General features: G+C 67.8%; 48 protein-coding genes and 1 riboswitch. Of the genes, 22 read left to right on the forward strand and 26 right to left on the reverse strand.

Translation table 11 applies throughout. The features are described from left to right. Window positions 1–30 precede the first annotated feature (30 nt). Window positions 31–984 (reverse strand): helix-turn-helix domain-containing protein, encoded by a 954-nt coding sequence (locus TSH20_RS28675; RefSeq protein WP_109156197.1) that lies wholly within the window; start codon window positions 982–984, stop codon window positions 31–33. A 160-nt stretch (window positions 985–1144) separates the two neighbouring features. On the opposite strand from TSH20_RS28675, the gene pobA reads away from it, so the two are divergent. After that, on the forward strand, window positions 1145–2359 hold the full coding sequence (gene pobA, locus TSH20_RS28680) for a 4-hydroxybenzoate 3-monooxygenase (protein WP_109156198.1): 1215 nt from the start codon (window positions 1145–1147) through the stop codon (window positions 2357–2359). Between the two features lie 23 nt (window positions 2360–2382). Here the strand turns inward: pobA and TSH20_RS28685 are convergent, their stop codons facing one another. After that, complete coding sequence (locus tag TSH20_RS28685) at window positions 2383–3291, reverse strand: prephenate/arogenate dehydrogenase family protein (protein WP_109156199.1); 909 nt, start codon at window positions 3289–3291, stop codon at window positions 2383–2385. A 100-nt stretch (window positions 3292–3391) separates the two neighbouring features. Beyond that, a complete protein-coding gene (locus TSH20_RS28690) occupies window positions 3392–4303 on the reverse strand; it encodes a hydrogen peroxide-inducible genes activator (RefSeq protein WP_109156200.1) in 912 nt (303 codons plus the stop codon). A gap of 237 nt (window positions 4304–4540) precedes the next feature. Between TSH20_RS28690 and ahpC the strand changes: the two genes are divergently transcribed. Further along, the gene (gene ahpC / locus TSH20_RS28695; protein WP_085092243.1) at window positions 4541–5104 is read left to right on the forward strand and encodes an alkyl hydroperoxide reductase subunit C; all 564 of its coding nucleotides are present in this window, start codon (window positions 4541–4543) and stop codon (window positions 5102–5104) included. A gap of 398 nt (window positions 5105–5502) precedes the next feature. Beyond that, the gene (gene ahpF, locus TSH20_RS28700) at window positions 5503–7098 is read left to right on the forward strand and encodes an alkyl hydroperoxide reductase subunit F (protein WP_109156201.1); all 1596 of its coding nucleotides are present in this window, start codon (window positions 5503–5505) and stop codon (window positions 7096–7098) included. 72 nt (window positions 7099–7170) lie between these two features. Here the strand turns inward: ahpF and TSH20_RS28705 are convergent, their stop codons facing one another. From TSH20_RS28705 to TSH20_RS28720, 4 genes are all read right to left on the reverse strand, one after another. Then, the gene (locus tag TSH20_RS28705) at window positions 7171–7749 is read right to left on the reverse strand and encodes a manganese efflux pump MntP family protein (RefSeq protein ID WP_109156202.1); all 579 of its coding nucleotides are present in this window, start codon (window positions 7747–7749) and stop codon (window positions 7171–7173) included. Window positions 7750–7832: 83 nt separating this feature from the next. Further along, window positions 7833–7958: riboswitch (yybP-ykoY riboswitch) on the reverse strand. A gap of 26 nt (window positions 7959–7984) precedes the next feature. After that, window positions 7985–9331 (reverse strand): guanine deaminase, encoded by a 1347-nt coding sequence (guaD, locus tag TSH20_RS28710; protein ID WP_109156203.1) that lies wholly within the window; start codon window positions 9329–9331, stop codon window positions 7985–7987. Between the two features lie 67 nt (window positions 9332–9398). Beyond that, window positions 9399–10586, reverse strand: coding sequence for a urate hydroxylase PuuD (locus tag TSH20_RS28715; protein ID WP_109156204.1), 1188 nt, complete (start codon window positions 10584–10586; stop codon window positions 9399–9401). A 195-nt stretch (window positions 10587–10781) separates the two neighbouring features. Next, window positions 10782–11783 carry a hypothetical protein gene (locus TSH20_RS28720; RefSeq protein ID WP_146205369.1) on the reverse strand — a complete coding sequence of 334 codons (1002 nt, stop codon included), beginning with the start codon at window positions 11781–11783 and terminating at the stop codon, window positions 10782–10784. A gap of 696 nt (window positions 11784–12479) precedes the next feature. Between TSH20_RS28720 and TSH20_RS28725 the strand changes: the two genes are divergently transcribed. Genes TSH20_RS28725 through TSH20_RS28735 form a run of 3 tightly spaced genes read left to right on the forward strand, consistent with a single transcriptional unit; the run spans window position 12480 to window position 17514 of the window. Continuing rightward, a complete protein-coding gene (locus tag TSH20_RS28725; RefSeq protein WP_109156206.1) occupies window positions 12480–13169 on the forward strand; it encodes a TetR/AcrR family transcriptional regulator in 690 nt (229 codons plus the stop codon). Window positions 13170–13175: 6 nt separating this feature from the next. Beyond that, a complete protein-coding gene (locus tag TSH20_RS28730) occupies window positions 13176–14426 on the forward strand; it encodes an efflux RND transporter periplasmic adaptor subunit (protein ID WP_247871264.1) in 1251 nt (416 codons plus the stop codon). Between the two features lie 10 nt (window positions 14427–14436). Further along, on the forward strand, window positions 14437–17514 hold the full coding sequence (locus TSH20_RS28735; protein WP_109156207.1) for a multidrug efflux RND transporter permease subunit: 3078 nt from the start codon (window positions 14437–14439) through the stop codon (window positions 17512–17514). A 72-nt stretch (window positions 17515–17586) separates the two neighbouring features. On the opposite strand, the gene TSH20_RS28740 is transcribed toward TSH20_RS28735, so the two are convergent. Then, window positions 17587–17775 (reverse strand): hypothetical protein, encoded by a 189-nt coding sequence (locus tag TSH20_RS28740; protein WP_109156208.1) that lies wholly within the window; start codon window positions 17773–17775, stop codon window positions 17587–17589. A 358-nt stretch (window positions 17776–18133) separates the two neighbouring features. On the opposite strand from TSH20_RS28740, the gene TSH20_RS28745 reads away from it, so the two are divergent. The 4 genes from TSH20_RS28745 to TSH20_RS28760 all read left to right on the forward strand — a co-directional run bounded on the left by TSH20_RS28745 (window position 18134) and on the right by TSH20_RS28760 (window position 22799). Further along, complete coding sequence (locus TSH20_RS28745) at window positions 18134–18979, forward strand: phosphate/phosphite/phosphonate ABC transporter substrate-binding protein (RefSeq protein ID WP_109156209.1); 846 nt, start codon at window positions 18134–18136, stop codon at window positions 18977–18979. Next, a complete protein-coding gene (locus TSH20_RS28750) occupies window positions 18976–21723 on the forward strand; it encodes a response regulator (protein ID WP_109156210.1) in 2748 nt (915 codons plus the stop codon). Before TSH20_RS28745 ends, TSH20_RS28750 begins: the two co-directional genes overlap by 4 nt. 124 nt (window positions 21724–21847) lie before the next feature. After that, a complete protein-coding gene (locus TSH20_RS28755; RefSeq protein ID WP_109152753.1) occupies window positions 21848–22264 on the forward strand; it encodes a hypothetical protein in 417 nt (138 codons plus the stop codon). Window positions 22265–22424: 160 nt separating this feature from the next. Next, window positions 22425–22799 carry a response regulator gene (locus TSH20_RS28760; protein WP_109156211.1) on the forward strand — a complete coding sequence of 125 codons (375 nt, stop codon included), beginning with the start codon at window positions 22425–22427 and terminating at the stop codon, window positions 22797–22799. Window positions 22800–22834: 35 nt separating this feature from the next. Here TSH20_RS28760 and TSH20_RS28765 read toward each other — a convergent pair whose 3' ends face one another. Next, window positions 22835–24037 (reverse strand): NnrS family protein, encoded by a 1203-nt coding sequence (locus TSH20_RS28765; RefSeq protein WP_109156212.1) that lies wholly within the window; start codon window positions 24035–24037, stop codon window positions 22835–22837. A gap of 134 nt (window positions 24038–24171) precedes the next feature. On the opposite strand from TSH20_RS28765, the gene TSH20_RS28770 reads away from it, so the two are divergent. Then, entirely contained in the window at window positions 24172–25392 is a 1221-nt protein-coding gene (locus tag TSH20_RS28770; protein WP_109156213.1) for a winged helix-turn-helix domain-containing protein, read from the forward strand. Between the two features lie 117 nt (window positions 25393–25509). Further along, window positions 25510–25803, forward strand: a complete 294-nt coding sequence (locus TSH20_RS28775; RefSeq protein ID WP_109156214.1) for a DUF2442 domain-containing protein — start codon at window positions 25510–25512, stop codon at window positions 25801–25803. 40 nt (window positions 25804–25843) lie between these two features. On the opposite strand, the gene TSH20_RS28780 is transcribed toward TSH20_RS28775, so the two are convergent. After that, on the reverse strand, window positions 25844–26323 hold the full coding sequence (locus TSH20_RS28780) for an Lrp/AsnC family transcriptional regulator (protein WP_109156215.1): 480 nt from the start codon (window positions 26321–26323) through the stop codon (window positions 25844–25846). A gap of 151 nt (window positions 26324–26474) precedes the next feature. Between TSH20_RS28780 and TSH20_RS28785 the strand changes: the two genes are divergently transcribed. Then, the gene (locus TSH20_RS28785) at window positions 26475–27092 is read left to right on the forward strand and encodes a DedA family protein (RefSeq protein ID WP_199231933.1); all 618 of its coding nucleotides are present in this window, start codon (window positions 26475–26477) and stop codon (window positions 27090–27092) included. 108 nt (window positions 27093–27200) lie between these two features. Then, window positions 27201–27887, forward strand: coding sequence for an alpha/beta hydrolase (locus TSH20_RS28790; protein ID WP_109156217.1), 687 nt, complete (start codon window positions 27201–27203; stop codon window positions 27885–27887). Here the strand turns inward: TSH20_RS28790 and TSH20_RS28795 are convergent. After that, window positions 27880–28620 carry an AraC family transcriptional regulator gene (locus TSH20_RS28795; RefSeq protein WP_247871265.1) on the reverse strand — a complete coding sequence of 247 codons (741 nt, stop codon included), beginning with the start codon at window positions 28618–28620 and terminating at the stop codon, window positions 27880–27882. The genes TSH20_RS28790 and TSH20_RS28795 overlap by 8 nt on opposite strands. Window positions 28621–28969: 349 nt before the next feature. On the opposite strand from TSH20_RS28795, the gene TSH20_RS28800 reads away from it, so the two are divergent. Then, on the forward strand, window positions 28970–30478 hold the full coding sequence (locus TSH20_RS28800; protein WP_109156219.1) for an acetyl-CoA hydrolase/transferase family protein: 1509 nt from the start codon (window positions 28970–28972) through the stop codon (window positions 30476–30478). A 61-nt stretch (window positions 30479–30539) separates the two neighbouring features. Here TSH20_RS28800 and TSH20_RS28805 read toward each other — a convergent pair whose 3' ends face one another. The 13 genes from TSH20_RS28805 to TSH20_RS28865 form a co-directional block, all read right to left on the reverse strand. Next, window positions 30540–30725 (reverse strand): hypothetical protein, encoded by a 186-nt coding sequence (locus TSH20_RS28805; protein WP_109156220.1) that lies wholly within the window; start codon window positions 30723–30725, stop codon window positions 30540–30542. Window positions 30726–30880: 155 nt separating this feature from the next. Next, window positions 30881–31102 (reverse strand): DUF2281 domain-containing protein, encoded by a 222-nt coding sequence (locus TSH20_RS28810; RefSeq protein WP_146205370.1) that lies wholly within the window; start codon window positions 31100–31102, stop codon window positions 30881–30883. A 219-nt stretch (window positions 31103–31321) separates the two neighbouring features. Continuing rightward, window positions 31322–32041 carry a Fe-S cluster assembly protein HesB gene (locus TSH20_RS28815; RefSeq protein WP_109156239.1) on the reverse strand — a complete coding sequence of 240 codons (720 nt, stop codon included), beginning with the start codon at window positions 32039–32041 and terminating at the stop codon, window positions 31322–31324. A 57-nt stretch (window positions 32042–32098) separates the two neighbouring features. Beyond that, window positions 32099–33928: a NahK/ErcS family hybrid sensor histidine kinase/response regulator gene (locus TSH20_RS28820; protein ID WP_109156222.1), complete on the reverse strand. Its 1830-nt coding sequence runs from the start codon at window positions 33926–33928 to the stop codon at window positions 32099–32101. 3 nt (window positions 33929–33931) lie between these two features. Beyond that, window positions 33932–35125 carry a nitric oxide-sensing protein NosP gene (nosP, locus tag TSH20_RS28825; protein ID WP_109156223.1) on the reverse strand — a complete coding sequence of 398 codons (1194 nt, stop codon included), beginning with the start codon at window positions 35123–35125 and terminating at the stop codon, window positions 33932–33934. Window positions 35126–35260: 135 nt separating this feature from the next. After that, the gene (locus TSH20_RS28830; RefSeq protein ID WP_199231934.1) at window positions 35261–35656 is read right to left on the reverse strand and encodes a DUF779 domain-containing protein; all 396 of its coding nucleotides are present in this window, start codon (window positions 35654–35656) and stop codon (window positions 35261–35263) included. A gap of 94 nt (window positions 35657–35750) precedes the next feature. Then, the gene (gene adh / locus TSH20_RS28835; protein ID WP_109156224.1) at window positions 35751–37271 is read right to left on the reverse strand and encodes an aldehyde dehydrogenase; all 1521 of its coding nucleotides are present in this window, start codon (window positions 37269–37271) and stop codon (window positions 35751–35753) included. 180 nt (window positions 37272–37451) lie between these two features. Continuing rightward, complete coding sequence (locus TSH20_RS28840) at window positions 37452–38450, reverse strand: formate dehydrogenase subunit gamma (RefSeq protein ID WP_109156225.1); 999 nt, start codon at window positions 38448–38450, stop codon at window positions 37452–37454. Between the two features lie 166 nt (window positions 38451–38616). Further along, window positions 38617–39252: a formate dehydrogenase FDH3 subunit beta gene (gene fdh3B, locus TSH20_RS28845; protein ID WP_109156226.1), complete on the reverse strand. Its 636-nt coding sequence runs from the start codon at window positions 39250–39252 to the stop codon at window positions 38617–38619. Between the two features lie 20 nt (window positions 39253–39272). After that, on the reverse strand, window positions 39273–42185 hold the full coding sequence (locus tag TSH20_RS28850; RefSeq protein ID WP_109156227.1) for a formate dehydrogenase subunit alpha: 2913 nt from the start codon (window positions 42183–42185) through the stop codon (window positions 39273–39275). A gap of 19 nt (window positions 42186–42204) precedes the next feature. Next, window positions 42205–42429: a twin-arginine translocation signal domain-containing protein gene (locus tag TSH20_RS28855; RefSeq protein WP_109156228.1), complete on the reverse strand. Its 225-nt coding sequence runs from the start codon at window positions 42427–42429 to the stop codon at window positions 42205–42207. After that, window positions 42426–43034, reverse strand: a complete 609-nt coding sequence (locus TSH20_RS28860; protein ID WP_109156229.1) for a molecular chaperone TorD family protein — start codon at window positions 43032–43034, stop codon at window positions 42426–42428. The genes TSH20_RS28855 and TSH20_RS28860 overlap by 4 nt, the downstream gene beginning before the upstream one ends. 157 nt (window positions 43035–43191) lie before the next feature. Then, window positions 43192–43380 carry a hypothetical protein gene (locus TSH20_RS28865; RefSeq protein ID WP_109156230.1) on the reverse strand — a complete coding sequence of 63 codons (189 nt, stop codon included), beginning with the start codon at window positions 43378–43380 and terminating at the stop codon, window positions 43192–43194. Window positions 43381–43550: 170 nt separating this feature from the next. On the opposite strand from TSH20_RS28865, the gene nadA reads away from it, so the two are divergent. From nadA to nadC, 3 genes are all read left to right on the forward strand, one after another. Continuing rightward, window positions 43551–44561 carry a quinolinate synthase NadA gene (gene nadA / locus TSH20_RS28870; RefSeq protein ID WP_109156241.1) on the forward strand — a complete coding sequence of 337 codons (1011 nt, stop codon included), beginning with the start codon at window positions 43551–43553 and terminating at the stop codon, window positions 44559–44561. Between the two features lie 141 nt (window positions 44562–44702). Further along, a complete protein-coding gene (locus TSH20_RS28875) occupies window positions 44703–46352 on the forward strand; it encodes an L-aspartate oxidase (protein WP_109156231.1) in 1650 nt (549 codons plus the stop codon). Beyond that, a complete protein-coding gene (gene nadC / locus TSH20_RS28880; RefSeq protein WP_109156232.1) occupies window positions 46337–47170 on the forward strand; it encodes a carboxylating nicotinate-nucleotide diphosphorylase in 834 nt (277 codons plus the stop codon). The genes TSH20_RS28875 and nadC overlap by 16 nt, the downstream gene beginning before the upstream one ends. Window positions 47171–47339: 169 nt before the next feature. Here the strand turns inward: nadC and TSH20_RS28885 are convergent, their stop codons facing one another. Then, window positions 47340–47894 carry a carbonic anhydrase gene (locus tag TSH20_RS28885; protein ID WP_109156233.1) on the reverse strand — a complete coding sequence of 185 codons (555 nt, stop codon included), beginning with the start codon at window positions 47892–47894 and terminating at the stop codon, window positions 47340–47342. 218 nt (window positions 47895–48112) lie between these two features. On the opposite strand from TSH20_RS28885, the gene TSH20_RS28890 reads away from it, so the two are divergent. After that, window positions 48113–48322: a hypothetical protein gene (locus TSH20_RS28890; protein WP_247871266.1), complete on the forward strand. Its 210-nt coding sequence runs from the start codon at window positions 48113–48115 to the stop codon at window positions 48320–48322. 138 nt (window positions 48323–48460) lie between these two features. Here TSH20_RS28890 and TSH20_RS28895 read toward each other — a convergent pair whose 3' ends face one another. Next, the gene (locus tag TSH20_RS28895; RefSeq protein ID WP_109156235.1) at window positions 48461–49633 is read right to left on the reverse strand and encodes a mandelate racemase/muconate lactonizing enzyme family protein; all 1173 of its coding nucleotides are present in this window, start codon (window positions 49631–49633) and stop codon (window positions 48461–48463) included. Window positions 49634–49780: 147 nt separating this feature from the next. On the opposite strand from TSH20_RS28895, the gene TSH20_RS28900 reads away from it, so the two are divergent. The 3 genes from TSH20_RS28900 (at window position 49781) to TSH20_RS35110 (ending at window position 51844) form a co-directional block, all read left to right on the forward strand. Beyond that, a complete protein-coding gene (locus tag TSH20_RS28900) occupies window positions 49781–50773 on the forward strand; it encodes a LysR family transcriptional regulator (RefSeq protein WP_109156236.1) in 993 nt (330 codons plus the stop codon). Between the two features lie 146 nt (window positions 50774–50919). Next, a complete protein-coding gene (locus TSH20_RS28905) occupies window positions 50920–51150 on the forward strand; it encodes a hypothetical protein (RefSeq protein WP_109156237.1) in 231 nt (76 codons plus the stop codon). A gap of 115 nt (window positions 51151–51265) precedes the next feature. Next, window positions 51266–51844, forward strand: a complete 579-nt coding sequence (locus tag TSH20_RS35110; protein ID WP_158282078.1) for a hypothetical protein — start codon at window positions 51266–51268, stop codon at window positions 51842–51844. Window positions 51845–52019 lie beyond the last annotated feature (175 nt).

Below are 52019 nucleotides of genomic sequence, written 5' to 3' on the forward strand. Positions count from 1 at the left end.
GGGCGTACGCCCCGGAGCCCTGCCGTTGCGTTAGCCTGGGGAATTTTCAGCCGCCCTTTCCGGGGAGTATCCAGCCGGCACTGACAGCGCACGGCGGAAAGCCTGCGGCGACCGCCCTTCGCGCTTGGTGAAGAAGCGCGAGAAATAGGCCGGGTCCTCGAAGCCCAGGGCATAGCCGATCTCCGCCATGCCGTGGCTGGTGTAGATCAGCGAACGGCGGGCCTCCAGCATCAGCCGGGCATGGACCAGCTGCAGGGTCGACAGGCCGGTGACCCGGCGGCAGGCGGCGTTCAGCCGGCCGGGCGTGACCCCGAGCGCGGCGGCATAGCGCTCCACCGGCCAATGCCGGCTGAACCGCTCGTCGATCATCGGCCGCAGCCGGGCGAGCAGCCGCAAATCGGGCGACAGCCCCTGTCCGTCGCGCCCCGCCTCGTCACGCCGCCGGTCGGCCGCCAGCCGCGCGGTGGCGACCAGCAGAAGCATCACCTGCGCCGAAATCGCGCTGGCCCGGCCGATGTGGTGGGCGCGGAACTCCCGCCTGATTTCGCCGAAACAGCGGTCGAGCGAAGTCGCCTCGTCCGACCCGGCATTCAGGTCCCAAGCCTGCGGCAGGGCCGGTGCCTCGCGCAGTTCCGCCTCCGGCGCGGCGGCCAACACCCCGGCCAGGAACCCCTCCGACATGGTCAACACATGGCCGTCGGTGCCGGGATCGAAGCGGAAGCCATGCACCACCTGCGCCGGCACGGTGATCAGCGCCGGGGCGCGGAAGGCCACCTCCACCCCGTCGGCGGTCAGCCGCCCGCCGCCCTCCGTGACCAGCAGCGCATGGCTCAGCCCGTCGTGGCGGTGGGGGCGGACCTCCCAATTGTACAAGCGCATCCGCTCCGGGATCGTCTCGATATGGACGAAGCGCAGCTCCGGCATCGCCGGCGGTTCGCCATACAGCCAATAGCGGGGAATGGGTTCGGCGCTGTGGGCGGACATCGCACGGGCTCCGGCAGGCTTGCGATGAAAAGTACAAGTCTTTCGCCGGTTCGTCTATGTCCGGCCCTCCGCCTCCGGGAATAGCATGAGCACAAATAATTGGTGCAGGAAACAATCCGCAAAAGCGCACCTGCCCCAGGTCCCAAGGAGGGCGAGAGACATGCACCCCACCAAATCAGCCGATACCCAGTTCGGCCGCACCCAGGTCGCCATCATCGGCGCCGGTCCGGCCGGTCTGTTCCTGTCCCATCTGCTGCACCGCCAGGGCATCGAGTCGGTGATCCTGGAACACCGCAGCCGCGAGGAGATCGAGGGCACCATCCGCGCCGGCGTGCTGGAGCAATGGGTGGTCGACCTGATGAACGACATGGGGCTGGGCGACCGCATGATGCGCGAGGCCCATTTCCATTCCGGCATCACCCTGCGCTTCGACCGCCGCAGCCACCACATCGACATGGCGGAGCTGACCGGCGGCAAGCGCGTCACCGTCTATGCCCAGCACGAGGTGATCCGCGACCTCGTCTCCGCCCGGCTGGAGGATGGCGGCACCATCCTGTTCGGCGTGTCCGACGTGCGGTTCCTCGATCTGGAGGGCAAGACGCCGCGCGTGCGGTTCCGCCGCGACGCGGACGGCCCGCTGGAGGAGCTGCGCTGCGACTTCGTCGCCGGTTGCGACGGCTTCCACGGACCGAGCCGGCAGGCGATCCCGGCCGCGGCGCGCACCGAATACCAGATGGTCTATCCCTTCGGCTGGCTTGGCATCCTGACCGAGGCGCCGCCGTCGCATCCCGAACTGATCTACGCCAACCACGAACGCGGCTTCGCCCTGCTCAGCACCCGCTCGCCGGAGGTGCAGCGGCTCTACATCCAGGTCGATCCCAAGGACGACATCGCCAACTGGTCCGACGACCGCATCTGGTCCGAACTGCACCGCCGGCTTGAGGACGGGAATGGCTGGACGCTGACGGAGGGGCCGGTCTTCCAGAAGGGCATCATCGCCATGCGCAGCTTCGTCTGCGACCCGATGCAGCATGGCCGGCTGTTCATCGCCGGCGACGCCGCCCACATCGTGCCGCCGACCGGCGCCAAGGGCCTGAACCTGGCGGTCGCCGATGTGCTGGTGCTGTCGCGCGCCCTGACCGCCTACTACAAATCCGGCACGACCGCGGGGCTGGACGGCTACAGCGCCACCTGCCTACGGCGGATCTGGAAGGCGGAGCGCTTCTCCTGGTCCATGACCACCATGCTGCACCGGAACGAGGCGGAATCGCCCTTCGAGCAGCGCGTGCATCTGGCCGAGCTGGACTATCTGGTCCACTCCCGCGCCGCCATGACGGCGCTGGCGGAGAATTATGTGGGGTTGCCGATGGAATGAAAACCCGCCGGCACGCCCGCCCCTTACGCCTGCTTGGCGTCGATGATCCCCCGGCGCACGGCGCGGGTCTTGGTGAAGTGGTCCTGCAACTGCTGCCCCTCGCCCCAGCGGATGGCGCGCTGCAGCGCCGTCAGGTCCTCGGTGAAGCGCTGCAAGATTTCCAGCACCGCCTCGCGGTTGTTCAGGAACACGTCGCGCCACATCACCGGATCGCTGGCGGCGATGCGGGTGAAGTCGCGGAAGCCGCCGGCGGAAAACTTGATGACCTCGGACTTGGTGTCCTCCTCCAGGTCCGACGCGGTGCCGACGATGGTGTAGGCGATCAGGTGCGGCAGGTGCGAGGTGATGGCCAGCACGCGGTCATGGTGGCTGGCCTCCATGATCTCGACGGTGGAGCCGACGCGGCGCCACAGCTCCGTCACCCGCTCCAGCGCATGGCGGTCTGCCCCGGTCGGCGGGGTCAGGATGCACCAGCGGCCCTGGAACAGGGTGGCGAAGCCGGCCTCCGGACCCGAATGCTCGGTGCCCGCCACCGGGTGGCCGGGGATCAGGTGGACGCCGTCGGGCAGGTGCGGCCCGATGTCGCGCAGGGCCGCCTGCTTGACCGAGCCGACATCGGTGACGATGGTGCCGCGCTGCAAAAGCGGCCCGATGGCCTCGGCGACCGCGGCGTAGCTGCCCACCGGTGTCGACAGAATCACCAGATCGGCACCGGCCAGTGCGGTTGCCGGATCGGTGGAGGCCTCCGCCACGATGCCCAACTCCAGCGCCTTGGCGCAGGCCTCGGCGCTGCGGTCGGCGCAGACGACCTGCCGCGCGATCCCATACTCCGCCAGCGCCCGTGCCAGGGAGGAGCCGATCAGACCGATGCCGATGATGGCGACGCGGTCGAACAGGGGGCCAGGAGCGGGAACGGTGTCGGTGATGGACATGACGCGGGGTGTCCCGAAAGCGGAGTGAACGGGCGAAAAACCGTCCCGTTTAAACCACCTCGCGCCCGCCGGACCAAGCGATACTTTATCGCACAGTCCGTCACCCCTCCTTCCGTGTCATCTCCGCCCGGAGCGCTTCGGCCAGCCGCTGGAAGGTCTCCTTCCGGCCGGAGGTGCGGCGCCAGGCCAGCGCGATCCGCCGCCCCGGCCGGCCGCCGGCCAGCGGGCGCACCGCCAGATCCAACCCGCGCAGGATGCCCGAATCGACCGCCATCTGCGGCAGCAGCGTCACACCCAGCCCGTTCGCCACCATCTGCACCAGCGTGTGCAGGCTGGTGCCCTCGAACGCGGTGTTGTGCGGCGTGGCGTCCAGCGCGCAGGCGGCCATGGCATGGTCGCGCAGGCAGTGCCCGTCCTCCAGCAGCAGCAGATCCTCCGACGGGACCGTCACCGGCTCGGCCGGATCGCCGGCGCTCAGCCGGTGGCCGGTGGGGCAGACGAAGGAGAAGCGGTCCTCCGCGATGTCCTCCGTCTCCAGGTCGCCCATCGGATAGGGCAAGGCCAGCAGCGCCGCATCCAGCTTGCCGGCATTCAACTGATCCAGCAGCCGCGCCGTCTGATCCTCGCGCAGATAGAGGCGCAGGCGCGGGAAGGTCTCGCGCAGGGCCGGCATCACGCGGGGGATCAGGAAAGGGCCGATGGTCGGGATCACCCCGAGATGGAGCGCGCCCGACATCGGATCGGCGGCCGAGCGGGTGATGTCCACCAGTTCCTCCGCCCCCTTCAGCAATTGCCGGGCCCGTTCGGCAATCTCGCGGCCGAGCGGGGTCGGCAGCACGGAGCGGCGCGTGCGCTCCACCAGCGTGGCGCCCAGCAGATCCTCAAGCTCCTGCAAGCCGGCGCTCAGCGTCGACTGGCTGACGAGGCAGGCCTCCGCCGCCTGCCCGAAATGGCAGCGGTCGACGACGGCGACGAGATAGCGGAGCTGGCGCAGGGTGGGGAGCGGTTTCATGCCGGGTTATGTAATCGGTTTTATCGATCAATCCAATTGGTATTTTCTACTTCTCTTGATAACAGATTTCCCGTATTCCTCCACGGGTCAACGGGACACGGGAACATCGCCCCCTCCCCTGGCCACAAGGCAGGCCCTCTTGTTCGACCCGGTGCGCCGCACTAAGTCGGGCATGTCACGGCCCCCGGCCGGAGATCGAGGCGACAACCATTCATCGCACCTCATCGGAGAACACAAATGTCTTTGATCAACAGCGAGATTAAGCCCTTCAAGGCGACCGCGTTCAAGAACGGCAAGTTCATCGACGTGACCGACGCCGACCTGAAGGGCAAGTGGTCGGTCGTGTTCTTCTATCCGGCCGATTTCACCTTCGTCTGCCCGACGGAGCTGGAGGATCTGGCCGACAACTACGCCGAATTCCAGAAGCTGGGCGTCGAGATCTACAGCGTCTCGACCGACACCCACTTCTGCCACAAGGCTTGGCACGACACCTCGCCGGCCATCGGCAAGATCAACTACACCATGATCGGCGATCCGACGCTGGCCATCAGCCGCAACTTCGAGGTCCTGATCGAGGAAGTCGGTCTGGCCGACCGCGGCACCTTCGTCGTCGACCCGGACGGCAAGATCCAGATCGTCGAGATCACCGCCGGCGGCGTCGGCCGCGACGCCAAGGAACTGCTGCGCAAGATCAAGGCCGTCCAGTACGTCGCCGCCCACCCGGGCGAGGTCTGCCCGGCCAAGTGGCAGGAAGGCGAGAAGACCCTCGCCCCGTCGCTCGACCTCGTCGGCAAGATCTAAGGGTCTCCTGCAAGGGGAATCCCAAGGATCGGGGGCCGGCTTCGGCCGGCTCCCACCCCGCTCCGGCGGACATATGTTGCAGTACCCTTGGGGCCGACAGGTCACAGGGCGAGATCTTGCGGGCCGGCTTTCAAAGCCTCCCCGCCATCAAGGTCCGTCATCGGTTTCCCCATCCCCGCGAAGGCGGGCACCCAGGCGCGCTCTTTGTCGCAGTCCTTGCAAAGCCTGGATCCCCGCCTGCGCGGGGAGGACGATGACGTTTCAAACTCTTCACTGTTTCAAAACCAGACCGCCCGCCCGACCGGCTCTTTTGACTCGGGCCACCATTTCTCCGCCCGGACCGCCGCGATTCCGCGCAGGCGATCCGCCCCGGACACGAGACGTTGGGAACGAAAGCCATGCTGGACGCCAATCTGAAGACGCAGTTGAAGGCCTATCTGGAGCGCATCACCAACCCGATCACGCTGGTGGCGTCGCTGGACGGCGGCGCGAAGTCCCAGGAGATGCTCGGCCTGCTGGAAGACATCGCCTCGCTGTCCGACAAGATCACGCTGGACCGCAACGGCGCCGACGCCCGCCGGCCCTCCTTCGCCATCAAGCGCGACGGCACCGACATCGGCGTCACCTTCGCCGGCCTGCCGATGGGTCACGAGTTCAACTCCCTGGTCCTGGCCCTGCTGCAGGTCGGCGGCCACCCGTCGAAGGAGTCGGAGGAGCTGCTGGAGCAGATCCGCAACCTCGACGGCGATTTCCGCTTCGAGACCTATTTCTCGCTGTCATGCCAGAACTGCCCGGACGTGGTCCAGGCCCTGAACCTGATGAGCGCGCTGAACCCGCGGATCAAGCATGTCGCCATCGACGGCGCGCTGTTCCAGCAGGAGGTCGAGCAGCGTCAGGTGATGGCCGTCCCCACCGTCTTCCTGAACGGCGAGCCCTTCGCCCAGGGCCGCATGGACGTGGCGCAGATCGTCGCCAAGCTCGACACCGGCGCCGTCGCCCGCGCCGCCGAGAAGATCAAGGCCAAGGCCCCGTTCGAGGTGCTGGTGATCGGTGGCGGGCCCGCCGGTGCCGCGGCCGCCATCTACGCCGCCCGCAAGGGCATCCGCACCGGCGTCGCAGCCGAGCGGTTCGGCGGTCAGGTGCTCGACACCATGGCGATCGAGAACTTCATCTCCGTCTCCCACACCGAGGGGCCGAAGCTGGCCGCGGCGCTGGAACAGCACGTCAAGGACTATGAGGTCGACGTGATGAACCTGCAGACCGCCACCGCCCTGGTGCCGGCCGTTCGGGAAGGCGGCCTGATCGAGGTGAAGCTGGCCAGCGGCGCCTCGCTGAAGTCGCGCACGGTGGTGCTGTCGACCGGCGCCCGCTGGCGCTCGATGAATGTCCCGGGCGAGGCGGAATACCGCAACAAGGGTGTCGCCTACTGCCCGCACTGCGACGGCCCGCTGTTCAAGGGCAAGCGCGTGGCGGTGATCGGCGGCGGCAACTCCGGCGTCGAGGCGGCGATCGACCTCGCCGGCATCGTCTCGCACGTCACGCTGATCGAGTTCGACAGCCAGCTGCGCGCCGATGCGGTGCTCCAGCGCAAGCTGAACAGCTTGGCCAACGTCACCGTTCTCCTCTCGGCCCAGACCACCGAGGTGCATGGCGACGGCAACAAGGTGGTCGGCCTGTCCTACAAGGACCGCAACAGCGGTGAGCTGAAGCGGGTCGATCTGGAAGGCATCTTCGTGCAGATCGGTCTGGTGCCGAACACCGAATGGCTGAAGGGCACGCTGGCGCTGACCCCGCGCGGCGAGATCGAGGTGGACAACCGCGGCCAGACCTCGCTGCCCGGCGTCTTCGCCGCTGGCGACGCGACGACGGTGCCGTTCAAGCAGATCGTCATCGCCATGGGCGAAGGCGCCAAGGCCGCGCTGGCCGCCTTCGACCACCTGATCCGCACGGTGCCTGCCGAGGAACCCGCGCGCGAGACCGTCGCGGCGGAGTAAAGACGGTAGAAGTCCCCTCTCCCCAGGGGGGAGAGGGGGATTCTCCCGTAGGGGTCGGGATGGGTGACTGTGTCACCCCAGCGTATGCTCCAGCAGGATCTTGGCGCCCAGGCCGATCAGCACCACGCCGCCGGCCATTTCCGCCCAGCGGCCCAAATGATTGCCAGCGGCCTTGCCGATCAGCACGCCGCCAAAGGCCACCGCGAAGGTCACCGCGCCGATCAGCGCCGAGGTCGTCACCATGTCCACGTCGACCAGCGCCAGACCCGCGCCGACGGCGGCGGCGTCGATGCTGGTGGCGACGGCGGTGGTCAGCAGGGCCAGCCATTCGGCGCGCACGCTGCGCACCGGGCCGCAATCCTCCTCGCTCTCGTCATCGCCGTCCATGATGGCGTTGCGCAGCATCGCGCCGCCGACCGCCAGCAACAGGCCGAAGGCGATCCAGTGATCGACCGTTTCCACGAGGCTGGCGAAGGCGATGCCGATGCCCCAGCCGACCAGCGGCATGGCGAACTGGCAGACGCCGAAGGCCGCGCCCACGCGCACCGCCTCAGGCAGGCCGGACCGGCGCGAGCAGGCCCCGCGGCCGAGAGCGGCGGCGAAGCTATCCATTGAAAGGCTGAAGGCAAGCGCGAGGGACGTGGCGATCATGGCTATTCCCGGGCCAGACAACACAGTGGAATCGGACGGACTCCGGCTGGCCGCGGAGATGCCCGATCCACTGGTCTCGCCGGGTCGGCCCTCTGGCCGCCGTGCGCGCCATGGCGGTAGCGGCCGGAGGCCGGAACCGTCCAAGTCTGTTGACGCGAACCCCACCGAATCCAAACGCCGGCGGGTGGCTACTCCCCAATGACGGGGGAACTCCTACAAGGACTGGGGGATTGGGTCAAGCGCCCGATTGCCGCAGGTGCGAGATGCGGCCGCGCAGGTAGGTGGCGGCCACCGAACGGTCGTCGCCCAGCGTCACCTGGATGAACAACTCCTCCTCCAGATCGCCATTCACCGCGTTCATGCGATGTCGCATAGCCGGGGTGGCGGCGGGGTCGAGCACGACGAGGTCGGCCCAGCGGCCGGGCTCCAGGCTGCCGACCTCGTCGGCCATGCCCAGAGCCTCGGCATTGCCGCGGGTCATCCAATGCAATGCTGCGAGCGCCGGCAGGTTCTGGCGCCGCAGCTGCAGCACCTTGTAGGCCTCCGCCGCCGTGCGCAGCATCGAATAGCTGGTGCCGCCGCCGACATCGGTGGCGATGGCGGTGCGCACCGGCCGCTCCGGCTTCGACAAGGCGTCGAGGTCGAACAGGCCGCTGCCGATGAACAGGTTGCTGGTCGGGCAGAAGACGGCGACCGACCCGCTTTCCGACAGCCGGCCCATCTCCGCCTCCGACAAATGGATGCAGTGGCCGAACAGCGAGGTCGGCCCCAGCAGCCCGAAGCGGTCATAGACGTCGGTGTAGTCGCGGGCGCCGGGGAACAGGCGACGCACCTCGGCGATCTCGTCGGTGTTCTCCGACAGATGGGTCTGCATATGGACGCCGGGATGCTCGCGCAGCAGCGCGCCGGCCGCCTCCAGCTGCGCCTCGGTCGAGGTGATGGCGAAGCGCGGGGTCACCGCATAGCGCTGCCGCCCCCGCCCGTGCCAGCGGCCGATCAGATCCTTGCCGTCGCGATAGCTGCTGTCGGCCGTATCGGTCAGGGCGGCGGGCGCGTGGCGGTCCATCATCACCTTGCCGGCGATCATCCCGGCGCCGCGCGCCTCGGCCTCCGCGAACAGGGCGTCGACCGACTGCGGATGGACCGAGCCGTAGACCACCGCCGTCGTCGTGCCGTTGCGCAGCAGCTCATCCATGAAGAAGGCGGCATTGGCGGCGGCGTGGGCCGGATCGGCGAAGCGCTGTTCCTCGATGAAGGTGTATTTCTCCAGCCAGTCGAGCAGCTGGGCGCCGTAGGAGGCGATCACCTGGGTCTGGGGGAAATGGATGTGGGTGTCGATGAAGCCCGGCAGCACCAGCTTGCCGCTGTGGTCGTCGACCACCACCCCCTCCGGAACCCGGCCGCGCAGGTTCGCCCAGTCCCCGACCTCCAGAATCCGCCCGTCGGTCCCGACCAGCAGCAGCCCGTCCTCGTGATAGGTCAGGCAGTCGAAGTCCCCCGGCCCGGCGGGCGCGCGATGGAAGCTGAGCAGGCGCCCACGAATGGCGGAAGAGATGGGGGCGGCGATGGTCTGGTCGGACATAGGGTTCCGGTTCAGTAGGGACAACACATGCCCTCTCCCGCCCCGGGAGAGGGTTGGAGAGTGCGGATTACTTAATGTCCCCCGACCACGCCGCCAACACCGCGCGTTCCTGCGGGGTGATTCCGGTGATGTTGGCGGGGGGCATGGCGCTGCTGAAGCCGGCCTGCAGGCGGATCTGCTCGGCATGGCGGCGGATGCCGTCGCCATCCAGCACGACGCCGCGCGGCGGGGCGGCGATGCCCTCCCACACCGGCTGGGCGGCATGGCACATGCTGCAGCGGGTGGAGACGATCTCCTCGACCTGATTGAAGCCGACCTTGACCGGCGCCGCAGCCGCCGTATCGACATTCGCCGGCCCCATGGTGCTGAGCCACGCGCAGGCCAGCATGCCGGCGGCCGCCACCCCCCAGGTCCACCAGGGCGTCGGCTTGCCGGCATGGCGGCTGTTGAAGAAGTGGCGGATCGCCGTGCCGACCACCAGCACCAGCGCCACCATCACCCAGTTGTAGCGGGTGGAGCTGACCAGCGGGTAATGGTTGGACAGCATCAGGAAGACGACCGGCAGCGTCAGGTAGTTGTTGTGCAGAGACCGCTGCTTGGCTTGTTTGCCCAGCGACGGGTCCGGCGTCTCGCCGCGCAGCATGGCGGCCACCGTCTTGCGCTGGTTGGGGATGATCAGCATGAAGACGTTGCAGGCCATCATCGTCGCCATCAGCGCGCCGACCTGCAGCATGGCGCCGCGCCCGCTAAAGACCTCGGTCATCGCCCAGGCCGTCGCCACCAGCATCACGAAGCCGGCAATCGCGAGCGCCCCGTCATTGCGGCCCAGCGGCGACTTGCACATCAGGTCATAGGCGACCCAGCCCGCCACCAGCGCGCCGACGCTGATCGCCACCGCCTGCCAATGGCTGAGCGCCATCACGTCCTGGTCGATCAGGAACAGGTCGGCGCCGCGATAATACAGCACGCACATCAGGAAGAAGCCGCTGAGCCACGTCGCGTAGGATTCCCACTTGAACCAGGTGAGATCCTCCGGCAGCTGCGGCGGGGCGACCATGTATTTGGTCATGTGGTAGAAGCCGCCGCCGTGGATTTGCCACGCATCCCCCGCCGTCCCGGCCGGCGCCCCCGCTCGGCGGCGCAGCGAGGCGTCGAGATGGATGAAGTAGAAGGACGATCCGATCCAGGCGATGGCGGTGATGACGTGCAGCCACCGCGCCAGGGCGTTGATCCATTCCCACAGGATGGGCTCCATCGCGCGCACGCTCCTTCCGATCAGGTCGATGACTTGACTGTAAGGCGAGTGTGCGGGTGCGGAAAACCATTCGTCCGTCCCAACAGCTTCAAAAAATGACGAAAGATCGGGATGCGGGAACGTGACGCCGGGCATGCGGCCGTGTGGACCGAGGAGGCGTCACTCCATTCGGTCCACATGGTCGTCAGTTGCCCATCAGGCCGCGAACAGGGCGGCGTCCAGGTGGGTCATGTTGTTCATGGTGTCGAACGCCGACGACACGAGGCCGACATCGGTCCAGGCGAACTGGTTGAACGTCTGGCTGCCACCATACGACACAGGGGTGCTGAGATAGACGTCGCGCACGGCGCCGATCACCTCGTCTGTCGAAATGTGCAGGTCGTCGTTGACGTCGATCTTATCCAGCGTATTCCACACCGTGTCGAAGTTCGTGCCGACCAGTGTAGCGGCTTCATGGAGTTGATCGGCATTCATGTAATAGTTGAGGTCGTCGCTCATGGAATTGGCGAGCGCCGCCGTGGAGGACCGCAGCAGCGCCGCCTCCCCGCCGCCCTGCGCCGAGAGGGCTTCCGACAGGGTCGGGTTGGAGGAATAGTAAGGCACCTTGGTCGACCCCTTCACGTCCACGCCGAACACGGTTTCGTAGCGCGTGTTCGGATCGAGGTGGGTTTCCTGCTGGAAGAGGTCGAGGTGGTTCTTCCAGAAGCCAGGCGACTGCGCCAAGGCGTGCTCGGGCGGCGGCGGCTCATTGGTACATGGCAGCAGGTCGATCGGGTTGTTCGGATCGTCCTGAATCTTGGCACTGCCCCCGCTGTCCGGTCCGGTGGACTGGAGCCGCAGCCACCAGTCGCTGCTGTCGAACAACGCTTCGGCGTCGAGGGCGGTCGTGCCGCTGATCACGAAGCTGGCGCTCTGCACGACACCGTCAGATGCGCCCTGGTTGCCGAACTTGATGCCGATGTCGTACGGCTCCTCCGAGGTGCCGCCGGTGGTGTTAAAGCCGGGATCGGTCATGCCGGGATTGTCGGAGATCCGGTTGGCGTCGATCAGCGCGGCGTAAGGCCCGGCGGTGCCATTGGCGGTGATTTGGCTGACGGAGAGCCCGGACACTGCATCGTTGTTGACGCTGAACGCCACGCCGATAAGGTCCGCGTTCGGATCGTTCAAGACACTAAACGAGACCTTCACGTCGTCCAAACCGTCTCCGGTGAAATCCTGGCAATATTCGAATGTTGCCCGGATAGATTCTGGCGTCGAGTCGGATGTCGCTTTGTAGTCAAAAGTGTAGTTCGTTGTACGGGCAGTCATTTTTAAATCCTCCCATTGCAAAGATAAGTCTTCCTTTTCGGCAGCGAAAATTAATCGCTGCTTGTGGAACTCTTTGATCGTGATACCGGGATATGCGGCCCTTCAACGGAGATTGCGGCTATGGCCAAGCCCCCATTCCGTGCGCGATGATTGAGCAACTGCTCCGAAAAAAAGATAGCAGCAGCACCAGCCAAGGAGCCTTGATCAGATACTTCGTCCTGTAAAAAGTATTGAAACAATTAAAACTAGTATAATAATCCTACATCATTAAAATTTTGAATTTCTCTTCGCGACACCAAAATATTCTTCCTAACTTTATCCTGGATTTCTGAAATTCTTTAATACACTTCCAATGTCTATACAAATAGCGCGACTTGGTTCACAAAAAGCGATTTGTCCAGCAGAGTATTATGATTCCATATATTAGAGATATTTAATTTATCACAATCATCTACCGATTTCACCTATTTCGCGACTTCACGAGCCAGCATTCCGCTGTGGACAGAATGTCGCACCCAAGCTATACCTCCGCCAGCCAAGGTGAGTAAGCACTCACTTATCACAAGCTACTGATTTAACGCCCCAATGGCCCCTCGCCTCGACAGCGGCGCCCGCAAGCGGGCGATCCTCGACGCCGCCTTGCCGCTGTTCGCGCGCAAGGGTTTCGCCGCGACCACCACACGGGAGATCGCGCAGGCCGCCGGCGTGTCGGAGGCGCTGATCTTCAAGCATTTCCCGTCCAAGGCCTCGCTGTACGAGGCGATCTTCCTCAGCTGCATCGACGGCGACCCGGAGTATGAGCGGCTGGTCGCCTTGCCGCCGGGCACCGGCACGCTGGTGCAGATGATCCAGGGGCTGGTGAACTACTTCGTGATCGAGGTGCCGTCCGATCCCAACGAACGGGCGCGCCACCGTCTGTCGATCATCAGCCTGCTGGAAGACGGCGAGTTCATGCGGCAGGTCTATGAGGGCATCCGCAGCCGCTTCATGCCCTGTTTCGCCGCCTCCATCGCCGCCGCCGTCGCCTGCGGCGACCTTGCGCCGGGGCCGATCGACGCGGAGAACGGGCTCTGGCTCGCCGAACATCTGTGCGGAATGATGGCGACCGTCTGCCTGTCCGGCGGGACGGTGGTGCCCTATCCCTGCGGCCGTCCCGAGCTTGCCCGCCAGACGGTCTGGTTCATCCTGCGCGGCCTCGGCCTGCGCGACGACATCATCGCCGCCCGCGAGTGCGGCTCCGACAATGACAATTCCACACCCGAGAGACCGGAGTAGCCGAACGTGACCCTGGACCATTCGCCAAAGACCGAGACGTCATTCGGGCACCCGGCGTCCGAGCCGGGCCGCGGAACGCCTCCGCCGCCCGCCCCACCCTCCACGCCGCCGCGCAAGCCGGTGACGCGCGGGCGGCTGACGCTGCGCATCGTCATCACGCTGGTGATCCTCGGGTTGCTGGGGGCGGCGCTGTACGGCTTCAACAGCTTCCGCGCCAAGGCCATCGCCGACTTCTTCGCCAACAACAAGCCGCCGCCCACCCCGGTGGCTCTGGCGGACGCGACGGTGCAGACGATCCCGAAATATCTGCCGGCCATCGGCACGCTGCAGGCGGCCCGTCAGGTCACGGTGGCCCCCGAGGTCGCCGGCCGGGTGGAGCGCATCCCCTTCGAATCGGGCTCCCGCGTCAAGGTTGGCGACCCGCTGGTGCAGCTGAACGACGCCACCGAGCAGGCCGATTTGCTGGCCCAGCGCGCCCAGGCGCGTCTGGCCGAGCTGAACCTGGAGCGCTACCGCGACCTGCGCCGCAGCCAGGCCACGCCGCAGAGCAACGTCGACCAGTATCAGGCGCAGCTCGACGAGATCAACGCGAACATGAAGCGCACCAGCGCGCTGATCGGCCAGAAGCTGATCAAGGCGCCGTTCGACGGCGACCTCGGCATCCGGCAGGTCAATGTCGGCGACTACGTCAATCCCGGCGCCACCATCGTCACCCTGACCGACCTGTCGCAGCTCTACATCAACTTCACCCTGCCGGAGCAGGCGCTGCCGAAGCTGTCGGTCGGCCAGGGTGTGCTGATCAACGTCGATGCCCTGCCCGGCCGCGATTTCGAGGCGAAGATCACCACCATCGAACCGCAGGTCAGCGCCGACACCCGCGCGGTGAAGGTGCAGGCGACCATGGACAACCGCGAGCGCCAGCTGCGGCCGGGCATGTTCGCCAGCGTCCGCGTCGTCCTGCCGCCGCAGCCCGACACGCTGACGGTGCCGGAAACCGCGGTCGACTACACGGTCTACGGCGATTCCGTCTTCGTCGCCATGAAGAAGCAGGGCCAGGACGGCAAGGAGCAGATGGTGGTGGAGCGCAAGGCGGTGAAGACCGGCGACCGCCTCGCCAACCGGGTCGAGATCCGCAGCGGCCTGAACCCCGGCGACCGCGTCGTGGTGTCCGGGCAGCTGAAGCTGGACAACGGCGCCGCGGTCGTCGAGGCGCAGAGCAATCCGCTCACGCCGCCGCAGACCCTGCCGCAGAACTGAGGCCGATGCCATGGGCAGTTTCACCGACATCTTCATCCGCCGGCCCGTTCTGTCCGTCGTGGTCAGCCTGCTGATCCTGCTGGTCGGCATCCGCTCGATGCTGGAGCTGCCGATCCGGCAGTATCCGCAGCTGCAGAACACGGTCATCACCGTCACCACCAGCTATCCCGGCGCCTCGCCGGAGCTGATGCAGGGCTTCATCGCGACGCCGATCGAACAGGCGGTGGCGACGGCCGAGGGTCTCGACTACCTGACCTCCTCCTCCACCCAGGGGCAGAGCGTCGTCACCGCCTATGTCCGGCTGAACTTCGACCCCAACGTCGCGATGACCGACGTGATGGCGAAGGTGCAGCAGGTCAAATACCAGCTTCCGCGCGAGGCCAACGACCCGGTCATCCTGAAATCGACCGGCGAGACGACCTCCATCCTCTATATGGGCTTCTCCAGCCCCGACCTGTCGGGGGCGGCGATCTCCGACTATCTGACGCGCGTGGTGCAGCCGGTGCTGTCCACCGTCAACGGAGTGGCGCAGGCCAAGATCCTGGGCGGCCAGACTTTCGCCATGCGGCTTTGGCTGGACCCAGCCAAGATGGCGGCGCGCAACATCTCACCGGCCGACGTCTCGGCGGCGGTCGCCGCCAACAACTACCAGTCGGCTCCCGGCCAGACCAAGGGCGTCTTCGTCATCTCCAACGTCACCGCCAACACCGGCCTGACCGACGTGGAGCAGTTCCGCGACATGGTGGTGAAGGCCAAGGACGGGGCGCTGGTGCGGATGCGCGACATCGCCACCGTCGAACTCAGCTCCAAGAGCTTCGACGCCAGCGTGGCGATGAACGGGCAGCAGGCGATCTTCATCGGCGTCGATTCCACCCCCACCGGCAACCCGCTGAACATCGTCGAAGACATCCGCAAGATGGAGCCGGAGCTGCGGCGCAACCTGCCGCCCGGCATGAAGATGGAAATCGTCTATGACAGCACCCGCTTCATCCAGGCGTCCATCGACGAGGTGGTGAAGACGCTGCTCGAAGCGGTGGCCATCGTCATCGTCGTCATCTTCCTGTTCCTGGGTTCCCTCCGCTCGGTTCTGATCCCGGTGGTGACGATTCCGCTGTCGATCATCGGCGCCGCCACCTTCATGCTGGCTCTCGGTTTCTCGCTGAACCTGCTGACGCTGCTGGCGATGGTGCTCGCCATCGGCCTCGTGGTGGACGACGCCATCGTGGTGGTGGAGAACATCCACCGGCACATAGAGCACGGCAAATCGGCGGTCGCGGCATCGCTGATCGGCGCGCGCGAGATCATCGGGCCGGTCATCTCCATGACCATCACGCTGGCGGCGGTCTATGCCCCCATCGGCCTGCTGGGCGGACTGACCGGCGCGCTGTTCCGCGAATTCGCCTTCACGCTCGCCGCGTCGGTGATCGTGTCGGGCATCGTGGCGCTGACGTTGTCTCCGATGATGTGCTCCGTCATCCTCAAGGAGGGCGGGAGCCAGGGCCGCTTCGCCGCCTTCCTCGACCGGCAGTTCGAAAAGCTGGCCGGGTGGTACGAGCGGCGGCTGGACGGCATGCTGGACTATCGCGCCGCGACCCTGCTGTTCGCGCTGGGCATCCTGCTGTCGGTCGGCTACCTGTTCGCCAACACCATGTCGGAACTGGCGCCGGAAGAGGACCAGGGCATCCTGTTCGGCATCTCCAAGGCGCCGCAATATGCCAACCTCGACTATATCGACAGCTTCGGAAAGCAGATCGACGACACCTTCGCCAGCTTCCCGGAGACCGACACCCGCTTCGTCCTGACCGGCATGCCGACCCTGAACCAGGGCTTCGCCGGCATGATCCTGAAGCCGTGGGGCGAGCGCGCGCGGTCGGCCAAGGAACTGCAGCCGCTGGCCCAGGCCGAGCTGAGCAAGGTGACGGGCATCAACGTGTTCCTGGTGTCGCCGCCGGCCCTGCCCGGTTCCACCGGCGGCCTGCCGGTGCAGATGGTGATCTCCAGCCCCGGCGATTACCGCACCATCTTCGACGCCATCGAGCGGATCAACGACGCCGCCATGAAAAGCGGCATGTTCATCGTCACCGACACCGACCTGAAATATGACAGCCCGGTCGTCCGACTGAAGATCGACCGCGCCAAGGCGGCCGACCTCGGCCTGTCGATGAAGGCGGTCGGCGACACGCTGGCGGTGCTGGTCGGCGGCAACTACGTCAACCGCTTCAACCTGAACGGCCGTTCCTACGAGGTGATTCCGCAGGTGCCGCGGGCCGACCGCCTGACGCCAGAATCGCTGACCAACTATTACGTCACCTCCGGATCGGGCGCCCAGATCCCGCTGTCCACCGTGGTGTCGGTGGATACGGCGGTGGAGCCGAACGCGCTGAACAAGTACAACCAGCTGCCCTCGGCCACCTTCTCCGCCGTGCCGATGCCGGGCGTCTCCATGGGGCAGGTCGTCGATTTCCTGGAGGCGCAGGCGCGCACCCAGCTGCCGGCCGGCTTCAACCACGCCTACCTGTCGGAATCGCGTCAGTTCGTAACGGAGGGCAGCCAGCTGATGGTCACCTTCGCCTTCGCGCTGATCGTGATCTATCTGGTGCTGGCCGCGCAGTTCGAATCGTTGCGCGACCCGCTGGTGATCCTGGTGTCGGTGCCGATGTCGATCTGCGGCGCGCTGCTGCCGCTGTTCTTCGGCGCCGCCACCATGAACATCTACACCCAGGTCGGTCTGGTGACGCTGATCGGCCTGATCTCCAAGCACGGCATCTTGCTGGTGGAGTTCGCCCGCGAGATGCAGATCAACGAAGGCGTGGACCGCCGCACCGCGATCGAGCACGCGGCCCGAGTCCGCCTGCGCCCGATCCTGATGACCACCGCGGCGATGGTGGTCGGCCTGCTGCCGCTGCTGACCGCGGCGGGCGCCGGTGCGGCCAGCCGCTTCTCCATCGGTCTGGTGATCGTGTCCGGCATGCTGATCGGCACGCTGTTCACGCTGTTCGTCCTGCCGGCGGTCTACACCCTGCTGGCGACGGACCACTACGCCACCTCCCGCTCCAGCCGGACGGAGCAGCTGCGCAGCACGACCTGACGCGCCGCCGGATACCGCAAGACGAAACAGGCCCCTCCCGACCGGGAGGGGCCTGTTTTCGTTTGTGCCGCGTCACCCCGCCAGCTCCGCCGGCACCGGCAAATCCTCGCCCTCTTCGCAGCGGAGCATCCAGACCAGCCAGCGTTCGGTGTGGATCAGCAGGCGCCGGGTTTCGATGCTGGCGCAGCCGCGGCTGTGGTCGCGCAGCAGACGGATGGCGCTGCAGATCGGGGACTGCGGGTCGAGGGCTCGTTTCGGCACGGCGGAGGTCCTTTGCGGCGAGGAGGCACGCCCGACACATAGCGGACCGCCTCGCAACCAAAGCGTGATCTTTCTCGGACGCCCACGGAATCCTACCCTTCGTCCGTTTCAAAGTTGCGCAGGGCCGGCAGAATGATGCGAGCAGGAATGGCCAAAGTTCCACAAGCTCTTCGCATCGCGGGCAACTGGCCGCGACATGCGCGGAACCGGCCACCCTGCGCGCTCTTGTCCCTACCTGCGGCATTTATCGAATGTTATATCTTTTGTCTTAGGCCACTGGTCGGCCCGTCGCCGTCACGAATGCTGTCCGTTCATGCGCCGGCATTTCACGCCTGCACAACGTAGGGATCCGAGATCCATGACAATGCGTCTGTTGGCCGGCCTTGCCGCGCTCTGTTCCGCCCTGCTGTGCGGGCTGGCAACTTCCGCTCCGACCATGGCGGCGGAGCAGGCGTTCCGCATCGGCATCGCCCCGCACACCAGCGCCCGCGTCATCATCGAACAGTACCAGCCCGTCCGCCGCGCGGTGGAGGCGGCGCTGGGCCGGCCGGTGGAGATCGTGACCGCGCCCGACTTCACCGCCTTCGCCCGGCGGGCGGTCGACCAGGAATACGACATCGCCGTCACCACCGGCCATCAGGCGGAGATGCTGCGCAAGGACGCCGCCTATCTGCCGCTGCTGACCTACAAGGCCGATTTCCGCGCCGTGGCGGTGACGGCTGCCAGGGGACCGTACCAGACGGCGGCGTCGCTTGCCGGCACCACCGTCCTGGGCCTCAGCCCGTCCTCGCTGGTGACGCTGTGGGGCCAGCATTGGCTGGCCGAACAGAGGCTGCCCAACATCCAGCTTCGCTATGTCAGCGCTGCCGACAGCGTGGCCCAGCTGATCCTGGCCGGCGATGCGTCGGCCGGCTTCATGTCGCTGGCCAACCGAGCCAAGCTGGCGCCGGAGGTTCAGGCACAGCTTTCCACCATCGCCGAGAGCCGCCCGATGGCCGGCCGAGTCTATATGCTGAACGGCAGGCAGGCGGACTTGGCCGACCCTTTGCGCAAAGCCCTGTTCGCCTTCGGCGGGACGGCGGAGGGCAAGGCCTATTTCGACGCCAACCAGCTCGACGGCTACCGTCAGGTCACGGATGAGGAGCTGGAATCGATGGAGCCGCTGGCCGACGAGGTCCGGAGCGTTCTGAAGGCCGGGAAATGATCCTGACCCGTCTGGCGCCCTGGAAGACCCTGCGCGGGCGCATGCTGGTCGCCGCCATGGCGGTCGAGGCGATCATGCTGACCCTCCTGGTCGCCAACAGCGTGCGGCTGCTCTACGGCAGCCTCGCCGAACAGGCAAGGCTGCATGCGGGGCAGGTGGCGCCGGTGCTGAACGCCGCGCTGGTGGCGCCGCTGGCCCAGCGCGACTATGCGACGCTGCAGGCGGTGCTGGACGAAAGCCGCTCCACCGGCGGCGTCCTCTACCTCGCCGTCAGCGACAGCAACGGCAGGCTGGTGGCGATCAGCGGCTGGCCGGAAAACCGCGCGCTGCCCAATCCCGACCCGGCCCTGACGCTGGACACCAAGGACGGCATCGCCCGCTACGACGTGGCGGTGCCGGTGTCGCTGGCCGGGCAGAAGCTGGGCGCGGTGCAGTTCGGTCTCGACCTGCTGCACATCGTCGAGGCGCGGCGTGACCTGCTGACCCAGGGCATCGCCATCGCCCTGTCGGAGATCCTGCTGTCTGCCGGGCTGCTGACCCTGCTGGGCCTGTGGCTGACCCGTCATCTGGCGGCGCTGGCGCGGGCCAGCGAACGGGTGGCGGCCGGCGACTACAGCCCGCCCGAACTGGCGGAGGGGAGCGACGACATCGGCCGGCTGGGTGCGGCCTTCAACACCATGTCGCACGCCATTAAGGAGCGCGTCGACCAGTTGACCGTCGCGCTCGACGAGCAGGAGGCGCTGGCCCGCGACGTGGAGCAGGAACGCGCCCGCCTGTCCGCGCTGCTGTCGGCGATGGATTTCGGCGTGCTGTTCGTCGGCGGCGACGGGCGCATCGCCTACGCCAACCCGGCCTTCTCCGGCCTATTCGCGATCACCGTGGCGCCGGTCGGCCACCGGCTGGACGAGACGCTGGCCAATGCCGGCAACGCCCCGCGCGACACCGACTATACCCTGCTGTCGGCGGTGGACGGCGACGAGCGGCGCGAGATGACGCTGACCGACGGGCGCATCGTCAGCTGGCACAATGTGCCGGTTCGCAAAGGCGCCGGCACCGCCATCGGCAAGCTGTGGCTGTGCATCGACGTGACCGAGCCGCGTCAGGCGGCCGAGCAGCTGCTCCAGGCCAAGGAGAAGGCGGAGGCCGCCAGCCGGTCGAAGACCGAGTTCCTGGCGACCGTCAGCCACGAGCTGCGCACCCCGATGAACGGCGTGCTGGGCAACCTGACCCTGCTGGCCGACGCCTCGCTGCCGACGGAGGAGAAGCGGCTGGCCGACGTCGCCCGCCGCTCGGCCGAGACCCTGCTGCGGCTGCTGGACGACATCCTCGACCTGTCGAAGCTGGAGGCCCGCCGCATCGATCTGGAGGAGGCGGACTGCGCCCTGCCCCAGCTGATCGACGGGGTTCTGGAGGTGCTGCGCCCGAACGCCACCGACAAGGGGCTGGAGCTGTCGGCCCGGCTGATGCCGTCGGTGCCGGAGGTGATCGTCACCGATCCGGCCCGCCTGCGCCAGATCCTGTTCAATCTGGTCGGCAACGCGGTGAAATTCACCGAGGAGGGCCATGTCGCCGTGCGGGTCCGCCGGCTGGGCCGCGCCCCCGCCGACGTCATCGCCTTTGGTCATCCCGACTCCTTCCTTCTGGAGTTCGAGGTGGAGGACACCGGCATCGGCATCGCGCCGGGTTCGGTGCCGACCCTGTTCGACCGCTTCACCCAGGCCGACAGCTCGATCACCCGGCGCTATGGCGGCACCGGTCTGGGGCTGGCGATCTGCCGCGACCTCTGCCTGCTGATGGGCGGCAGCATCGCGGTGGACACCGCCCCCGGCCGCGGCAGCGTCTTCCGCTTCACCGTCGTCGCCCGTCCCGGCGACCCGTCGGCCCTGCGCCGCGTCGAGCCCGGCCACGGCACCAGCGTCGGCGAGGCGGCGCGCGTCGCGGCATTGCCGCCGTTGCGCGTGCTGGCGGTCGACGACATCGAGGTCAACCGCGACATCGTCCGCGGCATCCTGGAGCGCGCCGGCCACAGCGTGGCGCTGGCCGCCAGCGGCGGGGAGGCGGTGCGCATGGTGCGCGACCAGCCGTTCGACCTCGTGCTGATGGACATCCAGATGCCGGGCATGGACGGTCTGACCGCCACCCGCCGCGTACGCGAACTGCCTGACCCTCAGGGCAGCGTCCCCATCCTGGCGCTGACCGCCCATGCGTCGGGCAGTTCGCGGCCGGAATGCCTGTCGGCGGGGATGAACGGTTTCGTCACCAAGCCCTTGCGCCCGGCCCTGCTCTTTGCCGAAATGGCATCGGTGCTGGGCAACGGCGCGGCTGTGTCGGCCGCCCCCGCACCCGCCGCTCCGGAGCCCGCCATGATCGACCAGCCTGCGGATTTGCCTGCCGACCAGCCTGCCATTCCCGACGCCGACCTTCTGGACGAGGAACAGGTGTCCCTGCTGCTTGAGGTGCTGACGGCCGACGACTGGACCGCCTCCGTCGCCGGCTTCACCGACAATGGGCAGAAGACCATCGACAGCATGGTCGCCCAGGCCCGCGCCGGGGAGCCGCACAACCGCACCGCCCACACGCTGAAGGGCACCTCGCTGAATCTCGGCGCCGCCGCCCTCGGCCACTTGGCGAAGGAGCTGGAGCACGCCCCCGCCGCCACGGTCCTGGAGCAGGAACAGCGGTTGCGCGACCTGCTGGACCGCTCGCTCGCCGCGCTCCGCACCCGCCAGCCGCTAAACGTCTGAACGGATAGGTGGTGGCCGCAGCGCCACCAACAGGCAGCCGCTCCCTCCACATTCGGACAGGTCGGCGTGGCACAAAAGTCCTCCTGGCGCGTTGTCTCCTCAGGACCAAGACCTGAGAGGCGACATGAGCGACCTAGCGGACGATCTCGATCAATGGACCGGGCCACATACCGGGCCACATACCGGGTTGCTGGCCGGATTGCGGGCCGACCGGGTGCGCCCGGCGGTGCGGAAGGCCATGACCGAGGCAGGCTTCACGCCGATGGACCTCGGCGACGGCTGCCGGGCCTGGTACCGCCGGTCGGACGACGGCACCCATGCGCTGATTTCGCACAACAACGCGCTGGACGGCGACCCGACGGTCAAGGACTGGATCGTCGGCCAGTATGGCGAGCGCGGCGGCTTCGTCGAGGTCGGCGGCCTGCCGCTGTTCCGGGCGCTGGAAGGGGCCGACACCCTGCCGTCGCCGGTGCGGCCGGACGGATCGCTGGTGGAGGCGCTCTATCCGTCCCTCCAACAGGCGCTTGATGATCTGGGGTGATAGTCCAGCTGCAGCTCGCGGATGGCCCAATGGGCGATGACCAAGGTCGGGCTGGACAAGCGGAGGGCTGAACGGAAAAGCTCACGCCGGTTGCCATATGGGATTAAGACCCCCATCTGACGGCCGACAACAGCCCCGACCATCAGCGAGCCGCCTGTCCATGGAAGCCGACCGATCGAAGCCCTTGCGCATCCTGCTCGTCGAGGACGAGCCGCTGGTGGCCATGGCCATCGAGGATTCGCTGGAAGTCCAGAATGTCGGCGTCGTCGGGCCCGCCGGCACGGTGGCGGAGGCGCTGGAGTTGATCGCCAAGGGCGGCATCGACGCCGCCCTGCTGGACGTCACCCTGCGCGGGGAGCGCGTCGACAGCGTCGCCGACGCGCTGAGCGCCCGGGGCATCCCCTTCGTCTTCACCACAGGCCATGGCGCCGCCGGCCTGCCGCGGAGCCATCAGGACCGGCCGGTCCTGACCAAGCCCTTCCGCGAGGTCGAGATGACCGACGCCATCGACCGCTACTTCCGCGGCGCCGCCTGACCGCCCGTAGGCCAACACCAATCAGCCAACGCCACTCAGCCCGGCCGCCCGTCAACCCGCGGCGACAGCAGGACCGGGGCGTAGGCGACGAGGTACAGGGTGAAGGCCGCGACCCAGGCATAGCCGGAGCATTGCAGCGCCGACCACACCAACTCCACCGGCAGCAGCGGCGAGGCGGTGCGGGCGACCGCCGCGACCGTCAGCAGCACATAGGCGGCGACCGTCAGCCGCGACACCGCCAGCGGCCGCCCGGTGTGGCCGAGCGAGGCGCGGCTCATCACCGCCAGGATCAGGGTGGCGAAGGCCCCGACCGTCAACGCATGGGTTCCCGCCGCCGCCGGCAGCCCGGCCAGGGCATGCAGCCCGCGCAAGCCCAACGCCACCGGCACCCACAGATAGCCGACATGCAGGATCCACAGGATCGGCGAGCGCCAGGCCTTCCAGCCCTGCCAGCCGGCCAGCCGCACCGCATGGGCCACCGCAGCGGCGAGCGCGATCAGCCCGGTGACAACGGACTCCGGCGCCACCATTGCCGCCGGGATCAGCGCCAGCGTCAGAACCAGCACCGGCCGCTCCACCATCGGCCAGGACCGCACGCCCAGCCCCGCCTTGCCCAGCCCGTTGCGGGTGAAGGCCGGCAGGATGCGCCCGCCGATCACCGTCACCATCATCAGCACGACGCCAAGACCCAGCGCGAAGCCGGCATCCGTCCCGCCGTCCAGCAGTTCCAGCCAGTCGAGGTGGATCAGCAGGTTGGCCGTCGTCAGCAGGCCGATCAGGATCAGGAAGGCGCTGTTCCGCCACTTGCCCGCCGCCACCAGCGGCCGGCCGAGCGCCAGCCCCAGCCCCGGCAGGAAGGCGATGTCGATCACCGCCGCCACCGGCTCCGGCATGCCGGTCCAGGGAAAGACGGCGACGCGGCCGGCGATCCACAATGCCGCGAGCGCCATCAGCGGCGCGCCGGACACCGCCTTGGTTCCGGTCCAGCTCGGCACCGCGGTCAGCAGGAAGCCGGCGACGGCGGCCACCACCGTACCGAACAGCATCTCATGCGCATGCCAAGCGCTGGCGCCGACCGCATGCTCGGGCCATTCCCCGGTCACCAGCACGCCCAGCCAGGCGCCGAGCAGCCCGACGGCAGCCACGCCGCTGAACAGGAAGAAGAAACGGAAGCCATACTGGAACAGGATCGGGATGGCGGGGCCGTCGTCGCGGCCGGCAAGACTGGGGGAGGACATGAAGGGGAACTCCGTAAAAACGGGTGCTGCAGTGCAGGATTGACCGTCAGCCTGCGCCCCCCGCCCCCACGCCGCCTTGACGAAAATCAAACGCATTCGCAAGCTGCTCCCCCGCTTCCTTTCCTTTCAGATCCATGCCCCGTCCCGACAGCCTGTCCCTGCGCGAGGCCCGCCGCATCGCCATCGCAGCCCAAGGCTTCCCCAACATGCCCCCCGAAGCCGATCCGGTGGAGGCCCGCCATGCCCGGCGCCTGATCGGGCGGCTGGGGCTGGTGCAGATCGATTCGGTCAACGTGCTGGTGCGCTCGCATTACCTGCCGCTCTTCTCGCGGCTGGGGCCGTACGAGGCGGCGTTGCTCGACCGGCTGGCCTATGGCGGCAAGCGGCGGGCACTGTTCGAATATTGGGGCCATGAGGCGTCACTGATCCCGGTGGAGCAGCAGCCGCTGTTCCGCTGGCGCATGGCGCGGGCCGAGCGTGGCGAGGGCATCTACAGCGGGCTGGCGCGCTTCGCCGCCGAACGCCGCCCCTACATCGACTCCGTCCTGGCCGAGGTGGCGGCGCGCGGGCCGCTGGGCGCCTCGGAACTGTCAGAGGCCGGGCGCGGGGCCGGCGGCTGGTGGGGGTGGAGCGACGGCAAGCGGGCCGTCGAGTTCCTGTTCTGGGCCGGTCTGGTCACCACCGCCGGCCGCCGCGGCTTCGAGCGGCTCTACGACCTGCCGGAGCGGGTGCTGCCCGCCGCCATCCTCGACACCCCCACCCCGGAGGAGGACGAGGCCCAGCGCGCCCTTCTGCGCATCGCCGCCCGCGCCCATGGCGTGGCGACCGAGCGTGACCTGCGCGATTATCACCGGCTGGAGGTCGCCGACGCCCGCCTGCGCATCGCGGAACTGGTGGAGGCCGGCGACCTGCTGCCGGTGACGGTGGAGGGCTGGGAGCGCACCGCCTACGTCACCCCCGACCTGCGCATTCCCCGCAAGGCCCCGGCCCGCGCCCTGCTCTCCCCCTTCGATTCGCTGATCTGGGAGCGGCAGCGTACCGAACGCCTGTTCGGCGCCCGCATCCGGCTGGAGATCTACACGCCCGCCCACAAGCGGGAGCATGGCTATTACGTCCTGCCCTTCCTGATGGACGAGCGCATCGCCGCCCGCGTCGACCTGAAATCCGACCGCAAGGCGTCCACCCTGCTGGTCCAGGCCGCCCACACTGAACCCCACGCCAGCCATGACACCGTCGCCGCGCCCCTGGCGGCGGAGCTGCACCGTCTGGCCGGCTGGCTGGGGCTGGAGCGGGTGACGATGGCCGGCGGCGGCGATCTGGCGCCGGCGTTGGATGCGGAGTTGCGGGATAAATAGATCTTCCAGCTTCAGAAAATCCCCCTCTCCCCCCGGGGAGAGGGTCGGGGTGAGGGGGATACACAGGGTGGATTCGCGAGAGTCCTCGCCGTGCCCCCTGAACGAAGGGAGGTTCCCATGTCCGAAGGTACCGTTGGCATCGACCCCCGCCCCGTTCCGCTGATCGCTGCGGTTGAGGCCGGGCCCGGAACTGTCCTGACCGTCGATTGGGTCGGCGGAGGCAGGGTTTCCGTCGATTTGGCCGGCTGGATCGCCCTTCACAAGATCGACGCCCTGCTCGTTCCCACCATCTTCGCCAAGCCCGAGATCGGCGAGGATGGCGACACCGTCCAGTGGGACGGGGACGAGGATCTGTGCATCGACAGCGTGCATCTGGAACTGCTGGCCAAGCGGCAAGCGGCAGCCGAATGACTTTTCCCTTGCGTCACCGGCCCTGCTGCCCCCTACCCGCTCACTCCAGATGGTCGAGCGGCAGCCGGGTCTCGAACTTCACCTCCTTCAGGGTAACGCTCGATTTGACGTGCGACACCGCGGGGATGGAGAAGATGCGTTCACTGAGGAAGCGGCCGTAATCCTCCGTCGTCGGCACGACGATGCGCAGCAGGTAATCGGCGTCGCCGGTGACGGCGAAGCATTCCAGCACCTCCGGCATGTCGGCGATGGCGGTCTCGAACTGTTCGACCGCATTCTCCTTGTGGCGTTCCAGCGTGACATGGGCGAAGACGCACTCGCCAAGCCCCAGCTTGCGCGGGTCGAGCTGCACCGTATAGCGGCGGATGACGCCGATGTCCTCCATCGACCGAACCCGGCGCCAGCAGGGCGAGGCAGACAGGCCGACGGTGTCGCCCAACTCCTGCATGGTCAGGCGGGCGTTCTCCTGCAGGGCCGCCAGGATGCCCTTCTCATGCCGGTCGAGCTTGATCGCCGCCATCTGCGCCTTCCCCCTCCTCCGCACGTTCAATCGTTACACCTGCAAACATAAGCAGAGCCGGCTGCCGGTGCGAGCCCTTCCATGCAACCAATCCACCCTTCCCGGTGTTGGTCCGACGGTGGGAGCGGGCGCCAAGCGTGGGAGAACGGACGTGTTCGATTGGATCGTTGCTATGGTGGAGCACACCGGCTATGTCGGCGTCGCTCTGCTGATGTTCGCGGAAAACCTGTTTCCCCCCATCCCATCGGAGCTGATCCTGCCGCTGGCCGGCTTCACCGCCGCGCGCGGCGACCTGGGGTTGGTGATGGTCATCGTCTCGGGCACGGGCGGCGCCTTGCTGGGGGCGCTGTTCTGGTATCTGATCGGCCGCTGGGTCGGCTGCCGCCGGCTGAAGCGCTGGGCCGGGCGCCATGGCCGCTGGCTGACCATCGCGCCGGAGGAGGTCGATCAGGCCGCCGCCCGATTCCGCGAGCATGGCGGCCGCTCGGTGCTGATCGGCCGGATGATCCCGGCGGTGCGCACGCTGATCTCCATCCCCGCCGGGGTGTCGGAGATGCCGCTGGGTTCCTTCCTGCTCTACACCACCGTCGGCACGGCGATCTGGACGACCTTTCTCGCCAGCGCCGGCTATCTGCTGGAGGACCGCTACCAACAGGTCGCCGGCTGGCTGAACCCGGTGTCCAACATCGTCTTCGCCGGGATCGCCCTCTGGTACGTCTACCGCGTCGCCACCTTCGGCCGGCGGACGAGCGGGCAGCCGGCGGAATAACGGCCAAGCCCTTTTCCACCCTGAGAAAAACGTCCCTGCCCCCGCTGGACGGCCGCGCCGCCGCCATGCTCTGACTGGCCGATCCGACCGCCAGCGGGAGCGCCCTTCATGAGTTCCACCCCCACCATCATCCTCGTCCATGGCGCCTTCGCCGACGGCTCCTCCTGGAGCCGGGTGATCCCCCGCCTGCAGGCGGAAGGGCTCGCGGCGGTCGCGGTGCAGAACCCGCTGGTCTCGCTCGACGACGACGTCGCCCATGTCCAACGCGCCATCGACCGGACCAAGGGGCCGGTGGTGCTGGTCGGCCATTCCTGGGGCGGGGCCGTCATCACCCAGATCGGCGATCAGGAGCGGGTGAAGTCCCTGGTCTACGTCGCCGCCTTCGCCCCCGACGCCGGGCAATCGCCGAACGACACGCTGAAGCCCTTCCCGCCCTCTGCCGGCCTGTCCGGCGTCTCCGTGGACAAGGACCGTTTCCTGACCTTGAAGGCGGAGGGCATGGCCCGCAACTTCGCCCAGGATTTGCCGGCCGAGGATGCCGCTCTGCTGGCTGCCACCCAGGGTCCGGTGGCGGCGGCCTGCTTCGCGACCAAGGTCTCCGCCGCCGCCTGGAAAACAAAGCCCGCCTGGTATGTCGTCGCCACCAATGACCGCATGCTGCCGCCCGACTTCCTGCGCGCCACCGCGTCGCGCATCGGCGCCCGGACGGTAGAGGTCGACAGCGGCCACGCCCCCCACCTGTCGCGTCCCGATGCCGTCGCGGCGGTGATCGTCGAGGCCGCCCGCTCTATCTAGACCTCCGCACCGCCCCCGGCGTGGTGCCGCGGCGGCGGCGCAGGCTGCGGGTCAGGGCGCTCTGGTCGGAGAAGCCCACCGCCAGCGCCACCTCGGCCAGCGGCAGCCGGCCCTCCCGCAGCAGCGCCTCCGCCCGGTCCAGCCGCAGCTCCGCCAGCATGCCGGCCGGGGTGCTGCCGGTCCGCGCGCGGAAGCGTTCATGGAACCGGCTGGGCGCCAGACCGGCCGCCTCCGCCAACTCCGCCACCGTCAGCGGCTCGGCACAGCGCTCCGCCATCAGGGCCAGGGCGCGGTCGATGGGGTCGTCCGACAGCGGCGCCGGCGGCTGCCGGGCTTCCAGGGCGCGCAGCAGCAGCCCCGCCGAATGATGGGCCAGCACCGGGTCGAGCGGCTTGTCGGCCGCCTCCGCCGCCAGATAACGCACCAGCCCGTCCAGCGCGCCGTCGATGGCGAAGAAGGCGTCGCAGGCGCGCACCGCCGCCTCCGGCACCAGCCCGGCGGTCGGCACGTCCAGCACGACGAAGCGGTTGGTTCCGCCGCTGCGGAAGCTGTGCGGCACGCCGTCGGCCACCAGCACCCCGCGCCCGTCGCCCACCCGGCCGCAGGCACCGCCGACCTCCATGTCGAGGGTCCCGGCGACCGGCAGCACGATCTGGTGATGGTCATGGGCGTGCCGCCGTTCATGCCCGTCGTAACTGCGGGTGCTGACGGTCGGCCGATGCGGGGACGCCACGCCGGCGGGCTCCTTGCTGTTGGATCGATGGGCCGATGCTACGCCCTCCTCCCCGGCGCGTACAGGCACAGCTGTGCACAGGCACGGGACCGGTCGCCCACCACAAATACCAGAAGGCGAAACTGAGTTTCATCAAATCGCGCCGGCGAATTTTCAAGTCAACGTCCGCAATGCGCACCGCTCAGCCGATATTCGCCCACCCATTCACTTGAGCGTTGCCTGATATTCCGGACGAACAATTGCGGCACCGGACAGCGCCTCCTTATGAGTATTTTCAAACAAGAAATACGACCGCCAAGGCACGGATCGTTCGCCATTCGCCAAAAAGCACTCATAAAAGGAACGCCCGATGTACCGAGATCGCATCCGCCTGAAATCCCTGTGGGGCAAGGTGGTTCCGGCGGAAGAGGCCGCCTTCCTCATCAAGGACGGCATGACCGTGGGCATGAGCGGCTTCACCCGCGCCGGGGACGCCAAGGCGGTGCCGCTGGCGCTGGCCGAGCGCGCCGCGTCGGAAAAGCTGAAGATCACGCTGATGACCGGCGCCTCGCTGGGCAACGACGTCGACCGGATCCTGACCGAGGCGGGGGTACTGTCGCGCCGCCTGCCCTTCCAGGCCGACCCGGTGCTGCGCAAGGCGATCAACCGCGGCGAGGTGATGTTCGTCGACCAGCATCTGTCGGAGACGGTGGAGCTGCTGCGCTCGCGCCAGATGGGGCCGGTCGATGTCGCGGTGATCGAAGCCTGCGCCATCACCGAGAATGGCGGGATCGTGCCGACCACCTCCATCGGCAACTCGGCGACCTTCGCCATCCTGGCCGAGAAGATCATCATCGAGCTGAACCTGACCCAGCCGCTGGATCTGGAGGGGATGCACGACGTCTACATCCCGACCCGCCGCCCCTTCCGCGAGCCGATCCCGGTGGTCACGGCGGAAAGCCGCGCCGGTCTGCCCTATATCCCGATCGACCCGTCACGGATCGCGGCCATCGTGGTGACGCGCAAGCAGGACAGCTCCGCCAACATCCTGCCGCCCGATGACGAGACCAACGCCATCGCCGGCCACCTGATCGAGTTCCTGGGCCGCGAAGTGAAGCAGGGCCGGATGGGCCGTTCGCTGGCGCCGCTGCAGGCCGGCATCGGCACCATCGCCAACGCGGTGCTGCACGGGCTGATCGACGGCCCATTCCATGACCTGACCATGTACAGCGAGGTTTTGCAGGACAGCACCTTCGAGCTGTTCGACGCCGGCAAGCTGAACTTCGCCTCGGGCTCCTCGATCACGCTCAGCGCCGGAAAGTACGCCGAAGTGCTGCCGAAGATCGGCTCCTACAAGGGCCGGCTGCTGCTGCGCCCGCAGGAGATCTCCAACCATCCGGAGGTGATCCGCCGCCTTGGCGTCATTGGCATCAACACGGCGCTGGAGTGCGACATCTACGGCAACGTCAACTCCACCCATGTCAACGGCACGCAGATGATGAACGGCATCGGCGGCTCCGGCGACTTCGCCCGCAACAGCCACCTCGCCATCTTCGTCACCAAGTCGCTGGCCAAGGGCGGCGCCATCTCCAGCGTCGTGCCGATGGTCACCCATGTCGACCACAACGAGCATGACGTCGACGTTCTGGTGACGGAGGTCGGGCTGGCCGACCTGCGCGGTCTGGCTCCGCGCGAGCGGGCCGAGACCATCATCCGCAACTGCGTCCACCCCAGCTACCGCGAACTGGCGATGGACTATCAGCGCCGGGCGCTCCAGCGCGGCGGCCACACCCCGCACCTGCTGGAGGAGGCTTTCGCCTGGCACACCCGCTTCCAGCAGACCGGCAGCATGATGCCGAAGCCGCTGGCGGCCGAATAGGGTCCCTTGAAAACGGGCGGGCCGCGGAATTCCGCGGCCCGTTCCCGTTACCCATATGCCGTCATACGTGCTGCCCGCCATTGCGCTCCAAGTAGAGAAGCAAGGCGGGATAATAGTGCTTGCGCTCGGACGAAATCTTCTCGCAGAAGCGCTTGGCGGCACCGCTCTTGAGCCAGTCCTCAAGCTGACCGTTCTGGCGTTTTTCCGCGACAATTGCATCGATCGCGTCCAGAATCTTGTGTATCACCTCAGGCCTCGTCTTATAAAGATCGGAGCGGCGTCTTCGTCGCCCTCACTCTCTTATATGGCCCAGCTGGTGGTGAACGGCCCTGCATTCTGGGAATGGCTGCGTGTTGCAATGCACAAAACGAATGGGGTGAGGCACCACGCGGCCGGTCGCCATCAGCGCCAGCGCTCCTTCAGGTCCTGAAGGCTGTAGGCAACGGGATCGTCGTCTGTGTTAGGCGCCGCGTCACCGATACGCGTTCCGGAACAGGCACCGTCTGACCAACCATTGGAACAGTGACCATAGCGCGCGGCCAGAAACTCCACGAAGTCATACACTGTTTCCTGCTTATCCTTGGGCAGATCTCGAAGCTTTACGAGCAAGCCGGTGTAGTCCATTGCACCGAAACCTTCTGAGACGTATCGCTGATAACAAACCATCATACCGGCTTCTCGCCTTGCTGACAGCCGTAGCCCGTGCAACACCTCGATATTTCACTTCTTTCGGCCGTCATTCCCGCGAAGGCGGGAATCCAGCCATTCCAATAGGTTGCCTGAACGAACACCTGGACCCCCGCCTTCGCGGGGGTGACGGCCGATGGGATTTCGCATCTCTCTTCAAGCCCTCTCCCGCTCCTCCTCCGGCGGGCGGAGCGCCTGTCCCGTCGGGCAGAGCCGCAGCAGCACGCAGCGGTCGCAGGCCGGCGCCTGATAGTAGCAGCAGCGCTGGCCGTGCAGCATCATGACCTCGTGGTTGTCGTAGACCTGCTGGGCGTCCCACTCCGCCGGCAACTGCGCCGACAGCACCGCATGCGACGGGCCGACGGCGACGTTGGCGGGGATCAGGCCGGTGCGGACGGCGACGCGGTGATGGTGGCTGTCCACCGGCAGCGCCGCCTGCCGCAGGGTGGAGAAGCTGAGCACCGCCGCGCTGGTCTTCGGCCCCACGCCGGGCAGTTCCTCCAGCCACGAACGCGCCTCCGGCACGGTCATGCCGGACAGCAGGTCGAGCGACAGGCTGCCGACCCGTTCGGTGATGCGGCGCAGGATGGCCTGGATGCGCGGCGCCTTCTGTTCCGGCCAGGTGACGCCGGCGATGGTCGCCTCCACCTCCGCGACCGGCGCGTCGCGCACCGCCTCCCAGTCGGGCCAGCGCCGCCGCAGCGCCTTGAAGGCGGCACCGGACGCCGCATTCCGGGTGCGGTGCGACAGCAGCGACGACACCAACTCGCTCAGCGGGTCGAGGCTGTGGAAATAGGCGACCGGGCAGCCGTAAACGGTGCACAGCAGCCGATGGATTTCGAGCGCCTTGTCGCGCAACGCAGCCGGGTCGGTCATGAAAACCGACAACAGCCGAACCGGTAAGGCGTTACCGGTAAATCATCACGTCTCGACTCAGCCCACCAGCCCCGACATCACCGCGCGCAGCTGCGCCGGCTTCACCGGCTTGTTCAGCACCAGACAGCCGGCCGCCTTGGCCTCGTCCGCCAGTTCCGGCGTGCGGTTGGCGGTGACGATCACGGCGGGCAGGATGCGGCCGCAGGCGGCGCGCAGCCGCGCCACCTCGTTGACGCCCAGCGCGCCGTCGTCGAGATGATAGTCGGCGATCAGCAGATCCGGCGGCTGCGGCATGCCGGACAGCAGCGCCAGCGCCTCGTCGCCGTTGGTGGCCGACACCACGTCGCAGGCCCAGCCGCGCAGCAGCGCCTCCATCCCCGCCACCACCGCCGGCTCGTTGTCCAGCACCAGCACGGAGGTGCCGGCCAGCCGGTTGGTCATCGGCCGGGCGGCGACGCTGGCCGGGCGCACGGCGCGACGCTCCGTCCCGCGCGGCACGGTGACGGCGAAGACGGAGCCCCGGCCCGGCTCCGACCGCACGGTGATGGGGTGGCCCAGCATGCGGGCGACGCGGTCGACGATGGCGAGGCCAAGCCCCATGCCGCGGTCACGCCCCTTGGTGACGGGGGTGTCGAGGCGGCGGAACTCCTGGAAGATCTCGGTGATCTTGTCGCGCGGGATGCCGGGGCCGTTGTCCCACACCTCGATGCGGATGCCGTCGCCGGTCCGGCGGCAGCCGACCACCACCCGGCCGCCCTGGACATAGCGCAGCGCGTTGGACAGGAAATTCTGCACGATCCGGCGCAGCAGCCGCATGTCGCTGCGCACCACCGCCCCCGATCCCACCACCTTCAGGTCGATGCCGCGCTCCGCCGCGACGGCGGCATATTCGGTGGCGAGCGGCGCCAGGATGCCGCGCAACGGGAAATCGCTGACCTCCGGCGTCACCGCCCCGGCATCGAGCTTGGAGATGTCGAGCAGCGCCGACAGCAGATCCTCCACCGACGCCAGAGCCAGGTCGATGTTGTCCACCAACTCCGCATTGGCGGCCGGCTGCTCCAGGTCGGCCAGGGCCGAGACGAACAGGCGGGCGGCGTTCAAGGGCTGCAACAGGTCGTGGCTGGCGGCGGCGATGAAGCGGGTCTTCGACAGGTTGGCCTGATCGGCCTGGGACTTCGCCTGCTGAAGCTGGTCGTTCAGCGTCATCAGCGCGGATTTCTCCGCCTGCTCGGATTCGCGCCGCCGCTCCTCCTCATGCTTGATGACGGTGATGTCGGTGTAGACGCCGACGATGCCGCCGTCGCGGGTGCGCCGCTCGTTCACCTGGATCCAGCGGCCGTCGGACAGGCGATTGAGGAACACGCCCTTCAGGTCGTGGCGGTGCTCCATCCGCTCGCGCAGCCAGACGTCGGGCGGCGGCTCGCTGACCGCGCCGGCGGCGGCGACCATCGCCACCAGATCGTTGAAGCGGATGCCGGCCTGGATGCGGCCCGATACCGACGGCCAGTAGGACAGGTATTTGCGATTGCACAGCACCAGCCGGTCGGACGAGTCGAACAGGGCGAACCCCTCGTTCACCGACTCGATCGCCTCGAACAGGCGGGTGCGCATGGTGTCCGCCAGCTCCTTGGCGCGGGCGAGATCGCGGTTGCTGTCCTCCAGCTTGTGCAGGGCGCGTTCCAACTCCAGCGTGCGTTCGCGGATCTTCTGCTCCAGCACGATGGCGGTCTGGAACAGCGAGAAGGCGCCGCCCTGGAAATCCATCGACCGCTCGACGCGGTCCATCAGCACCTTGTTGATGCGCTGGAGCTTGGCGTTCTCGCGCTCCAACTCGGCGATGCGGTCGGCGGGATCGAGCGTCCAGCTGCGGGTTTGGATGCCGGCCATGGCTTAGCGCCCTCCGATGGCGACGCCCGTGAAGGTCTGGTTGACGTGCATGCCGTTCACCTGTTCGCCGTAGGCGCAGAATCCGACAACCCGGTTGCGCGCCAGCCGTTCCGACATGACGGCATTCAATTGCCGCTGCTCCATCTCCAGCCGGCGCAGGATGCAGTCGCAGCCGAGGATCAGGTCGGGAGCGCCGACCTCCGCCTCGATGCCTGCGATCAGACCATCGAAGTTGGAGACCGGGTCGACCCCCTCCGCCACCGTCAGGACGATGCCCTCGTCGATGGCGCAGAAGAAGGTCAGGCTCTCGTCGTCGTTCACCTTCTGGATGGAGCGGACATGGTACTGGCCCCCGACCCGCACGACGACCGGATGCGCGGCGAAGATCATCGGGGTCAGCGGCTCGCCCTCCAGCCCGACCAGCCGGGCGTACTCGCGGCCTGCCGGCTCGGCATTGATCTCATGGACGATGCGGTGCTGCGGATCGGCGCCGGTGACCACCATCTTGCGGTCGGAGCTGACGAAATGCTGGGTGCGGAAGACGGTGAAGGGCCGGTTGGTGGTGAACAGCGTCACCACCGCGGCGTTGGGATGAAATGCCCCCTCGTGCAGGACGAAGGTGCGTTCGAAATGCAGGTCGTCACCGGCCGAGGCGCCGAACAGCGGGATGTCGATCAGGGCGTTGTGCAGCGCGCTGACCACCGTCTCCTCGCTCATCGATAGGCCGTCGATCAGCAGCATGGCGAAGCTGCGGGCATCCTCGCCCAGCGGCACCGGCCGGCTCGCCATCGCCCGGTCGCGGCGCGACAGCAGCGAGCGCGCGATGGCGGTGCTGTCGGCGATCTCGAAACGGTCGACATGGTCGACCAGCGCGGTGACGATGCAGAAATCCTCGCTCGGGAAGCCCACCGCCACCAGGGCGTTGGTGGTGTAGCCGCCGGGACCGATTTCCCCCGCCGTGGTGCAGCCGATGACCGGCACCATGCCGAACTCCCGCGCCAGGGCATCGGCCAGGGCGTTTCGGTCATAGCTGGGGGCGCAGAACACCACCACCAGTTCCAGCGGCACCTCGCCCAGCCCGGCACGCAGGTCCCGCGCCGCCTCGTCGGGGCGTTCGGCATGGGTCACGGCGCGCGGCATGCCGTCGCCGGACGCGGGTTTCACCGGGCCGTCTGCGGAGATCTCGCGTGTGGACATCGATGCCGCCTGCGCCTCCCTCTCCGTGCGCGGATGCGATCCGGCAAGGGTACTCCAGGGATGGCGGCGGGCAAGACCAATCCGCGGACCGGTGAAGGAGGACATGATGCGGGGCGGCTCCTGAAGATGCTCGGCCTAGATACTCTCTGCCGGCTGCGGATCGGGCAAGCCGGCCAATTCCTCGTCGGTGAACAGGCGGGCCTTGGCGGTGAAGCGGACGCCGTCCGGCGCCTCGATCGAAAAGCCGCCGCCGCGCGCCTGGATAACGTCCAGGATGACCTGGGTGTTGCGCCACCATTGGAAGGTGTCGTCGGACATGCAGAAAGGCGCGCCGGCGACCAAGCCGAGACAAAGGTCGCGCCCGCCCAGCTTGAACTCCCCCTTCGGCAGGCAGAGCGGCGCCGATCCGTCGCAGCAGCCGCCCGACAGATGCAGCAACAGCGGCCCGTGCTTCGCGGCAAGGCGGTCCAGCAGGGCGATGGCTTCGGGGGTGGCGGTGACACGTTCGGTCAGGACGGGGGCTGTCGGCATGGGACGTTCCCTTATCACGGAACCACGCGGCGAAAGAAAAAAGGCCGGGGGACGCGCCCCCGGCCCAGGTTTGCCCGATAGGGAGGAGCAGGGCTCAGAAGAAGCCGAGCGCTTTCGGGCTGTAGCTGACCAGCAGGTTCTTGGTCTGCTGGTAGTGGTCGAGCATCATCTTGTGCGTCTCGCGGCCGATGCCGGACTTCTTGTAACCACCGAAGGCGGCGTGCGCCGGATACAGGTGGTAGCAGTTGGTCCACACGCGGCCGGCCTGGATGCCGCGGCCCATGCGGAAGGCGCGGTTGCCGTCACGGGTCCAGACGCCGGCGCCCAGGCCGAACTCGCTGTCGTTGGCGATGGCCAGCGCCTCTTCCTCGGTCTCGAAGGTCGTCACGGCGACGACCGGGCCGAAGATCTCCTCCTGGAAGATGCGCATCTTGTTGTGGCCTTCCAGGATGGTCGGCTGGACGTAGTAGCCGCCTTCCAGCTCGCCGCCCAGATGGGCGCGCCCGCCGCCGGCCAGAACCTTGGCGCCTTCGGCCTTGCCGATCTCGATGTAGGAGAGGATCTTCTCCATCTGCTCCTGCGAGGCCTGGGCGCCGATCATCGTGCCGCCGTCCAGCGGATGGCCCTGGGCGATCTTGTTGACGCGCTCCACCGCCAGCTTGATGAAGCGGTCGTAGATCGACTTCTGGATCAGGACGCGGCTCGGGCAGGTGCAGACCTCGCCCTGGTTCAGCGCGAACATCGCGAAGCCTTCCAGCGCCTTGTCCAGGAACTCGTCGTCCGAGGCCATCACGTCTTCGAAGAAGATGTTCGGCGACTTGCCGCCCAGCTCGACGGTCGACGGGATGATGTTCTCCGACGCGTACTGCAGGATCAGGCGGCCGGTCGAGGTCTCGCCGGTGAAGGCGATCTTCGAGATGCGCTTGTTGGTGGCGAGCGGCTTGCCGGCCTCGATGCCGAAGCCGTTGACGACGTTGATGACGCCGGCCGGCAGCAGGTCGCCGATCATCTCCATCAGGACCATGATCGCCATCGGGGTCTGCTCGGCCGGCTTCAGCACGATGCAGTTGCCGGCGGCCAGCGCCGGGGCCAGCTTCCAGGCGGCCATCAGCAGCGGGAAGTTCCAGGGGATGATCTGGCCGACGACGCCCAGCGGCTCATGGAAGTGGTAGGCGTAGGTGGTGTGGTCGATCTCGGCGATCGAGCCTTCCTGGGCGCGGATGCAGCCGGCATAGTAGCGGAAGTGGTCGATGGCGAGCGGAACGTCGGCGGCGCGGGTCTCGCGGATCGGCTTGCCGTTGTCCAGCGTCTCGGCCAGCGCGATGATCTCCAGCCGCTCTTCCATGCGGTCGGCGATCTTCAGCAGGATGTTCGAGCGCTCGGTCGGCGAGGTGCGGCCCCAGGCGTCCTTGGCCTTGTGGGCGGCGTCCAGCGCCAGCTCGACGTCGGCGGCCTGGGAACGGGCGACCTCGCACAGCGGCTTGCCGGTAATCGGGGTCAGGTTGGTGAAGTATTGGCCGTCCACCGGCGCAACCCACTGGCCGCCGATAAAGTTGTCGTAGCGGGGGCGGAGCGCGATCTGCTTCTGGAGCGTTTCGAGAGCCTGGTGGAGCATTTGGGCCGTTCCTCTCAGTGTGGTGAACCGGTCAGGTCTCCGGTCCAACGCGTTTGTCGGGGGCCATTCAGCCACTCTGAGAGGGGAAGGGTAAATTGTACTATGGAAGGAGACGGTGCGGGGGTGGGATTGTTCGTGTCCCACCCAATGACCGATCCGTTCGCCGGGGCGTCGGGCGCCTCACTCCGCCGGCTGGCGCCCTTCGACATAGCCCTTGCGCAGCTGCTCCTGATACCAGCGGCGGTGATGCTCCATCGCCCAGTTCTCGTCGACCTCGCCGGAGCCCATGGCGTCGAAGGCGCCCTCCATGCCGATGGTGCCGATGTAGATGTGACCGATCACTGCGGCGATCAGCGCCGCCGCCAGCAGCCCGTGGATGACGTGGATGGTCTGCATCCCGCCGATCCCGGTGACGGCGAAGGGCACCATCAACAGGTAGCCGGTGGCCGCCATCGCGATGCCGCCCAGCACGATGCTCCAGAACACCAGCTTCTGGCCGGCGTTGAAGCGCCCGGCCTCCGGATGATGGCCGGCCTTGGAGAAGAGCCCGCCGGCCGACTTGATCCAAATCCAGTCGGCCTTCTCCGGAATATTGTCGCGCAGCCACAACGCCATGATCATCAGCAGCCCGACGACGAAAGGCACGCTGACGAAGTTGTGGATCGACTTGGAATACTCCGCCAGCGGCGTGAAGGCCTGATGGCCGATCAGCGGGATCAGCAACGGCCGGCCGAAGGTCAGGATCACGCCGGTCAGCGCCATGGTCAGGAAGCTGACCGCCGTCGTCCAATGGGCGAAGCGGTCCAGCCCGTTGAAGCGCAGAACCAGCCGCCCCGCCTTGCCGCCATGGATGCGGATGGTGCCGCGATAAAGGAAGAAGATCGCCAGCACCACCGTCATGCCGATCGCCAGCCCGCCGATGGCCAGCCGCAGCGTGTGGGTGCGCCACTCCCGCCACTCCCGCCCTTCCGGCTGGACCAGCACCGCCAGCTTCTCGTCCGGAATGCTGACGCGGCCGACGACCTTGTCGTCCTGCGGGACGTAGAGCGGCACCTGCTCCTTGGTGGTCGGCGAGTTGGGGCCGGGCGCCTGATAGAGCTGCGCTTGTGCGAAAGTCGGAGCGGCCAGACCAGCAATGGCCATCAGGGCGATCAGCAGCAGGGCGTGCAGGGGGCGCATGGTGGTCTCCCAATTGACGAATTGGCGCCTTACTTGCCCCCACCCCAACCCTCCCCCGCTCTCGCGGAGGAGGGAGCAAGTGCTTGTGCGGGAGAGTGGCGGCAGTCCCTCCCCCGCCCAGCGGGGGAGGTTAGGTGGGGGGTCTAACTCCCCACCGCGAAACTCCTCACGCCCCTCCCGTCCCCGGCCCGCCGGGCGCGAAGGGGGAGCCGCGGTCGTTGCGGCCGTAGGCGGTGGACCAGCCCGGCGCACCGGAGCCATAGCCGCGCCGCACCGACCGTTCCTGATAGATGTCGGCCAGGATCGCGCCGTCGCCGGCCATCAGCGCGCGGGTGGAGCACATCTCCGCACAGAGCGGCAGCTTGCCCTCGGCCAGCCGGTTGGCGCCGTATTTCTGGTACTCCTCGACGCTGCCGTCCGGTTCGGGACCGCCGGCGCAGAAGGTGCACTTGTCCATCTTGCCGCGGCTGCCGAAGTCGGTGGTGCGCGGGTATTGCGGCGCGCCGAACGGGCAGGCGTAGAAGCAGTATCCGCAGCCGATGCACAGATCCTTGCTGTGCAGCACCACCCCGTCTTCGGTCTGCAGGAAACAGTCGACCGGACACACCGCGGCGCAGGGCGGGTCGTTGCAATGCATGCAGGCCATGGAGATCGACCGCTCGCCCGGCTTGCCGTCGTTCAGCGTGACCAGCCGGCGGCGGTTGATGCCCCAGGGCACCTCATGCTCGTTCTTGCAGGCGGTGACGCAGGCGTTGCATTCGATGCAGCGTTCCGAATCGCACAGGAACTTCATCCGGGCCATGTCCAATCAGCTCCTGCACGTCATGCCGGTTCGACCCGGCAGAGGGTGACCTTGGTTTCCTGCATGAAGGTGACGGGGTCGTAGCCGTAGGTCGTCACCCCGTTGGCCGGCTCGCCCAGCACGATCGGGTCGGTGTTGGGCGGGTAGTTGCCACGCAAGCTGTCGCCCCGCCAGAAACCGGAGAAGTGGAAGGGCAGGAACACCGTGCCGCTGCCGACGCGGTCGGTGACCAGCGCCTTGACCTTGGCCTTGCTGCCGTCCTCCGGCCCGTAGACCCAGACCCAGGCGCCGTCCCGGATGCCCAGCCCTTCGGCGTCCTTGGTGTTGATCTCCGCGAACATCGACTGCTGCAGCTCGGCCAGCCAGGGGTTGGACCGGGTTTCCTCGCCGCCGCCCTCATACTCGACCAGCCGGCCGGAGGTCAGCACCATGGGGAAGCGCTGGCGCAGGTCGCTGTCCGCCACCTTGAACTGAAGCGAGCGGGCAAGCTGGACCAGACGGAAGTCGCGCCGGTCCTCGATGGCCGGATAGGCCTTCACCAGATCGGGGCGCGGGGAATAGATCGGCTCGCGATGGATCGGCACCGGGTCGGGCAGGTTCCAGGCGACGGCGCGCGCCTTGGCGTTGCCATGCGGCACGCAGCCATGCTTCAGCGCCACGCGGATGATGCCCATCGACAGGTCGGTCTGCCAGCTGACATTGTCGACCTCGGCCCCGCCGCCGCCGATGGCCTGGATGACGCGCATCTCGTCGGGCGTCAGGTCCTTGTCCCAGCCCAGCTTCTTCAGCACAGCCATGGTGAATTCGGGATAGCCGTCCTCGATCTCCGATCCCTTGGAATAGGAGCCGTCGGCCAGAAGCGAGACGCCGTTGCGCTCCACCCCGAAGCGGGCGCGGAAGACGCCGCCGCCGTCCATCACATGCTTGGAGGTGTCATAGAGCACCGCCGATCCCGGATGCCTGATCTCCGGATGGCCCCAGCTCGGCCAGGGCAGGCCGTAATAGTCGCCGGCGCAGGGACCGGAGGAGGCCCGCATGGTGATCTTGTCGAAATCGGCCTGATGCTTCATGTGCATCTTCAGCCGTTCCGGCGACTGGCCGGTGGCGCCGATGGACAGGCAGCTGCGGTTCATCTCGCGCAGGATGTCCTCCGGCACCGGCCGGGTGTTCTCCACCGTGATGTGCTTGAACATCTCGTCGGCGAAGCCCAGCTTGCGCGCCAGCAGGTACATGATGGTGTAGTCGTCCTTCGATTCGAAGATCGGCTCCACCACCTTCTCCCCCCACTGCATCGAGCGGTTGGAGCAGGTGCGCGACCCGTCGGTCTCGAACTGGCTGCAGGCCGGCAGGATGTAGGTGCCGTTGCGCCGTTCCTTGATCGCGGCGAAGGTGGTCGGGTGCGGGTCGGCGATGACCAGCAGGCTCAGCTTCTCCAGCCCCTTCACCATGTCCGGCATCCGGGTGACGGTGTTGCCGCCATGGCCGAAGCACATCATGGCGCGCAAGGGGCTCGGCTGGTCGATCTCGCCCGGCTTGGCCAGCACCGCGTCGAACCAGCGCGTGGTCGGGATGCCCTTGGCCTCCATCAGCTCCTTGGAGGCGAAACGGCTCTTCATGTAGTCGTATTCGACGTCCCAGGCGCGGGAGAAATGCTTCCACGCCCCTTCCGCCAGCCCGTAATAGGAGGGCAGCGTGCTGACGTCGAGGCCGAAGTCGGTGGCGCCCTGCACGTTGCAGTGACCGCGATAGATGTTGGCGCCGCCGCCGGCCACGCCGATGTTGCCCAGTGCCAGCTGCAGGATCGACAGCGCGCGGACGTTGGCGGTGCCGACCGTGTGCTGGGTGACGCCCATGCACCAGATCACCGTGCTGGGCTTGTTCTTTGCCAGCGCCTCCGCCACCCGGCGCAGCTGGGGGCCGGGGACGCCGGTCACCCGCTCGACCTCCTCTGGCGTCCATTTCTTCACCTCGGCGCGGACCTCGTCCATGCCGTAGACGCGCTGGCGGATATACTCCTTGTCCTCCCAACCATTCTCGAAGATGTGCCACAGCAGGCCCCAGGCGACCGGGATGTCGGTGCCGGGACGGATGCGGACATATTCGGTGGCGTGCGCCGCGGTGCGGGTGAAGCGGGGGTCGATGACGATGAAGGGCGCGCGGTTGTGCTCCTTGCCGCGCAGCATGTGCTGCATCGACACCGGGTGCGCCTCGGCCGGGTTGCCGCCGACGATCACCAGCGCCTTGGAGTTCTGGATGTCGTTGTAGCTGTTGGTCATGGCGCCGTAGCCCCACGTGTTCGCCACGCCGGCGACCGTGGTGGAATGGCAGATGCGCGCCTGATGATCGACGTTGTTGGTGCCCCAGAAGGCCGCCAGCTTGCGGTAGAGATAGGCCCCTTCATTGGAGAATTTGGCCGAGCCCAGCCAGAACACCGCGTCCGGCCCCGACGCCTGCCGAATCTCCATCAGCTGGTTGCCGATCTCCTCGATCGCCTGGTCCCAGGTGATGCGTTGCCAAACGCCGTCCACCAGCTTCAGCGGGTATTTGACCCGGCGGGTGCCCTTGGTCAGCTCGCGCACCGAGGCGCCCTTGGCGCAGTGGGTGCCCTGGTTGATCGGGCTTTCCCAGCCCGGTTCCTGCCCAACCCAGACGCCGTTCTGCACCTCCGCGATCACCGTGCAGCCGACCGAGCAGTGGGTGCAGACATTCTTGCGCGTCACCACCTCAACGTTCGGCAGGATGGGACCGGCCTCCGCCTTGCGGATCATCGCGCCCGGCAGAGCGCCGACGGCAGCGATGCCTCCCGCGGCAAGGCCGGAGCGGCGCAGGAAGCCGCGGCGGCTGACGCCCGACTCCAGGCTGTCGGCCAGCGCGGCGACCAGACCGGAGCGCTTGTTGCCTGTCGATTTCGCCGAGCTGCGTTTGACCAGCATGGACACCCTCCGGATCGCCCTACAGGCGGTTCAGCGCATAGAAGCGCTTGACGTGTTCGGTTTCGCGATAGCGGGTCTTCACCTGCTCCTGCGGCGATTCCATCGCCTGCGCTTCATCCCCCGTCGGCAGCACGGCCGCCGCGGCGGCACCGGCCGCGCCGAGGCCCAGCGTCTTCAGGATGTCGCGGCGTTGCAGGGGATTGCGCGGCGCGGAATTACGTGAGGGTTCTGGCGGCGTCTTCATGCGTCGGCCTCCTCCAACTGGTCGGTCTGTCGGTTGAGTGCTTCCTGTTCGATCTCCAGGAACAGGCGGCCGATGGTGCCGACCGGGCGGTAGAGGCCGGCCGCCTCCGCCCCTTCCAGATCCTGAAAGAAGCGGTCGGCCCAGGGCAGCAGATGGCTGTCCAACATGTGGCGCTGCACCGCCGGGTCGGCCCCCTCGCGGATCAGCACCGCCATCACGTCGCAGAGTGCCGCGATGTGGTCCTCCGGCTCCGACACGTCGGGGGCGCGCTCCAGCCCCAGCGCCTGCAGGTCGGCGCGCAGGGCCGACAGCGGCCGGTCGGTCAGGAAGCCTGTGCGGTAATAGGAGGCGTATGGGACCAACTCGCCCTGGACGACGCCGATGAACAGCGCGTTGAACTCGCGCTCCACCGCTTGGGGATCGGTGGCGCGGGCGCGGGCGGCCAGATCGTCGAAGGCGCGGCCGATCGGCGTCGCATCTCCGGCAAGGCTGCCCAGCAGCGCCAGCAGGTCGGCGCCCGGCGGGGCCGACAGCGTCAGCGCCAGCAGCCGGTAGACGTCGGCGCGCAAACCATCCGCGCCGCTTTCCGGATCATGAACCGTCATCACACTCCCGCAAGCCGCTCCGGAACTCTCTTCAAATGCCATGACCGGTCGAAAGCCATGACTGGCCCGAACATGGACAACGCCGGGCAGGACCAAAGGTTGCCTCACCCGGTCGGGGCTACCCGGCCGAGGTCATCCCTTTTCTCCGGCGGAAGGATCACTCCTTACGGTCGCCCTGCGGACGGCCGGAGAAGTTGCGGTGCTCGACCGACGCCTCCTCCCCCACCCGCGCGCCCACCGATGCAAAGGTCTCGTCGGCACTGCGGGCGAACAGGCCGGGCAGGATCGCCCAGGCGCCACCCGCCAGAATGAGGATGGCGACGAGGGCGGCAAGGAAGGCTTTCATCGGCAAATCTCCGGACAGCGCTGACCGGAACGAAGCCGCGCTGCCGGCTCCGCCCACGCCACGCACAACGCCGCCGGAGCCCGATTGTTTCCGTCCGATCTTTTCCGCTTGATATGCTCTAATCGAGCACATATGGTTTTGCTCAGAACGAGCATAGAGCGGAGCACATGATGCCCGAGGTCGCCGAACTCGCCTACACCCCTACCGTCGCTGCGGCGACCGCGCCGATCTATGAGCGGATGAAACGCGTCGTGCCGGCCATCGAATGGCCGTTCCACGCGCCGCTGGTCCACGCCATCAACGAGCTGAAGCGCGAGCGCAACGCCGTCATCCTGGCCCACAACTACCAGACGCCGGAGATCTTCCACGGCGTGGCCGACATTGTCGGCGACAGCCTGGCGCTGGCCGCCAAGGCGACGCAGACCGACGCCGACGTCATCGTGCTGGCCGGCGTGCATTTCATGGCGGAGACGGCGAAGCTGCTGAACCCGGCCAAGACGGTGCTGATCCCCAGCCGCAACGCCGGCTGTTCGCTGGCCGACAGCATCACCGCCGCCGACGTCCGCCTCCTGCGCGAGGCGCATCCCGGCGTGCCGGTGGTCGCCTACGTCAACACGTCGGCCGAGGTGAAGGCGGAGGTCGACATCTGCTGCACCTCCGGCAACGCGGTGGAGGTGGTGGAATCGCTGGGCGTCGACCGGGTGATCTTCCTGCCCGACGAATATCTGGCGAAATACGTCGCCACCCAGACCAAGGTCGAGATCATCGCCTGGAAGGGCCATTGCGAGGTGCACGAGCGCTTCACCGGCGCCGAGATCGAGGAGTTCCGCCGCCGTTTCGACCGGCTGACCGTGATCGCCCACCCCGAATGCCCGCCCGACGTGCTGGAGGCGGCCGATTTCGTCGGCTCCACCGCCCGCATGATCGATTTCGTCGGGTCGGAGAAGCCGCCGCGGGTGCTGATGGTCACCGAATGCTCGATGAGCGACAACGTCGCCGCCGCCTCGCCTGAGACGGAGTTCGTGAGGCCCTGCAACCTGTGTCCGCACATGAAGACGGTGACGCTGTCGGGCATCCTGGAGTCGCTGCAGACCCTGGAGCCGCGCATCGAGATCCCCGACGCGCTCGCCGTCCGCGCCCGCCGCTCGGTGGAACGCATGCTGGCGGTGAAGCCGAAGTGAACCAATCCCCCTCCCCCGCCCAGCGGGGGAGGGTCAGGGTGGGGGCAAGAGTCGCACCTCATGGATCTCTTCGGCTGCGCCGAACCCCCTCATCCTAACCTTCTCCCCAGGGGGGAGAAGGAACTTGTGAGGAGTTCTTTGATGACCTCCAGCACGCCTTATGACGTCCGCGATGCCGAGGTGATCGTCGTCGGTTCCGGCCTTGCCGGGATGACCGCCGCCCTGCAACTCGCCCCGCGCGCCGTCACCCTCATCACCAAGACCACCGGCCTGCCCGGCGGCTCCAGCCTCTACGCCCAGGGCGGCATCGCCGCCGCCGTCGGCCCCGGCGACCGGCCGGAGGACCATGCCGCCGACACCGTCGCCGCCGGGGCCGGGCTGGTCGACGCCGCGATGGCCGCCCTGCTGACCCGCGACGGCGCCGCCCTGGTCCGTCGGCTGCTCGATGACGGCCTGCCCTTCGACCGCGCGCCCGACGGCTCGCCGCTGCTCGGCCGCGAGGCCGCCCATGGCGCCGCCCGCATCGTCCATGCCGGGGGCGACGCCACCGGCCGCACCCTGGTCACCGCCCTGGCCGACCGCCTGCGCGCCACCCCCTCGGTTCGGGTGGAGACCGATGCCTTCGCCGTCGATCTCGTGCTCCGCAACGGCCGGGTCTGCGGCCTGCTGGCCTGCCATCCGGAGGGCTGGGTGCTGCACCGCGCCCCGCGCGTGATCCTGGCGACCGGCGGCATCGGCGCCACCTTCGCCCGCACCACCAACCCGGCGGAGGCGACCGGCGACGGCCTCGCCATCGCCGCGCGGGCCGGCGCCCGGCTGGCCGACCTGGAGTTCGTGCAGTTCCACCCCACGGCGCTCGCCGTCGATGCCGACCCGGTGCCGCTGCTGACCGAAGCGCTGCGCGGAGCCGGCGCCACCCTGCTCGATCACGCCGGCCATCGCTTCATGCCCGACGAGCATCCGCTGGCGGAACTGGCGCCGCGCGACGTGGTCGCCCGCGCCATCGGCCGGCGCGTCGCGGCGGGGGAGCCGGTGTTCCTCGACCTGCGCCCGGCGCTGGCCGCCAAGCCCGACGGCTTCCCCACCGTGCTGGCGCTGTGCGCCGAGCATGGGCTGGATCCCTTCGCCGAGCCGATGCCGGTGGCGCCCGCCGCCCACTACCACATGGGCGGGGTGGTCACCGACGCCGACGGCCGCACCAGCCTGGAGGGGCTGTGGGCCTGCGGCGAGGTCGCCTGCACCGGCGTCCACGGCGCCAACCGCCTCGCCAGCAATTCCCTGTTGGAGGCGCTGGTGTTCGGCGCCCGCGTCGCCCGCGACGTGGCGGAGCGACCCCTGGCGCCGCTGCCGCCCTTCGCCCTGCCTCGTCCACCGGCGGTCGCCGCCGATGTCAGCTATATCCTGCTCGACGCCATCGGGGCGGAGGCGCGCAGCGCGCTTTATGACGGCGCCGGTCTGGTGCGCGACGGCCTGGGGCTGCTGGCCGCCCGGCGCAAGCTCGACCGGCTGGCGGCGGCGCTCGACATGCTCCGCTGCGAGGAGGACGACGCCCACGAAGACGCCAAAGCCCCGCCGGAAATCGTCCGCCAGTGGGGTGAGGCGCGCAACCGGCTGCTGGTTGGCCGGCTGGTCGTCCATGCCGCACTGGCACGGGAGGAAAGCCGCGGCGCCCATTGCCGCAGCGACCATCCCCTGCCGAATCCCGCCTCCCTATCCCGCACCCTGACCCTCAGCGATCTGGCCGGCACCGCCGGTCCCCTGTCCGGAGACGCCGCATGCTGCATCCTCTGACCATCGAGCCCATCGTCCGCGCCGCCCTGGCGGAGGATCTGGGCCGGGCCGGCGACATCACCACCGACAGCATCATCCCGGCCGACGCGGTGGCGACCGCCCGCATCGCCGCACGCAAGGACGGCCGCGTCGCCGGGCTGGAGGCGGCGCTGATCGCCTTCCGCCTGCTCGACCCCGGCATTTCGGTGACGGTGGAGCGCGCCGACGGCGACGACGTGGCGCCCGGCGGCACCATCGCCAGCCTGACCGGCAAGGCCCGCGCCCTGCTGACGGCGGAACGCACGGCGCTGAACCTGATGGGCCGGCTGTCCGGCATCGCCACCGCCACCCGCGCGTTGGTGCGCGAGGTGGAGGGCACCAATGCCCGCATCGTCTGCACCCGCAAGACCACCCCGGGCCTGCGCGTTCTGGAAAAGCATGCGGTGAAGCTGGGCGGCGGCTTCAACCACCGCTTCGGTCTGGATGACGCCGTCCTGATCAAGGACAACCACATCGCGGTTGCCGGCGGCGTGCGCCCGGCGGTGGAGCGCGTCCGCGCGGCCATCGGCCACATGGTCAAGGTGGAGGTGGAGGTCGACACGCTCGACCAGTTGGACGAGCTGCTGGGCCTGCCGGTCGATGTCGTGCTGCTCGACAACATGGACCCGGACACGCTGCGCCGCGCCGTGCGGATGGTCGACGGCCGCCTGCTGACCGAGGCGTCGGGCAACGTCACGCTCGCCACCGTCCGCGCCATCGCCGAGACCGGCGTCGACATGATCTCCTGCGGCTGGCTGACCCACAGCGCCCCGAACCTGGATTTGGGGCTGGATATGTGAGGGTGAGACACAGGCCCTCTCCCGCCCCGGGAGAGGGAGGGACCCGCCGAAGGCGGGAGGGTGAGGGGCAATGTGGACATGGATCCCATATCCTTGAATCACCCCTCACCCTTCCCATGCTCCGCATGGGCCCCTCCCCTCTCCCGGTGCGGGAGAGGGTATTTTTCCCTTAGGCCGCCAGCTTCTCGACGTTGCCGTCCAGGCCCATCAGCAGCAGTTCGACCTCGAGGTCCGGGTGGCGTTCCTTGACCATCGCCTTCAGCTTGGTCAGGTACTGGCCATGCACCTCGGCCTCCTTGGCCGGATCGGGCGACAGGTCCATGCCGAGAAAGACCTTGTAGGCGCCGCAGTCGCGGTGATCCATGACGATCACGCGCTTGATGTGGTGCAGGTCCTTGGCGACCGCGACATGGTCCCAGAAGGCCTCGCCCCAGGCAGGCTTCTTCTCGGTCAGGGCGCCCAGGCTGGCGCCGGCCAGGATGACGTGGTCGTAGTTCGCCTGCATGTTGCGGGCGTTCATGTAGCTGGCGACATGGCCCATCAGGCGATAGTCCATGCAGGACAGCAGAAGCGTGTCGACGCTGCCGGCCAGGGCCGGGCGGCTCATCATCATCGGCGCCATCAGCGTCACGCCGGCGCCCAGAGTCGCCAGCTTCAGGAACCCGCGGCGCGAGCTGTGTTCGCCCTGGCAGCAGCCATGGTGATGACCGGTCGAATGATCCATTGTGCCCTCCCAACACGCCCCGAACCCGTATCGGGGGTTTCACGCGCGATGGTGGCAGGTAAGTATTAAAAATTCCAATACATGGGGTTCCACAGTGCGAAAAAGCAATGAATCCAGATGCTGTGGTATTTTTCGGATAGATCGACCCACAACCGGATTTCATTCCGTTACCGAACGGAAAGGAAAACGGGCCGCCCGGTGAGGGGCGGCCCGTTTCCATGCATGGATGTTCCTGGTCGTCAGCGTTCGGCTGTCACCCGCCGCGCGTGCTGCTCGGCGCCGGTGTGCCGGCCGACCCGACGGTGCTGGAGGCCGGCGGCGGCGAGGCGCTCGCGCTGTGGCTGGACGAACAGTCCGCGTTGGCGATCCCCGCCGTCAGGAGAGTGGCGAAACCGAACAATGCGGCGACGACCGGACTGGCTCCATGAGACATTGGATCACCTCCTTTCTGAAACGTTGCGACCACCAACAGATTGACACAGTAGAGCACTCGGTCAATGGCCGATTCGAAGATTGATGACGCCGTCTCCCAATGGAACAGGTTCTGATCTTGAACTTGAGCAGCGTTACCGGGTTTCCAGCAGCCCGCTCATCGTCGCGAACAGTTCCGATTTCGCTTCGAAGCCGACGCCCGGCAGGTCCGGCAGGCGCACCCGGCCATCCTCGACTGCGATACCGTCGGCGAAACCGCAGAAGGGCTTGAAGACGTCGGGGTAGGATTCATTGCCGCCCAAATGCAGGCCGGCGGCGATGTTCAGCGACATCTGGTGCCCGCCATGCGGCACCACCCGGCGGCTGGACCAGCCATTGTCCTTCAGCATGTCCAGCGTGCGCAGATACTCCACCAGCCCATAGCTCAGCGCGCAGTCGAACTGCAGCCAGTCGCGGTCGGCCCGCATGCCGCCATGGCGGATCAGGTTGCGGGCGTCCTGGTGGGAGAACAGGTTCTCGCCGGTCGCCATCGGGCGGTCGTAATGGTTGGCGAGTTCGGCCTGCAGCGCATAGTCCAGCGGATCGCCGGCCTCCTCGTACCAGAACAGGCCGTAGGGCTTCAGCGCCTCCGCATACTTGATGGCGGTGTCGAGGTCGAAACGGCCGTTGGCGTCGACGCACAGGTTCTCACCCGACCCGACCACCTCCAGCACCGCGTCGATGCGCCGCAGATCCTCCTCCAGCGGGGCGCCGCCGATCTTCATCTTGACGACCTTGTAGCCGCGGTCGCGGTAGCTGCGCATCTCGTCCTGCAGCGCCCTCACGTCCTTGCCGGGATAGTAATAGCCGCCGGCGGCATAGACCCAGACGCTGTCGTCGGCCACCCCGCCGCGGAAGCGGTCGGCCAGCAGGCGGTAGAGCGGCACGCCGGCGATCTTCGCCACGGCATCCCACACCGCCATGTCGATGGTGCCGACGGCGACGGAACGCTCGCCATGGCCGCCCGGCTTCTCGTTGGTCATCAGCCGCGCCCAGATGCGGAACGGGTCCAGGTTCTCGCCGCTGTCGTCCAGCAGGCTGTCGGGCGCGGCCGACATCAGCCGGGGAATGAAGCGCTCGCGCAGCAGCCCGCCGGCGGCATAGCGGCCATTGGAGTTGAATCCGTAGCCGATCACCGGCTTGCCATCGCGCACCACGTCGGTGACCACCGCGACGACGCTGCACGTCATCTGGCTGAAATCGATGAAGGCGTTGGCGATGTCGGACTTGATGCCGGCGGTCTGCTCGCGGATTTCGACGATGCGCATGGCGGTTCCCCTTGCAGCGTGGTGGCGCGTTCGATGGCGGCACTGTAGGGATGGTGCGGGCCGCCGGGCCAATGCCAAGGTCGGAACGCTTCATGCGGGTTCGGCATAGGGTGGCCGGAGGCCGGCAGACGTGACGAAGATTGGGCGATGGAACTCTCCTGGCTCGACGATTTCCTGGCGCTGGTGGATTGCGGCAACTTCTCCCGCGCCGCCGATGCGCGCCACCTGACCCAGCCGGCCTTCAGCCGCCGCATCCGCGCGCTGGAGGATTGGGCCGGCACCCCGCTGTTCGACCGCAGCGCCCAGCCGGTGACGCTGACGGAGGCTGGACGCCGCTTCCGCCCCTTCGCCGACGAGACGGTGCGCCGCCTGCTGCAAGGCCGCGAGGAGGCCCGGCTCGCCGCCCAATCGGAGGCCGCGACCCTGCGCTTCGCCGCCACCCACGCGCTGTCGCTGACCTTCTTCCCCTCCTGGCTGCGGGCGCTGGAGGCGCGGGCGCGGCTGGGCGCCATCACCCTGTCGTCCGACAGCATGGAGGCCTGCGAGCGGCTGATGCTGGCCGGACAGGCGCAGTTCCTGCTGTGTCACGCCCACCCGGCGGCGGCCGGCCGGCTGGATGCGGAGTCCTTCCGCCCCGTCGTCGTCGGCGGCGACCGGCTGCTGGCGGTGACCGCCCCCGATGCCGCCGGCCGGCCGCGCCATCTGCTGGCGGACGGGGAGAGCGCACCGCTGCCGCACCTGTCCTACAGCCGCGAGTCCGGCATGGGCCGCATCCTGGAGGCGGTGCGGGCGGCGCAGCCGCTGCCCGCGGCGCTCGACACCGTCTTCACCTCCCACCTCGCGGCGGTTCTGCGCACGCTGGCGCGCGACGGGCGCGGGGTGGCCTGGCTGCCGGAAAGCCTGATCGCCGAGGATCTGGCGCGCGGCACCCTGGTTCGCGCCGGGGTGCCGGCCGGCGACGAGCGCTGGACCGTTCCGGTGCAGATCCGGCTGGTCCGCCCGCGCGCCCGCCAGAGCAAGGCGGCCGAAAGCTTCTGGACGCTGGCGGTCGAAGCCGCCCTGTGGCGCAATGCCGAGTCGACGGCGGAGGCCTCAGCCCCGGTTGCCGGAGCGGAGCCGGTTGCGGAAAAAGAGTTGTGACCCTTTGGCCGCAAGCCACTTTGATCGTTGACATTCTCGACAAAAGCTGTCCAACCGCGCGATTTCGCTGGCGCTAACCCTTCCGATCGGGCAAAATTTGCCTAGTTAGGTTAGGAAGCGTCGCGTCAGCGACCGGAGGAACGATCATGGGCGTCAGCAGCATTGGCGGTATCGGCAGCTATCAGCAGCAGCCCTACGTCACCCCGCTCAGCAGCGGCCCGGCCGCGGCGCAGCGGTCCACCTCCCCCGTCGAATCCGCGCAGGAAGACCAAACCGAGCGCACCCGCCGCCAGCAGGAGGCGCAGACGGTCCAGAGCGGTTCCAGCGGCGGCAACACCACCCCCACCCGCGGCCAGAACCTCAATATCTCGGTCTGAACCGGACCGGGTCGCGTAGAGGGGACGGCTGGGAGAGCGAAGCGGGACGGCGCCCGGCTGGGGGCCGTCTCAACGGCAACGCCTGGAATGCGGGCAAGAAGCGCGGGAGGCACCGATGGAGATCCGTGGCGTTTCCAGCACGACGGCAATCCGCCCGACGGCTTTCCAGCCGACGGAGGCAGGATCCGCTTCCACGTCGCTTCCCGCCGAGGGCACCGGCACAGCCGCGAGCGCCGAGGCGGAGAAGGCTTCCGGCCCCGGCTATATCAGCCCCTTCCTGCGCTATGACCAAGGCGCGCGGGTGGCTGTTCTGTATTTCCGCGATTTCGACACCGGCGAAACCCAGGACCAGATCCCCTCCCAGCGCGTCGTCGAGGAATACCGCCGCACCGCCAGCCGCCTTGCCCAGGAGGACGAGCGGAAGTCGGCCGCGGCGAAGACGGGGGCGAACGGATCGACGGACGGCTCCACCGGTGGAACAGGAGCATCGTCGGGCAGTGGCTATACCCCGGCGGCGACCGACTCCGGGTCGGCCGCCACGTCGATCGGCGTATCCTTCGCGAGTGCTTCGGGAGGCAGCGGGACGACCGCGCGGTTTGGTGCTGCGACACCGACGACCGGCGGCTTCACTCCGGCCGCGACCGGCGGGCTTGGCGGCGGGTCACCGGGCGGACTGGTTTCGGTAACGGTTTGAAGGGTTTGGCTGAGGGTCGGCTTCGATTGCCCCCACCCCAACCCTCCCCCGCTTCGCAGGGGAGGGGGTAAGTGCTTGTTCGGAAAGGCGGCGGCAGTCCCTCCCCCGCCCAGCTCTCGCACAAAGCTATGCTTTGTGCTGACGCGGCAGGCGGACCATAGGTCCGCTGAGAGCG

This window comes from Azospirillum sp. TSH20 (assembly GCF_003115935.1).
GTDB lineage: Bacteria > Pseudomonadota > Alphaproteobacteria > Azospirillales > Azospirillaceae > Azospirillum.

Bases quoted from the DNA above. Each gene is read 5' to 3' on its own strand.
- TSH20_RS28675 (WP_109156197.1), bottom strand. From the start codon at position 984: ATGTCCGCCCACAGCGCCGAACCCATTCCCCGCTATTGGCTGTATGGC.
- pobA (WP_109156198.1), top strand. From the start codon at position 1,145: ATGCACCCCACCAAATCAGCCGATACCCAGTTCGGCCGCACCCAGGTC.
- TSH20_RS28685 (WP_109156199.1), bottom strand. From the start codon at position 3,291: ATGTCCATCACCGACACCGTTCCCGCTCCTGGCCCCCTGTTCGACCGC.
- TSH20_RS28690 (WP_109156200.1), bottom strand. From the start codon at position 4,303: ATGAAACCGCTCCCCACCCTGCGCCAGCTCCGCTATCTCGTCGCCGTC.
- ahpC (WP_085092243.1), top strand. From the start codon at position 4,541: ATGTCTTTGATCAACAGCGAGATTAAGCCCTTCAAGGCGACCGCGTTC.
- ahpF (WP_109156201.1), top strand. From the start codon at position 5,503: ATGCTGGACGCCAATCTGAAGACGCAGTTGAAGGCCTATCTGGAGCGC.
- TSH20_RS28705 (WP_109156202.1), bottom strand. From the start codon at position 7,749: ATGATCGCCACGTCCCTCGCGCTTGCCTTCAGCCTTTCAATGGATAGC.
- guaD (WP_109156203.1), bottom strand. From the start codon at position 9,331: ATGTCCGACCAGACCATCGCCGCCCCCATCTCTTCCGCCATTCGTGGG.
- TSH20_RS28715 (WP_109156204.1), bottom strand. From the start codon at position 10,586: ATGGAGCCCATCCTGTGGGAATGGATCAACGCCCTGGCGCGGTGGCTG.
- TSH20_RS28725 (WP_109156206.1), top strand. From the start codon at position 12,480: ATGGCCCCTCGCCTCGACAGCGGCGCCCGCAAGCGGGCGATCCTCGAC.
- TSH20_RS28735 (WP_109156207.1), top strand. From the start codon at position 14,437: ATGGGCAGTTTCACCGACATCTTCATCCGCCGGCCCGTTCTGTCCGTC.
- TSH20_RS28745 (WP_109156209.1), top strand. From the start codon at position 18,134: ATGACAATGCGTCTGTTGGCCGGCCTTGCCGCGCTCTGTTCCGCCCTG.
- TSH20_RS28750 (WP_109156210.1), top strand. From the start codon at position 18,976: ATGATCCTGACCCGTCTGGCGCCCTGGAAGACCCTGCGCGGGCGCATG.
- TSH20_RS28755 (WP_109152753.1), top strand. From the start codon at position 21,848: ATGAGCGACCTAGCGGACGATCTCGATCAATGGACCGGGCCACATACC.
- TSH20_RS28760 (WP_109156211.1), top strand. From the start codon at position 22,425: ATGGAAGCCGACCGATCGAAGCCCTTGCGCATCCTGCTCGTCGAGGAC.
- TSH20_RS28765 (WP_109156212.1), bottom strand. From the start codon at position 24,037: ATGTCCTCCCCCAGTCTTGCCGGCCGCGACGACGGCCCCGCCATCCCG.
- TSH20_RS28770 (WP_109156213.1), top strand. From the start codon at position 24,172: ATGCCCCGTCCCGACAGCCTGTCCCTGCGCGAGGCCCGCCGCATCGCC.
- TSH20_RS28775 (WP_109156214.1), top strand. From the start codon at position 25,510: ATGTCCGAAGGTACCGTTGGCATCGACCCCCGCCCCGTTCCGCTGATC.
- TSH20_RS28780 (WP_109156215.1), bottom strand. From the start codon at position 26,323: ATGGCGGCGATCAAGCTCGACCGGCATGAGAAGGGCATCCTGGCGGCC.
- TSH20_RS28790 (WP_109156217.1), top strand. From the start codon at position 27,201: ATGAGTTCCACCCCCACCATCATCCTCGTCCATGGCGCCTTCGCCGAC.
- TSH20_RS28800 (WP_109156219.1), top strand. From the start codon at position 28,970: ATGTACCGAGATCGCATCCGCCTGAAATCCCTGTGGGGCAAGGTGGTT.
- TSH20_RS28810 (WP_146205370.1), bottom strand. From the start codon at position 31,102: ATGGACTACACCGGCTTGCTCGTAAAGCTTCGAGATCTGCCCAAGGAT.
- TSH20_RS28815 (WP_109156239.1), bottom strand. From the start codon at position 32,041: ATGACCGACCCGGCTGCGTTGCGCGACAAGGCGCTCGAAATCCATCGG.
- TSH20_RS28820 (WP_109156222.1), bottom strand. From the start codon at position 33,928: ATGGCCGGCATCCAAACCCGCAGCTGGACGCTCGATCCCGCCGACCGC.
- nosP (WP_109156223.1), bottom strand. From the start codon at position 35,125: ATGTCCACACGCGAGATCTCCGCAGACGGCCCGGTGAAACCCGCGTCC.
- TSH20_RS28830 (WP_199231934.1), bottom strand. From the start codon at position 35,656: ATGCCGACAGCCCCCGTCCTGACCGAACGTGTCACCGCCACCCCCGAA.
- adh (WP_109156224.1), bottom strand. From the start codon at position 37,271: ATGCTCCACCAGGCTCTCGAAACGCTCCAGAAGCAGATCGCGCTCCGC.
- TSH20_RS28840 (WP_109156225.1), bottom strand. From the start codon at position 38,450: ATGCGCCCCCTGCACGCCCTGCTGCTGATCGCCCTGATGGCCATTGCT.
- fdh3B (WP_109156226.1), bottom strand. From the start codon at position 39,252: ATGGCCCGGATGAAGTTCCTGTGCGATTCGGAACGCTGCATCGAATGC.
- TSH20_RS28850 (WP_109156227.1), bottom strand. From the start codon at position 42,185: ATGCTGGTCAAACGCAGCTCGGCGAAATCGACAGGCAACAAGCGCTCC.
- TSH20_RS28855 (WP_109156228.1), bottom strand. From the start codon at position 42,429: ATGAAGACGCCGCCAGAACCCTCACGTAATTCCGCGCCGCGCAATCCC.
- TSH20_RS28860 (WP_109156229.1), bottom strand. From the start codon at position 43,034: ATGACGGTTCATGATCCGGAAAGCGGCGCGGATGGTTTGCGCGCCGAC.
- TSH20_RS28865 (WP_109156230.1), bottom strand. From the start codon at position 43,380: ATGAAAGCCTTCCTTGCCGCCCTCGTCGCCATCCTCATTCTGGCGGGT.
- nadA (WP_109156241.1), top strand. From the start codon at position 43,551: ATGCCCGAGGTCGCCGAACTCGCCTACACCCCTACCGTCGCTGCGGCG.
- TSH20_RS28875 (WP_109156231.1), top strand. From the start codon at position 44,703: ATGACCTCCAGCACGCCTTATGACGTCCGCGATGCCGAGGTGATCGTC.
- nadC (WP_109156232.1), top strand. From the start codon at position 46,337: ATGCTGCATCCTCTGACCATCGAGCCCATCGTCCGCGCCGCCCTGGCG.
- TSH20_RS28885 (WP_109156233.1), bottom strand. From the start codon at position 47,894: ATGGATCATTCGACCGGTCATCACCATGGCTGCTGCCAGGGCGAACAC.
- TSH20_RS28890 (WP_247871266.1), top strand. From the start codon at position 48,113: ATGCATGGATGTTCCTGGTCGTCAGCGTTCGGCTGTCACCCGCCGCGC.
- TSH20_RS28895 (WP_109156235.1), bottom strand. From the start codon at position 49,633: ATGCGCATCGTCGAAATCCGCGAGCAGACCGCCGGCATCAAGTCCGAC.
- TSH20_RS28900 (WP_109156236.1), top strand. From the start codon at position 49,781: ATGGAACTCTCCTGGCTCGACGATTTCCTGGCGCTGGTGGATTGCGGC.
- TSH20_RS28905 (WP_109156237.1), top strand. From the start codon at position 50,920: ATGGGCGTCAGCAGCATTGGCGGTATCGGCAGCTATCAGCAGCAGCCC.
- TSH20_RS35110 (WP_158282078.1), top strand. From the start codon at position 51,266: ATGGAGATCCGTGGCGTTTCCAGCACGACGGCAATCCGCCCGACGGCT.